The 55,500-nt window shown below is 70.7% G+C and carries 60 protein-coding genes and 1 tRNA gene (1 of these 61 only partly in view); 15 read left to right on the top strand and 46 right to left on the bottom strand.

Annotated elements, in window-relative coordinates; translation table 11 throughout:
* Positions 1-51 precede the first annotated feature (51 nt).
* Both ABD091_RS16530 and ABD091_RS16525 read left to right on the top strand, forming a co-directional pair.
* Positions 52-405 carry a hypothetical protein gene (locus ABD091_RS16530; RefSeq protein ID WP_343920448.1) on the top strand — a complete coding sequence of 118 codons (354 nt, stop codon included), beginning with the start codon at positions 52-54 and terminating at the stop codon, positions 403-405.
* A 257-nt stretch (positions 406-662) separates the two neighbouring features.
* Complete coding sequence (locus ABD091_RS16525; protein WP_343920446.1) at positions 663-1,055, top strand: hypothetical protein; 393 nt, start codon at positions 663-665, stop codon at positions 1,053-1,055.
* A 551-nt stretch (positions 1,056-1,606) separates the two neighbouring features.
* On the opposite strand, the gene ABD091_RS16520 is transcribed toward ABD091_RS16525, so the two are convergent.
* Together ABD091_RS16520 and ABD091_RS16515 are read right to left on the bottom strand one after the other, a co-directional pair.
* Positions 1,607-2,272: a hypothetical protein gene (locus tag ABD091_RS16520; protein WP_343920444.1), complete on the bottom strand. Its 666-nt coding sequence runs from the start codon at positions 2,270-2,272 to the stop codon at positions 1,607-1,609.
* The gene (locus tag ABD091_RS16515; RefSeq protein WP_343920442.1) at positions 2,269-2,601 is read right to left on the bottom strand and encodes a hypothetical protein; all 333 of its coding nucleotides are present in this window, start codon (positions 2,599-2,601) and stop codon (positions 2,269-2,271) included. The genes ABD091_RS16520 and ABD091_RS16515 overlap by 4 nt, the downstream gene beginning before the upstream one ends.
* Before the next feature lie 132 nt (positions 2,602-2,733).
* Here ABD091_RS16515 and ABD091_RS16510 point away from each other — a divergent pair, with 132 nt between their 5' ends.
* Entirely contained in the window at positions 2,734-3,033 is a 300-nt protein-coding gene (locus ABD091_RS16510; RefSeq protein WP_343920440.1) for a DUF7668 domain-containing protein, read from the top strand.
* Positions 3,034-3,210: 177 nt separating this feature from the next.
* Here ABD091_RS16510 and ABD091_RS16505 read toward each other — a convergent pair whose 3' ends face one another.
* A complete protein-coding gene (locus ABD091_RS16505; RefSeq protein WP_343920438.1) occupies positions 3,211-4,158 on the bottom strand; it encodes a DUF1214 domain-containing protein in 948 nt (315 codons plus the stop codon).
* A gap of 570 nt (positions 4,159-4,728) precedes the next feature.
* On the opposite strand from ABD091_RS16505, the gene ABD091_RS16500 reads away from it, so the two are divergent.
* Both ABD091_RS16500 and ABD091_RS16495 read left to right on the top strand, forming a co-directional pair.
* Positions 4,729-5,031, top strand: a complete 303-nt coding sequence (locus tag ABD091_RS16500) for a hypothetical protein (RefSeq protein WP_343920436.1) — start codon at positions 4,729-4,731, stop codon at positions 5,029-5,031.
* The gene (locus tag ABD091_RS16495) at positions 5,028-5,216 is read left to right on the top strand and encodes a hypothetical protein (RefSeq protein WP_343920434.1); all 189 of its coding nucleotides are present in this window, start codon (positions 5,028-5,030) and stop codon (positions 5,214-5,216) included. The genes ABD091_RS16500 and ABD091_RS16495 overlap by 4 nt, the downstream gene beginning before the upstream one ends.
* Before the next feature lie 311 nt (positions 5,217-5,527).
* Here ABD091_RS16495 and ABD091_RS16490 read toward each other — a convergent pair whose 3' ends face one another.
* Positions 5,528-5,911 (bottom strand): VOC family protein, encoded by a 384-nt coding sequence (locus ABD091_RS16490; protein ID WP_343920432.1) that lies wholly within the window; start codon positions 5,909-5,911, stop codon positions 5,528-5,530.
* A gap of 221 nt (positions 5,912-6,132) precedes the next feature.
* Between ABD091_RS16490 and ABD091_RS16485 the strand changes: the two genes are divergently transcribed.
* Together ABD091_RS16485 and ABD091_RS16480 are read left to right on the top strand one after the other, a co-directional pair.
* Positions 6,133-6,849 (top strand): hypothetical protein, encoded by a 717-nt coding sequence (locus ABD091_RS16485; protein WP_343920430.1) that lies wholly within the window; start codon positions 6,133-6,135, stop codon positions 6,847-6,849.
* 255 nt (positions 6,850-7,104) lie between these two features.
* Positions 7,105-8,355 carry an HNH endonuclease signature motif containing protein gene (locus ABD091_RS16480; RefSeq protein ID WP_343920428.1) on the top strand — a complete coding sequence of 417 codons (1,251 nt, stop codon included), beginning with the start codon at positions 7,105-7,107 and terminating at the stop codon, positions 8,353-8,355.
* A gap of 14 nt (positions 8,356-8,369) precedes the next feature.
* Here ABD091_RS16480 and ABD091_RS16475 read toward each other — a convergent pair whose 3' ends face one another.
* The 6 genes from ABD091_RS16475 to ABD091_RS16450 form a co-directional block, all read right to left on the bottom strand.
* A complete protein-coding gene (locus ABD091_RS16475; RefSeq protein ID WP_343920426.1) occupies positions 8,370-9,140 on the bottom strand; it encodes an alpha/beta fold hydrolase in 771 nt (256 codons plus the stop codon).
* 9 nt (positions 9,141-9,149) lie between these two features.
* A complete protein-coding gene (locus ABD091_RS16470; RefSeq protein ID WP_343920424.1) occupies positions 9,150-9,389 on the bottom strand; it encodes a hypothetical protein in 240 nt (79 codons plus the stop codon).
* Between the two features lie 26 nt (positions 9,390-9,415).
* A complete protein-coding gene (locus tag ABD091_RS16465; protein WP_343920964.1) occupies positions 9,416-10,855 on the bottom strand; it encodes an MFS transporter in 1,440 nt (479 codons plus the stop codon).
* Between the two features lie 166 nt (positions 10,856-11,021).
* On the bottom strand, positions 11,022-11,789 hold the full coding sequence (locus ABD091_RS16460) for an endo alpha-1,4 polygalactosaminidase (protein ID WP_343920422.1): 768 nt from the start codon (positions 11,787-11,789) through the stop codon (positions 11,022-11,024).
* 28 nt (positions 11,790-11,817) lie between these two features.
* Entirely contained in the window at positions 11,818-12,570 is a 753-nt protein-coding gene (locus ABD091_RS16455) for a hypothetical protein (protein WP_343920420.1), read from the bottom strand.
* Positions 12,571-12,632: 62 nt separating this feature from the next.
* The gene (locus ABD091_RS16450) at positions 12,633-12,854 is read right to left on the bottom strand and encodes a hypothetical protein (RefSeq protein ID WP_343920418.1); all 222 of its coding nucleotides are present in this window, start codon (positions 12,852-12,854) and stop codon (positions 12,633-12,635) included.
* A gap of 341 nt (positions 12,855-13,195) precedes the next feature.
* On the opposite strand from ABD091_RS16450, the gene ABD091_RS16445 reads away from it, so the two are divergent.
* Positions 13,196-15,610, top strand: coding sequence for a LuxR C-terminal-related transcriptional regulator (locus tag ABD091_RS16445; protein ID WP_343920416.1), 2,415 nt, complete (start codon positions 13,196-13,198; stop codon positions 15,608-15,610).
* Positions 15,611-15,634: 24 nt separating this feature from the next.
* Here ABD091_RS16445 and ABD091_RS16440 read toward each other — a convergent pair whose 3' ends face one another.
* The 3 genes from ABD091_RS16440 to ABD091_RS16430 are packed head-to-tail and all read right to left on the bottom strand — an operon-like array spanning position 15,635 to position 18,954.
* The gene (locus tag ABD091_RS16440) at positions 15,635-17,416 is read right to left on the bottom strand and encodes a 3-hydroxyacyl-CoA dehydrogenase family protein (RefSeq protein WP_343920414.1); all 1,782 of its coding nucleotides are present in this window, start codon (positions 17,414-17,416) and stop codon (positions 15,635-15,637) included.
* 59 nt (positions 17,417-17,475) lie between these two features.
* Positions 17,476-18,393 carry an NAD(P)/FAD-dependent oxidoreductase gene (locus tag ABD091_RS16435; protein ID WP_343920412.1) on the bottom strand — a complete coding sequence of 306 codons (918 nt, stop codon included), beginning with the start codon at positions 18,391-18,393 and terminating at the stop codon, positions 17,476-17,478.
* A gap of 24 nt (positions 18,394-18,417) precedes the next feature.
* Positions 18,418-18,954, bottom strand: a complete 537-nt coding sequence (locus tag ABD091_RS16430) for a GNAT family N-acetyltransferase (protein ID WP_343920410.1) — start codon at positions 18,952-18,954, stop codon at positions 18,418-18,420.
* Between the two features lie 25 nt (positions 18,955-18,979).
* On the opposite strand from ABD091_RS16430, the gene nucS reads away from it, so the two are divergent.
* The gene (nucS, locus tag ABD091_RS16425) at positions 18,980-19,666 is read left to right on the top strand and encodes an endonuclease NucS (protein ID WP_343920408.1); all 687 of its coding nucleotides are present in this window, start codon (positions 18,980-18,982) and stop codon (positions 19,664-19,666) included.
* Between the two features lie 3 nt (positions 19,667-19,669).
* A complete protein-coding gene (locus ABD091_RS16420; RefSeq protein WP_343920406.1) occupies positions 19,670-20,194 on the top strand; it encodes a DUF952 domain-containing protein in 525 nt (174 codons plus the stop codon).
* Between the two features lie 10 nt (positions 20,195-20,204).
* Here ABD091_RS16420 and ABD091_RS16415 read toward each other — a convergent pair whose 3' ends face one another.
* The gene (locus ABD091_RS16415; RefSeq protein WP_343920404.1) at positions 20,205-21,227 is read right to left on the bottom strand and encodes a PAS domain-containing sensor histidine kinase; all 1,023 of its coding nucleotides are present in this window, start codon (positions 21,225-21,227) and stop codon (positions 20,205-20,207) included.
* 172 nt (positions 21,228-21,399) lie between these two features.
* Here ABD091_RS16415 and ABD091_RS16410 point away from each other — a divergent pair, with 172 nt between their 5' ends.
* Together ABD091_RS16410 and ABD091_RS16405 are read left to right on the top strand one after the other, a co-directional pair.
* A complete protein-coding gene (locus ABD091_RS16410; RefSeq protein ID WP_343920402.1) occupies positions 21,400-23,283 on the top strand; it encodes a right-handed parallel beta-helix repeat-containing protein in 1,884 nt (627 codons plus the stop codon).
* A gap of 13 nt (positions 23,284-23,296) precedes the next feature.
* Positions 23,297-23,809, top strand: a complete 513-nt coding sequence (locus ABD091_RS16405; RefSeq protein WP_343920400.1) for a hypothetical protein — start codon at positions 23,297-23,299, stop codon at positions 23,807-23,809.
* Position 23,810: 1 nt separating this feature from the next.
* Here ABD091_RS16405 and ABD091_RS16400 read toward each other — a convergent pair whose 3' ends face one another.
* The 6 genes from ABD091_RS16400 to ABD091_RS16375 form a co-directional block, all read right to left on the bottom strand.
* Positions 23,811-24,335, bottom strand: coding sequence for a ferritin (locus ABD091_RS16400; RefSeq protein ID WP_343920398.1), 525 nt, complete (start codon positions 24,333-24,335; stop codon positions 23,811-23,813).
* A gap of 14 nt (positions 24,336-24,349) precedes the next feature.
* The gene (locus ABD091_RS16395; protein ID WP_343920396.1) at positions 24,350-24,589 is read right to left on the bottom strand and encodes a hypothetical protein; all 240 of its coding nucleotides are present in this window, start codon (positions 24,587-24,589) and stop codon (positions 24,350-24,352) included.
* Positions 24,590-24,647: 58 nt separating this feature from the next.
* Positions 24,648-25,142 (bottom strand): DUF427 domain-containing protein, encoded by a 495-nt coding sequence (locus ABD091_RS16390; RefSeq protein ID WP_343920394.1) that lies wholly within the window; start codon positions 25,140-25,142, stop codon positions 24,648-24,650.
* A gap of 9 nt (positions 25,143-25,151) precedes the next feature.
* Positions 25,152-27,152: a protein meaA gene (locus tag ABD091_RS16385; protein ID WP_343920392.1), complete on the bottom strand. Its 2,001-nt coding sequence runs from the start codon at positions 27,150-27,152 to the stop codon at positions 25,152-25,154.
* Between the two features lie 85 nt (positions 27,153-27,237).
* Positions 27,238-27,540, bottom strand: coding sequence for an STAS domain-containing protein (locus ABD091_RS16380; protein ID WP_343920390.1), 303 nt, complete (start codon positions 27,538-27,540; stop codon positions 27,238-27,240).
* Between the two features lie 50 nt (positions 27,541-27,590).
* Positions 27,591-28,199 (bottom strand): hypothetical protein, encoded by a 609-nt coding sequence (locus ABD091_RS16375; RefSeq protein ID WP_343920388.1) that lies wholly within the window; start codon positions 28,197-28,199, stop codon positions 27,591-27,593.
* A 39-nt stretch (positions 28,200-28,238) separates the two neighbouring features.
* On the opposite strand from ABD091_RS16375, the gene ABD091_RS16370 reads away from it, so the two are divergent.
* Positions 28,239-28,811 (top strand): cob(I)yrinic acid a,c-diamide adenosyltransferase, encoded by a 573-nt coding sequence (locus ABD091_RS16370; protein WP_343920386.1) that lies wholly within the window; start codon positions 28,239-28,241, stop codon positions 28,809-28,811.
* Positions 28,812-28,931: 120 nt separating this feature from the next.
* Here the strand turns inward: ABD091_RS16370 and ABD091_RS16365 are convergent, their stop codons facing one another.
* From ABD091_RS16365 to argS, 24 genes are all read right to left on the bottom strand, one after another.
* A complete protein-coding gene (locus tag ABD091_RS16365; protein WP_343920384.1) occupies positions 28,932-30,125 on the bottom strand; it encodes an MFS transporter in 1,194 nt (397 codons plus the stop codon).
* Positions 30,083-30,523 carry a DUF2550 domain-containing protein gene (locus ABD091_RS16360; protein ID WP_343920382.1) on the bottom strand — a complete coding sequence of 147 codons (441 nt, stop codon included), beginning with the start codon at positions 30,521-30,523 and terminating at the stop codon, positions 30,083-30,085. Before ABD091_RS16360 ends, ABD091_RS16365 begins: the two co-directional genes overlap by 43 nt.
* Positions 30,524-30,600: 77 nt before the next feature.
* Positions 30,601-30,996, bottom strand: coding sequence for a F0F1 ATP synthase subunit epsilon (locus ABD091_RS16355; protein ID WP_343920380.1), 396 nt, complete (start codon positions 30,994-30,996; stop codon positions 30,601-30,603).
* On the bottom strand, positions 30,996-32,453 hold the full coding sequence (atpD, locus tag ABD091_RS16350) for a F0F1 ATP synthase subunit beta (RefSeq protein ID WP_343920378.1): 1,458 nt from the start codon (positions 32,451-32,453) through the stop codon (positions 30,996-30,998). Before atpD ends, ABD091_RS16355 begins: the two co-directional genes overlap by 1 nt.
* Before the next feature lie 57 nt (positions 32,454-32,510).
* The gene (locus ABD091_RS16345) at positions 32,511-33,440 is read right to left on the bottom strand and encodes a F0F1 ATP synthase subunit gamma (RefSeq protein WP_343920376.1); all 930 of its coding nucleotides are present in this window, start codon (positions 33,438-33,440) and stop codon (positions 32,511-32,513) included.
* Positions 33,441-33,446: 6 nt separating this feature from the next.
* Positions 33,447-35,084 (bottom strand): F0F1 ATP synthase subunit alpha, encoded by a 1,638-nt coding sequence (atpA, locus tag ABD091_RS16340; RefSeq protein WP_343920374.1) that lies wholly within the window; start codon positions 35,082-35,084, stop codon positions 33,447-33,449.
* A gap of 52 nt (positions 35,085-35,136) precedes the next feature.
* A complete protein-coding gene (locus ABD091_RS16335; RefSeq protein WP_343920372.1) occupies positions 35,137-35,952 on the bottom strand; it encodes a F0F1 ATP synthase subunit delta in 816 nt (271 codons plus the stop codon).
* Complete coding sequence (locus tag ABD091_RS16330; RefSeq protein ID WP_343920371.1) at positions 35,952-36,512, bottom strand: F0F1 ATP synthase subunit B; 561 nt, start codon at positions 36,510-36,512, stop codon at positions 35,952-35,954. Before ABD091_RS16330 ends, ABD091_RS16335 begins: the two co-directional genes overlap by 1 nt.
* A gap of 44 nt (positions 36,513-36,556) precedes the next feature.
* On the bottom strand, positions 36,557-36,766 hold the full coding sequence (gene atpE, locus ABD091_RS16325) for an ATP synthase F0 subunit C (protein WP_030482691.1): 210 nt from the start codon (positions 36,764-36,766) through the stop codon (positions 36,557-36,559).
* A 70-nt stretch (positions 36,767-36,836) separates the two neighbouring features.
* Positions 36,837-37,643, bottom strand: a complete 807-nt coding sequence (gene atpB, locus ABD091_RS16320; RefSeq protein ID WP_343920359.1) for a F0F1 ATP synthase subunit A — start codon at positions 37,641-37,643, stop codon at positions 36,837-36,839.
* A complete protein-coding gene (locus ABD091_RS16315) occupies positions 37,640-37,888 on the bottom strand; it encodes an AtpZ/AtpI family protein (RefSeq protein WP_343920357.1) in 249 nt (82 codons plus the stop codon). The genes atpB and ABD091_RS16315 overlap by 4 nt, the downstream gene beginning before the upstream one ends.
* A gap of 25 nt (positions 37,889-37,913) precedes the next feature.
* Positions 37,914-38,390 carry a hypothetical protein gene (locus tag ABD091_RS16310; protein WP_343920355.1) on the bottom strand — a complete coding sequence of 159 codons (477 nt, stop codon included), beginning with the start codon at positions 38,388-38,390 and terminating at the stop codon, positions 37,914-37,916.
* Between the two features lie 81 nt (positions 38,391-38,471).
* Positions 38,472-39,635 carry a glycosyltransferase family 4 protein gene (locus ABD091_RS16305; protein ID WP_343920353.1) on the bottom strand — a complete coding sequence of 388 codons (1,164 nt, stop codon included), beginning with the start codon at positions 39,633-39,635 and terminating at the stop codon, positions 38,472-38,474.
* A 4-nt stretch (positions 39,636-39,639) separates the two neighbouring features.
* Entirely contained in the window at positions 39,640-40,305 is a 666-nt protein-coding gene (locus ABD091_RS16300; RefSeq protein ID WP_343920351.1) for an L-threonylcarbamoyladenylate synthase, read from the bottom strand.
* Positions 40,306-40,309: 4 nt separating this feature from the next.
* On the bottom strand, positions 40,310-41,164 hold the full coding sequence (prmC, locus tag ABD091_RS16295) for a peptide chain release factor N(5)-glutamine methyltransferase (protein WP_343920349.1): 855 nt from the start codon (positions 41,162-41,164) through the stop codon (positions 40,310-40,312).
* On the bottom strand, positions 41,161-42,237 hold the full coding sequence (prfA, locus tag ABD091_RS16290) for a peptide chain release factor 1 (RefSeq protein WP_343920348.1): 1,077 nt from the start codon (positions 42,235-42,237) through the stop codon (positions 41,161-41,163). The genes prmC and prfA overlap by 4 nt, the downstream gene beginning before the upstream one ends.
* Before the next feature lie 91 nt (positions 42,238-42,328).
* A complete protein-coding gene (gene rpmE / locus ABD091_RS16285; RefSeq protein ID WP_343920346.1) occupies positions 42,329-42,550 on the bottom strand; it encodes a 50S ribosomal protein L31 in 222 nt (73 codons plus the stop codon).
* Between the two features lie 130 nt (positions 42,551-42,680).
* Positions 42,681-43,052 carry a response regulator transcription factor gene (locus ABD091_RS16280; RefSeq protein ID WP_343920344.1) on the bottom strand — a complete coding sequence of 124 codons (372 nt, stop codon included), beginning with the start codon at positions 43,050-43,052 and terminating at the stop codon, positions 42,681-42,683.
* 83 nt (positions 43,053-43,135) lie between these two features.
* A complete protein-coding gene (rho, locus tag ABD091_RS16275; protein WP_379189917.1) occupies positions 43,136-44,869 on the bottom strand; it encodes a transcription termination factor Rho in 1,734 nt (577 codons plus the stop codon).
* A 212-nt stretch (positions 44,870-45,081) separates the two neighbouring features.
* Positions 45,082-45,978 (bottom strand): homoserine kinase, encoded by an 897-nt coding sequence (gene thrB / locus ABD091_RS16270; RefSeq protein ID WP_343920342.1) that lies wholly within the window; start codon positions 45,976-45,978, stop codon positions 45,082-45,084.
* Between the two features lie 4 nt (positions 45,979-45,982).
* Positions 45,983-47,047 carry a threonine synthase gene (gene thrC / locus ABD091_RS16265; RefSeq protein WP_343920340.1) on the bottom strand — a complete coding sequence of 355 codons (1,065 nt, stop codon included), beginning with the start codon at positions 47,045-47,047 and terminating at the stop codon, positions 45,983-45,985.
* Positions 47,044-48,336, bottom strand: a complete 1,293-nt coding sequence (locus ABD091_RS16260) for a homoserine dehydrogenase (protein ID WP_343920338.1) — start codon at positions 48,334-48,336, stop codon at positions 47,044-47,046. The genes thrC and ABD091_RS16260 overlap by 4 nt, the downstream gene beginning before the upstream one ends.
* Positions 48,336-49,757 carry a diaminopimelate decarboxylase gene (gene lysA / locus ABD091_RS16255; protein WP_343920336.1) on the bottom strand — a complete coding sequence of 474 codons (1,422 nt, stop codon included), beginning with the start codon at positions 49,755-49,757 and terminating at the stop codon, positions 48,336-48,338. The genes ABD091_RS16260 and lysA overlap by 1 nt, the downstream gene beginning before the upstream one ends.
* Positions 49,758-49,768: 11 nt before the next feature.
* The gene (gene argS / locus ABD091_RS16250; RefSeq protein WP_343920334.1) at positions 49,769-51,445 is read right to left on the bottom strand and encodes an arginine--tRNA ligase; all 1,677 of its coding nucleotides are present in this window, start codon (positions 51,443-51,445) and stop codon (positions 49,769-49,771) included.
* Between the two features lie 95 nt (positions 51,446-51,540).
* Here argS and ABD091_RS16245 point away from each other — a divergent pair.
* Positions 51,541-51,613, top strand: a tRNA-Arg gene (locus ABD091_RS16245).
* A 44-nt stretch (positions 51,614-51,657) separates the two neighbouring features.
* Here the strand turns inward: ABD091_RS16245 and ABD091_RS16240 are convergent.
* On the bottom strand, positions 51,658-52,566 hold the full coding sequence (locus ABD091_RS16240; RefSeq protein WP_343920332.1) for an LCP family protein: 909 nt from the start codon (positions 52,564-52,566) through the stop codon (positions 51,658-51,660).
* The gene (locus tag ABD091_RS16235; protein ID WP_343920330.1) at positions 52,566-53,165 is read right to left on the bottom strand and encodes a hypothetical protein; all 600 of its coding nucleotides are present in this window, start codon (positions 53,163-53,165) and stop codon (positions 52,566-52,568) included. The genes ABD091_RS16240 and ABD091_RS16235 overlap by 1 nt, the downstream gene beginning before the upstream one ends.
* A 174-nt stretch (positions 53,166-53,339) precedes the next feature.
* Between ABD091_RS16235 and ABD091_RS16230 the strand changes: the two genes are divergently transcribed.
* Positions 53,340-55,500, top strand: partial view of a multifunctional oxoglutarate decarboxylase/oxoglutarate dehydrogenase thiamine pyrophosphate-binding subunit/dihydrolipoyllysine-residue succinyltransferase subunit gene (locus ABD091_RS16230; RefSeq protein ID WP_343920328.1) — the 5' portion only. Its footprint extends 1,652 nt past the window's final position; 2,161 of the gene's 3,813 nt are visible here — the first part of the coding sequence; it begins with the start codon at positions 53,340-53,342; its stop codon lies beyond the right edge, outside the window.

The raw sequence follows: 55,500 nt of genomic DNA, 5'->3' as shown, positions 1-55,500 counted from the left end.
CTCGGGGGTGGCGAGGTCAACACGGCCGGTAGTCGGCCTCTGCACGTCGGGATGGCGACGCCCCTTCGAGACCTCAAGGGAACCGTCACGTTGACCGGGGCGGAGCCGCACGTCGTGTCGAACACAGCGGGCGCCCAACTGACCTTCCGCACCTGCGTCCCAACCGACAAGGGGTCGATCAGTTCTGTCTACGGAGACCTCGCGTCCTGGTGCAGCGAGATCACAGACTTGGCGGGCGCCACGGTCCCCCTTGACCCGGCCAAGCGGCGCCAGATCATCATGACAATCAGCTCAGCGGGGCCAGGTGAGTTGCGCGTGCAGGGCATCGACCTGAGCTACAAGTTCGGCTACCAGAACGGAACTCAGCGCGTGGGTGAGTACGTCTGGTTGCGCTACAAGGAGTAGGCAACCCTCGGGAAGATCGACCGTCCACTCCACGTGTCCGGGTTTGTCACCATCCGAGGCGTTCGCTGAGGCCAGTACCAACTCGCAACAGCAGATCAGCATCCGCTCAGCGGCATGAGCGGTCGACTTCGAGACCTTGCGCTCCGCACGCGGTGCCACGAGACTCGCCGCTCGGGCACCAACGGATGACGGTGCGCTGCCGGACGAGATCGGGGACGACGAACGTGGGTGAGGCGGTTGGTGTCTCGATCTATCGAGTGCTCGAGGAGTACTTTGTCCTGGCTCAGCACCGGAATCAGCAGGGGCTACGTGTCTCAACGGACCTGGCTCGGGTATCCGGACCCACGCCAACCGAACTCAGGACTCTGATCCTCGACCAACTCGGTCTGGACTACCCCGAAGTGGCAGGGTTCGCGGCCCCCGGCCACGACGCTCTCCTCGCCGCCACCGGTAGTCGCAACGAGCGGGAACTCGTGCGCCGTGCACAACTAGGGTCGCTGAGCGTCAACGCGGAGAAGCTGCGCTTCCTCCGTTGGAAGCCCGACGGTGACGGCTACGTCCGGGACTCCGAAGATGCTCATGAGGAACTCCCCAGGGCCTCCAGCGGCTCAAGTGAGGTCGGGGCGGCTGCGCTGCGACTGTTTGAATGATCCGCGACCGTGGGTCGACCCAACCGCTCCTCGGCGCGACCGCTCGCTCAAGCGGCATGCTTGCGAAGATGCTCCACGTGACTGAAGCCGATGACCTTGCAGACTGGACCTTCGACGTTCACGAACAGAGCGCGGGATGTATAGAGCCACCGGCGTTCACGTCAGCGGTGCAAGCGTCGCCGCGTCCGGCACCGATCCGGACGCCCTACTTGACCGGCTGCGACACGAAGCGCGAGATCTCCTGACCTCATGACCAACTCACCGGACAGCGGCATGAGCGGTCGCTGGGGCACGACGCGATCTGCTCGGTAGTCATACCTGTCCTGCCACCCGGCCTCTCACTCGAGCATGACCAGCTGCCCACGGCGCAGGCGCTTGAGGCCTTGCATGTCGATGACGCTAAAGTGCGCCCAGCACCCGCCCGGCGTCTCCGCTGAGTCCAGGACGCCCCAGCCCTGCTCGGCATTCCACTCTCGGACAGTCGCTGCGATCACGACTCGACGGTAGTCGGCCGTGCTCCACAAGCGCTGACGGCGGCGTGAGCGACCCTGCTATTGACTCCGGCTGCGTCCCTTGAGGATGGCGCCAGCCTCCCTGCCCAGAACGGAGTCGCTGGCAAGGTCCTCGATGACCGCCCGACCCTGCCCTGCCCTGATGCGGTTGCCGATTCGGTTGATCGGACGAAGGAAGTGGATCCGGGACTGCCCGAGATGCTCGTCCCGGACGAAGCTGAGCAGGTCCTCGTAGTGCGCGCGTCTTGCGCACCCGCCCATGGCGGCCGCCAGCCGGCCACGCACCGCGTCACTCGTGGTCTTGAGGTAGAGGGCCTTGAAGTCGTCCCACCAGGACGGATCCGGCTTGAACGGCAACCCGTGACCAATGTCTTCCAGAACTCGGTCGGGATAGTCGCGCTCGAGGTGCGTGAGAAGCACGGGGATCGCCGCCGGGTAGTGCTCCGGATGCTTGTAGAGGTCGTAGGTGTCCGACACCTCGACACCGGCCGCCCGCAAGTCGGCCATGACCGGCTCGCGAGCCGCTCGACGTTCCTCGGCCGCGGCCTCGATCTCGGCATCCCGCGCCTTGCGCCGCGCCTGATAGTCAGCATCCTGCTCTAGCTCGGCCATCAACTCACTTGCCGACACCGGACCGCGACGCCTCCCCACCTTCGAGAGGCTACCGCTGACAGCGGCATGAGCGGTCGAGAGCAGGTGACTCATGCGAAGTTGGGAAGCACCCCAAACCAGACCCATGCGAGGAATGCCAGCACGGCGAAGAGTGTGCCTAGGAGGACACCAAGGCCGGCTTGCCGTGTCCGCTCGCTCATGAGCAGCAGCAGACCGTTCACAGCAGCCTGAACGCTCAGGGCCAGGGCATACGGCTCCCAGACCTCCTGCACTAGGAGCTCGTCGTCGTTGCGTCCAAGAACGACCATCAGGGTCGCGAACGCCACCAAGAGGTTCGCAGCAACAAGCCCAGCCAGTGGGACGAGCCGGCCCTTGGCGCTCGAATGTTGATCGCTACGGTCAAGGTCTGGGTCGATGGTCATGCGCCAGATGGTCCCAGCCAGTGGCGCGGCGCGATGAGATTCGACGCGACTCGCACGAACCGCTCATCGGCATGCCCGCTGTTCTGACAGCGGAATGAGCGGTCACGGCTCGCGTCGGGCTAGCGTCAGCTCGTGACCATCCCGAACGAGATCCGTCCCGCACTGCGCGATGAGCTAGACGCGCTCGCTCGCGGGGAGCGGCCGGCACTGCTGACCTGGGTGGAGAACTACGGTCACGGGGGCGCGGAGCTGATTCGTCAGCCGGAGGAGATCTGGTCGCACCCCGCAAGCGAGTTGCAGCACGGCTCGAACGGCTCCGGATGGGGGTGTGTGCCGCTGTGGACGACCGAGGAGAGTCCCAGTGACCTCACTGCCGAGTTCGAGGTGAGCTCAACCGGGAAGGTCGCCCTCACTGACGTCCGGGTGCTGTAGCCAGCGAAGTTCTGCCGTCCTGACAGCGGCATGAGCGTGCACCTCTTATAGGCACCAGGGTGTCTCGGTGCGGAATCGACGTACCGGGATCTCCACGAGCGGATCGCGAAGGTCTCGGCCGGAAGAGCGGGCGTGTGGCGACCTGTCCTTCAGCGCCCAGCGGGTCCGGGTTCTCGTTCAGTCCACGGAGGTGACCGCCGGAAGAGTCCAAGTGCCGTCGATGATCTCGGGGCGAGGCTGGTAGTAGCGGACGAGATAGTTCCAGCCCTCAACGATCGGGAGCAGATTGGTGGTGCCCTCGGGCCCGCCGAAGTGGATCGTGACCGATCCGTCGGGGTCCTGGTCTGCGGTGAGGTTGTTGACACTGACCCGGCCGCCCGTGTCGGTCGGGAAGTAGCCGTCTGCGTCGTAGAGGGACACGGACCAGAACCCGTCCACCGGCACGTCCCGCACCGTCAACGTGTACGCACCGACCGGCAGTCCCGGAACGACGTTCTGGTAGAACGCTTCGTGCTCGGGCAGACCGCCCCAAGCCGACGCGGTTCCGATGAGGTGGCGGATCGGGTCGACCTCGTCGCGACGGCCGAACGCGCCGCCATACCCATCGAGGCCTTCGGACAGCTTGATCAGGGCGTCCCTGGTCTCGGCGAATGTGGTGGGCTCGTACGCCGGCATCTGGAACGGTTCGGCCGAGGAAGCGGCGATGGCAAGCTGGTCCTGGAGTGCAGTGACCACGGAGACGTCGTCGGGCTCACCGGGCTCGACGAGGATCCGGACGGCGACCACCACGAATGGAGTGTCGAACCTCTCCAGGGTGAGTTGGTGCTCTCCGGCGTCGTGCAACACCGCGTTGATGTAATGGTCCTGGTTGACGACCATGGCCGAGAGATATCGCCCTTGGGCCTCAGGGATCGTGAGGGTGGCGCCCTCGCTGATGTCGACGACGACCGCGCTGTATAGCGTGTCCCGGTTCTGTCGAATAACCGGTTGATTGTCGAGCGGGGTCGGCACCCGGTTGTGGGCCCACTCGTTGGTCGCCACGTTGTTGGCGGCCAGGACGCCGGCGAACATGCGGTTCGTCTCGGCGCGAACGAAGTTGTCGACGCTCACCCGGATGTCGCTCACCAGGTGACCATAGCGCCTGGCAGACCGACTCGGGCGCGACCGCTGGTCGCCAAGCTCGGGGGCATCCCGACCTATCAACCCCTGCCGTTCTCAAGCAACATGAAGCCACCACGAGTGGACCGCACGCTCATCGGCAGGACCGCGCCGACAGCGGCATGAGCGTGCGAGACGCCGAGTTGGTGCTGACCGTCGTAGGCGACCGCTACAGTGCCCAATCGACAAGACAGGCTGTTGCATCACCGGGTTCGAACGGGGGCGTTCTATGGATGAGGAACGGACGTCAGAGGTGACGCCTCGGCAGTGGCGGGGACTCAGCGCCTGGGGTGGGATCGCCGCAGTCGCGTTCGCCTGTCTCTCCATCGGCTTCCTCGTCTGGTTTGCCTCGGACCCCAGCGATGGGATGCGCCTGGTCTTCGGTGTTGCCTTCGCCATCCCAGCCATCGCGTGTGCCTACATCGCTGTCAGATCGGGCACGCGTTCTTGATTCGAGTCGCAAGCCGGGCGCACTGGTGAAGTACTCGCATCCGCTCAGCGGCATGAGCGGTCACGGCTCTCGGCTAGCGTCTGCCTGTGCCTGCCCAAGCCGCCGGGTTGTTCCGTCGCAATGACCTCGAACGTTCAGACCAGCAGCTCGCCTGGGATCGGAGGGACCAGGCCTTCTTCGCTGCTGGTGCGTGTCATGTTCTCGCGTGGGCGTGTCGAGCCTTCCATCAAGACCAGGCTCTGGCCATTCACGCGCTTCGGTTCGCGGGTCACGATCAGGTGTTTCACACCGATGCCGTGTGGGAGAGCTGGGCATTCGACCACTCGGGGTGGAATTCCCACCACGAGCTGTTGGAGGTCAACGCCGAGTTCGAGGATCGCCCCATGTGAAGCGGCTGACCAAGACCACCAGGGTGGAGTTGGACCGGGAGGCGTACGACGAAGGCCTTGAAATCACGGCCACACTGAGTGAGTTCTGCGCCCAACATCACCACCGCATGCCGGGTCAGTACTGGCGAGATCCGATGAGCCGCGCTCGCGACTACGTCGCCCGCTTCCGGCCACCTTGGAGCTGAGCGGCAGCGTTCGTCCGGCGCCATCCGCTCAGCGACATCAGCGGGTGAAACGCCGGGGAGAAACGCAAGCGCCACGTACGCTCCTCGCCGTGTGGAACCGCGGGAGGCCTGCGAACCTCGTCGCCAGTCTTCTGGCGTTCTGGGTCTTCATGTGCGTGTTGTTGGGCTTCGCGGGGTTCGGCATCGGCGTTGGCGAGCTACTGATCTGGCTAACTCTGCTCGCTGTCAGCAGTGTCCTGATCGTTCGGCGATTCCGTAGCGCCCGCTTGCTGTTCTGACAGCGGCATGGGAGTACGTGTGTCCGGGGCCTGTCAGGCCACACAGAACTCGTTGCCTTCAGGGTCCAGCATGACGACGTGTCCTAGGGCGTCGCCGTGGTGCTCCTCGCGGACCACCGTGGCACCGAGCGCAATGAGTTGAGGCACCTTGGCTCGAATGAGTCGCTCCCGGACGGTCATGTCCCAGGGCCCTTCACCGGCTACGCGGATGTCGATGTGAACTCGGTTCTTGGCCGTCTTGCCTTCCGGCACCCGTAGCCATCCGATGGCAGGGCCCTTCCCCTCGGGGTCGACGATGGACGCGCCATCGGGGTCGTCGTAACCCGGTTCCGACACGTAGCCGAGGGCCTGCGCCCAGAAATCCGCCAACAAACGAGGATTCGTCGCGTCACACCCAAGAGTCCAGTGAGTAGCCATGACAGGGAGGGTAGGCGGGGTTCCGGATGACGTGCGTCCGGAGCGGCGTCTCTGTCCTCGACCACGCAGTGTGATGTCCCACGTGCTTGCGACGCCCTCAACTCGGTACGGCCGGGCACTGACAGCGGCATGAGCGAACGAGCGGCGACGTCAGTATCCAAAGCAGCGTGGCGTTCGGCGCGCGTCGCGCACCTTCCCCGCCGTTGTCGGATGATCGTGGAATGCCGACGGAGGACTCCACACGTGCCAGCGATTCCCGGTACCCCTTCACGATCTGGCTCGTCTTGTACGTCGACCGGCACGCTCTGAAGTCGAGCCGACGCGTTGCCGGGGCGTTCACTACGGAGGTCGAGGCACGAAAGCTGGAACGTGAGCTTCACCAGCTCGAGGATTCAGGATCCTTCCGCTATGAGGTCGAATCCACGCACCTGTGGAAACGGAGCGACGATTGGCGTCCCGATCCCGAGAACTTGCCCTACGGGTCGGTGCCCGGACTGCACAAGGCGACAGCGATCCTTCCGGAATTCAAGGGCCACCAGTGCCTCACCATGAGCCGGATCACGTCCATGCACGGCGATGGGACGACGGTCACCGAAGGCCTCGAGATCGGCTGGAAGACTGGTGCACACGTGCAGCTCGGCGTGGCTCGGCCCGGCACCTTGCTCATCACACCTGAGCCCTGGAGCCCGCCAGTCACGAGGCTCTTCAGTGTGGTCCGCAACGCGGACGAGCCTGCCCGCGCGTCGGGTCAGCGAAGCAGTCACGCCATCGCCCGTGAGGATCCTCTGACTGTGCTCCTTGGCGAGAAGGTCCACGGCTTCTCGGTCACTGAGAACCGAGACGGCTCCATCAACGCCATCAAGCTCACCTTCAAGCCCGCCACCTTGGATGTCAGGGTCGAGAACGATCAATTCCTCGTTCAACTGACGGAACGGTGATGCGGCGAAGAACCGTCTCCTTCGAACCAACAACTGGAATCGCCGGCGCAGATCAGCACGCTCATCGGCATGAGCGTGCAGTTCCTGACCACTCATGCGCACTCGGTCACGGGTTGGTCACGATGCTCAGAGCCCCTGTGGAACAGGGCTTTCCGGCCCCGGGACTGTCAGTGGCTCCGGCTTGAATGAGGTATGGCCATCGCACCGCTCCCGTACCCGACACCCGCCGGTGTCGCGGCCGCAGCGTGCGATCGATTGGCTGACCTCGACGGCGTCATGTGGGCCGCGCGGCAGCCCGAGGAGCTCCTCGCCGGGATCGAGGAGATCCAGCTCCTCAAGGCCCGCACCGCCGCGCTCGAAGCAGAGTTGTTGGCTGAGGTCGACGCCCAGGCGATCCCCAAGAAGACACTGGCCTGGGGCTCGACCACCGACTGGTTCGCCCACCTTGCCGGCACCACCCGTCGCAGTGCGAAGCGCACGGTCGTCAACGCTCGACGCCTCACCGCCGAGCGGCCCGCGACCCTCGACGCCCTCCGTGACGGCGATGTCTCGCCCGACCAGGCCGACGTCATCGTCCGGGCCGTCGACGACCTCCCCCTCACCGGCACCCTGCGGGTCGACGCCGAGACCCACCTGATCCAGGAGGCGGGCCGCCTCAACGCCTCCGACCTCGCCAAGACCGCACGTCACCTGCTCGACGTCGTCGACCCCGACAAGGCCGAGCGCACGGCGGAGGCCGCGCTCGACCGCGAGGAACGCGCTGCCCACCTCGGCCGCCGGTTGTCCATCACCGACGACGGCGCCGGCGGGGTCCACATCCGCGGCCGCGGCACCGTGGAGGACGCCGCAGCCCTCCGCGCAGCCCTGCTGCCCTTCACCAAGCCGGCTCCCAAGGGCGCGGCCAGCCACCCGTCGTGCGGCGAGGCCGAGGACCCTCGCGACCACGGCACCCGCCTCTGGGACGCCCTGGTCCATCTCGCCCAGCACGCCCTCGACACCCAGGTGGTGCCCGAGTCCCACGGCACCCGCCCGACCGTGGTGGTCCACATCGACGCCGACGACCTCCGGTCCGCCCGCGGCACCGCGACCAGTGACGACGGCGCCGAGGTCACCGGATCTGCGGTCTCGCGCATGGCCTGCGACGCCGACCTGGTCCGCGTCGTCCTCGACGCCGACGGCTGCGTCCTCGACGTCGGCCGCCGCCACCGGCTCGTGACCCCCACGATCTGGACCGCGCTGGTCGCCCGCGACCACCACTGTGCCTTCCCCGGCTGCACCCGGCCCCCGGTCATGTGCCACGCCCACCACATCCGCCACTGGACCGACGGCGGACCGACCAGCCTCGACAACCTCGTCCTGCTGTGCGGACACCATCACCGCACCGTCCACCACACCCCATGGCAGGTGCGACTCAGCGCCGCCGACCGGCGACCCGAGTTCCTCCCACCACCGAAGCACGCACGGCCGGCACCCGAGTGGATCCGCCACCGGCCGCGACGCGAATGACGCGAGGGCAGAGCTCAGTCGACGAAACGCCGCAGCACCTCGAGGAACACCTCGGGCTGCTCGGAGTGCACCCAGTGCCCCGCGCCCTTGACCGTGACACGACGGTTGCGCGGGAAGAGCCGGTCCATCTCCTCGGCGTACTCCGGCTTCACGTAGTGCGAGGTCTCCCCCGCCACCCACAGCACCGGCCCGTCGTACGACGCGTCGCCGAGCCGGTCCGCCGGCCAGTCGCCGATGACCGGCAGGTCGCGGTCGATGACGTCGAGGTCGACCTGCCAGCGCCAGCCGTCGCCCTCGCGCCGGAGGTTCTGGAGCAGGAAGCTACGCACCGTCGGGTTCGGCACCGCCTCGACCAGCGCGGCCTCGGCGTCGCCCCGACTCGCGAGCGCACCGAGGTCGAGCGCCTGCATGCCGTCGATGTAGCGACGGAACTCGTCGGTGTGGGTGTAGCGCACCGGCGACACGTCGACGACGCACAGCCGCGAGACCAGCTCGGGGTGCCGCAGGGCGACCAGCATCGCGATCTTCCCGCCCATCGAGTGACCCACCAGTGCGACCGGGTCGTCGGTCGAGAAGAGCTCCGCGACCGTGTCGGCCGCCTCGACGTAGTCGAAGTGGCTGCCGCCCGGGGAACGCCCGTGGTGGGGCATGTCGACGAGCAGCACCCGGTGATCCTCCGCCAGCGCCTTGCCGGCCTGGGTCCAGTTGCGGCCCTGACCGAACAGCCCGTGGCAGAAGACGACCTGCGAGCCGGACTCGCCGTACGACGTGGTGTGGAGCGACACCCGGCGAGGCTAGCCGCTCGCGCTGATCAGTCCCTCGTCGGTGCGGTAGGCGAGCCCGTCGGCCAGGGCGAAGGTCAGGGCCCGCTCGAAGCGCTGGGCCTCCCAGAACTGCGCCCCTACGAGCTCGGCGAGTCCGTCGCGGGTCTGCGGTCCCATCAGCTCGAGGGCCCGCACGATCTGCCCCATCTCGTGAAAGACCTGACGGTCCCGGTCACCCTCGGTCGAGGGCTTCGGTGGCGGCATCGGCATGGTGGCTCCTTCCGGTCGGTGGCGGGTCAGGCGTGCTGGTGCTCGCGGCCGCCGTCTGAGGGGCTGGCGTCGTCCTCGGCCGTCAGCGGCTGCGCGATGCTCTCCAGCGACTTGCCCTCGGCCTTCACGCCGAGGAAGGCGGCCACGATGCCACCGGCGACCATGAGCGCGGCACCGATGTAGTAGCCGAGCGCGATGGCCGAGATGCCCTCGCCACCGGAGGTGGCGTCCTCGATCAGCTTGCCGAAGAGCAGCGGTCCGGCGATGCCGCCGGCAGCGGTGCCGATCGCGTAGAAGAACGCGATGCAGAGGGCTCGGGTCTCCATCGGGAACACCTCGCTGGCGGTGAGGTAGGCCGCCGACGCCCCTGCCGAGGCGAAGAAGAAGATGATGCAGCCCATCAGTGTCAGCGTCACCGCGGTGTAGGAACCCAGCGTCAGACCCGTGATGCCGAGCAGCACCCCGGAGATCACGTAGGTGGCCGTCAGCATGCGCACCCGGCCGATGCTGTCGAAGAGCGGGCTGAGCGCCAGCGCGCCGACGAAGTTGCTCACGGCGAACACCGCGATGTACCAGCCGACCTGCTCGACGCCCATGAACTCGCCGAGGGTGTCGCCGTAGGTGAAGAAGAAGGCGTTGTAGAGGAAGGCCTGACCGATGAACAGGGAGAGGCACAGCACCGTGCGCTTCGGGTAGAGCGTGAACACCGTCTTCGCGATCGTCGTCAGCGGGATGGTCCGCCGCTGGCGGATCGTGATCGTCTCCGACACGCCCTCCAGCGACGTGCCGTTCTCACGGGCGACCCGGTCCTCGATGCCGCGCACGATGTCCTCGCCCTCGTCCTCGCGGCCGTGGATGAACAGCCACCGGGGCGACTCCGGGACGTGACGGCGGACGACGAGGATGCCGACCGCGAGGATCGCACCGAGGCCGAAGGCCACGCGCCAGCCCCAGGCGGGGTCGACCATGTTCGGGTCGAGCAGCGGGATGGTGAGCAGGGCGCCGCCGGCGGCGCCGACCCAGAACGACCCGTTGATCGCGACGTCGACCCGACCCCGGTACTTCTTGGGGATCAGCTCGTCGATCGCCGAGTTGATGGCGGCGTACTCACCGCCGATGCCGGCACCGGTGAGGAACCGGCAGGCGAAGTACCACAGCGGCGTCATCGAGAACGCCGTCAGCACGGTCGCCACGGTGTAGACGGCCAGCGTGATCAGGAACAGCTTCTTGCGCCCGAACCGGTCCGTGAGCTGGCCGAAGAACAACGCACCGAGACAGGCACCGGCGACGTAGACGGCGCCGGCCAGGCCGACGTCGAAGCTGCTGAGTCCCAACCCGGTGTCGTTCGGCTTGAGAGCCTCCGACATCGAGCCGACGATGGTCACCTCGAGGCCGTCGAGGATCCACACCGCCCCCAGGCCCACGACCACCATCCAGTGGAATCGGGACCACGGCAGCCGGTCCATGCGAGCGGGGATGTCGGTCGTGATCCGGCCGGTCTCAACACCTGAAGCCACGAGATCCTCCTGCAGCCCGTGGCTCCGACGACGGATCTCGTGGCCGGGTGGACGGGCAACCCTTGGACGCTAGAACCGTGGCGCCGTGGTGCTGCTCACCCCAAGCGGTGAACGGCTAGGCGCACCAGCGTCGTACGCCGTCGGCCGCGAGCGCCACGTCGCGACGGACCACGGCGATCTCGTCCGACCAGTTCCGGCAGGCGCGCCGGAAGGCCTTGCGGCGGTACTCGACGGCGAGCACGGCCGAGCCGTAGGTGTCGACGTAGGAGCCGCACTCACGCCACTGGGCGCACTCCTCCGCGACGGCGAAGTCGTAGCCCACGACGGTGCCGTCCCAGCCGGCACGGTTCTTCTGCGCCGCAGCGAGCCCCTCCTCGTGGGCGCGGGCGACAAGGCGTGCGGCGTAGCGCTTCGCGTCGAGAGCGTCGAGACGGCCGCGACTGCGGGTGAAGGAGTCGAGGTTGTCGTACTCGACGGCGTCGAAGCCGTCCTCGGCGCAGCGCGCCGTCCAGCGGCCGACGATCCGTGCGAGCTTCACGCGCTTCGACCGGGTGGAGATGTCGAGGACCCACTCCCCCCACGCGCCGTCGACGACCGGCTCCCCGTCCTTCTTCAGGACCAGCCGCCAGTGCCGCTTCCAGAAGCGACGGGCGTCGGGCTGGGTCTGGAAGCCGTTGACGTAGCAGACGTTGTAGAGCCCCGCGACCGGCTCGGAGGTGCGATCGCGCGCCACGATGCCGACGTGGTCGGGCACGGACCGGTCACCGCCGAGCTGGTAGTCCCAGTCCGTCCCGTCGGGTGGAAGCACCGGCTCGGCTGACGTGGCGGGGGCGCCCACGAGCAGGAGGGTGAGCAGGAGCAGGAAAGAGGCCCAGCGGGTCACGACCCGATCGTGGCACGACCGGGAGGTCTCAGAAGTCGAACCCGTCGAAGAGGTCACCGATGCCCTCGCCGATCCCACCCAGTCCGTCGCCGATGCCCTCGGCCAGCCCGCCGAGCGCGTCGAAGCCACCGCTGAAGAGCATGCCCATGAACATCCACTCCATCGGCCCGGAGGCGCCGAAGTAGCCCATCGCGTAGGGCTGGTAGGCACGACCGCCCTGCCAGTAGGGCACCCGCTGCGACCCGACCATCACCTGGCGGATGTCCGGCTCCGCGCCGGCGCGCACCCGCTGGGCGTCGAGAGTGCAGGCGGGCACGTCGCGCTGGGTGCCGCCCGGCGGGGTGTAGGGCACGTCGGCCACGGAGAGCCCGTGGCGCGGGTCGAAGAAGCACGGCGGTCGGCGGGTCGGCAGCGCCTCCCCTGCGACACGGGCGCGCACGCAGGCGATGGCGTAGCGGCCGTCCTCGAGGATCTCGGTGACGTGCTTGATGTGCTCGGGCTCGGTGATCCGGTCACCGGCGGTCTTCGCCGCCTCGTAGGCGTCGAGCGCGCGCTGGTAGTCGGCGTTGGTGCCCGCGTCGAGCTCGTGGCCCGTCAGGTCGAGGTCGAGCTCCTGCAGCTGCTCGCCGAGGGCGGTGATGTCCTCGAAGGCGAGCTTCTTGACCGGCTCGAGCTCCGACGTACGCCGCTCGAGCTCGCGGGCCTGCTTGCGACGTCCGGCGACCGTGACGACGACACCGATAACCGCCAGCACGACCAGCAGTCCCAGCAGGGTGTCCATGGAGCGATGGTACGGGGCCGCCCCACGCGACCCCGTACCTCATCGCCGACCGGTGGGAGGCCTCAGGCGGACCAGAGGACCGACTCGACGACGCCCTCGGACCAGGTCGAGACACCCCGCAGCTCGGGGCGGCGCTCGAGGAGTCCGGCCATGCCCATCGTCTGGCGACTGAGGCGGCGCAGCTGGGAGTCGCCGCGGACCTGCTCACGCGGGTCGGGCAGTTCCGTGACGAGGTCGGAGATCGGGGGGACGATGGTCAGGTGGGAGCTCTCGGAGGGCGTCATGGGACCAGCCTGCGCGGGTTCCGTTTCGGCCGTGTTGCGCGCAAGTGAGCATTCGGAAACCGGACGCGCGTCACATCAGGGCTCCGGTCGTCGGACATGACCGAGGTCGGGCGGATCGTCCCCCGACCGGTCCGCCCGACCTCTGTCATCACTCCCCAGGCTGTCCCCCGACCGGCCTGTGCGAGCTGATGTCCCCACTCTGGCGCGCGGCGCCGACACCCCGCATCGGTAGTCCTACCTAACCCGTCACCGATCCCGTCCGCCGCGCCGTCGCGTCCGCTCAGCGGTCCGCCACGCGGGGTGCTGTCGCACGATCGCGCAGATCACGGCACGATGAACCCGTGGACAGTCGGCTGATCGGGCGGGACGACGTGCTGTCGGTCCTGCCGGCCGTCCTCGAGAGCGAGCGCTGGGTGACCCTCGTGGGTCCGCCGGGCTCGGGCAAGACGACGGTCCTGCGCACCCTCGTGCGCGGACGCCCCGACGTCGTGTGGGTCAACGGACGCGGCCTCACCCGGCTCTCCGACCTCGTGCGCGGCTGCCTCGACGCGCTCGGCGTCGTGTCCGCGCCGAGCGACTCCCTGGAGGCGTCGCTGCGCAACGCCCTCGACGGCGACGGCCGGTGGCTGGTCGTCGACGGGGTGGAGGTCGACGACTTCGACGACCTCCTCGCCGCGGTCATGGAGGCGACCTCCGAGGCCCGGGTGCTCACCGCCTCGAGCTCGCTGCGGCCGCGGTCCGGCCGCCGGGTCGTGCGGCTGGCGCCGTTCCCGGTCCCCGCCGGCCACCAGCCGCTGGAGGGGCCGGCGGTCGAGCTGTTCGAGCGGTGCGTCGTCGAGGCCGGGGGTCATCCTGTCGACCTCGAGGCCGACGGCGACGACGTACGCCGCGTGCTGCGCGCGAGCGGCGGCCTGCCACTGCTCATCGAGCAGATGGCCGCCCAGATCGCGCTGGTCGGCATCACCCGGGTGACGCCGACGGCCTCCCTGTCCGAGGCCCTCCACGCCTCCTACCTGCTGCTCGACCAGGAGCAGCAGCGCTGCTTCCGCCGGCTGGCGACGCTGACCGCCCCCGCGAGCATCGCCGTCCTGGCGGCCGTGACCGGGGTCGACGAGGCCACCGGCCGTGACCTCGCGCTCGGCCTCGCGCAGCGCTGCCTCGTCGAGCCGCTGCCGGACGGCCGGATCGACATGCTGGCGCCCGTACGCCGCCACGGCCTGCTGCTCGCCGCGTCGACCGACGACGAGGCCGCCGCCCGGCGCGGCCTGGTCGTCTGGGCCGACCGGGTGCTGCCGGCGGAGATGAACGTGGGCGCGGCCGACGCCGACTGGCTCGGTGACCTCCCGATGCTGCGCGCCGCCGTCAGCGCGGCGTGCGCCTCCCCGGAGACCCGCGACCACGGCTATGCGCTGGCCAACCGCGCCTTCTCCTCCCTCTACACCGCGATGCGCGCCGGCGAGGCGGCCGAGGTCCTGGAGGCCGCCCTCACCAGCGGTGACGGTCCGCCCGAGATCGGTGCGCAGGTGGCGCGGCGCGCCGGGATCGCCGCCTCCGAGGTGCGTGGCACCTACGAGGGGCTCTGGCTGCTCGACCGGGCCGACCAGCACGCCCGGGAGGCGCGTGACCCCGACCTGGAGACGGCGCGGACCGCGAGCATCCGCGCCGAGATGCACCTCGACGCCGGCGACCTCGGCAAGGCCGAGGACGAGGCCCGACGGGCGATCGCCCTCGACCACGGCACGGACCACATCGCGCCGCAGGCGATCCGCACGCTGGCCAACGCCGTGCTGGTGCGCGGCGACCTCGACCAGGCCGCGCACCTCTCGCGCTCCCTGCTCACCACCCGCCAGAACGACGAGCCGTGGATCACGCTCTCCGCCCGGCTCCTGCTGGCCCGCATCGCGCTCGAGCAGGGGCGGCGGCTCGAGGCCGCCACCGGGGCCCGTCGCGTGGTCGTCGAGGCGCGCGAGCTCGCCGAGGAGCGGCTGGCCCTGCTCGGCGAGGTCGAGCTCAGCCACGTCGACCGCACGGCGGCCGTGCCGGTCGACGACGACTCCTACCCGTGGGCGGTCCGGCTCCCGATCATGGTCGTGCAGGCCCGGACCCTGCTCCGTGCGGGCGACCCCGCCCGGGCGGCCGGGCTGGCAGCCGACGCGGTGGTGCTCGCCGACAGCAGCCGGCTGGGACGCGACGCCCTCGACGCACGCGTGCTCCTGGGGCTGGCGCTGATGGAGCAGGACGCACTGGAGGAGGCTCGTGCGACGCTGCTGCAGGCACTGACCGACGCGGCCGCGATGCCCTCACCGCTGCGTGCGGCCGACGTCCTCGACGCGCTGGCCGTGATCACCGCCGGGACCCACACCCGCACCGCGCGGTCCATGGCGGCGGCGGCGGTCGCGTTGCGCGCGCCCCGCGCCGCTGTCGGGGTGGCCGGGCGCCGGACCGCGGTCGAGCCCGCCAGGGGCGTCCCCCACGGCTGGCTGACCGCCGACCAGCTGACCCCGGCCGCGGTCACCGAGGTCGCCGGCCAGCTCGCCCCCGAGGCGAGCGGTTTCGACGCGGGACCGCTGGAGTCGCTGACCCAGGCGGAGCGCAGCGTCGCGGACAAGGTCGCCGAGGGCCTGACCAGCCGCCAGATCGCCGCCGACCTGTTCCTGTCCCCCCGGACGGTCGACGCCCACCTGTCACGGATCTACCGCAAGCTCGACATCAACACCCGCGCCCGGCTCGCCGCACTCGTCACCGACCGCGGCTGAGCGCGGGCCGCCCGGCGTACGGCGTCAGCGCACGCTGTAGTCGCGGAACCCGCGGCCGGCCTTGCGGCCGAGGTAGCCCGCGGTGACGAGGTGCTCGAGCAGCGGGGCCGGCGCGAAGCCCGGCTCGCGGAACTCGAGGTAGAGCTCGCGCTGGATGGCGAGCGAGACGTCGTTGCCGACCACGTCGAGCAGCTCGAAGGGGCCCATCGGCAAGGCGCAGCCCAGCTTCATCGCGGTGTCGATGTCGTCGGCCGTCGCGTAGTGGGCCTCGAGCATCTTCACCGCGTCGTTGAGGTAGGGGAAGAGCAGTGCGTTGACGATGAACCCGGAACGGTCGCCGCAGGAGACGGCGACCTTGCCGACCGTGTCGCAGAGCGCGCGCACGGTCTCGGTCACCGCGTCGCTGGTGGCGACGGTGCTGACGACCTCGACCAGCTTCATGATCGCGGCCGGGTTGAAGAAGTGCATGCCGATGACGTCCTGCGGCCTCGACGTCACCCGGGCCATCGAGATGATCGGCAGACTCGAGGTGGTGGTCGCCAGGATCGCGCCGGGCTTGCAGATCTCGTCGAGGTTCTCGAAGAGGGTCGTCTTGACCGCGATGTCCTCGGCGATCGCCTCGACGACGATGTCGACGTCACCGAGGTCGTCGAGGGCGGTCGTGCCGGTGACCCGAGCGAGCGTCGCCGCCTTGTCGTCGTCGGTCGCGCGGCCGCGCTGGATCTGCTTGTCGAAGCTCTTCGTGATCGAGGCGACGACGCCGTCGACCTTCTCCTGGCTCCGGCCGACGTAGAGCACGTCGTAGCCGGCCCTGGCGAAGACCTCGACGATGCCGGTGGCCATCGTGCCGGTGCCGACGACGCCGACCTTCGCGATGTCGTGGTGCAGCTGCGGCGCGTCGTCGGGCGACGGCGTGTGGGGGTCGGCGACGACGACCGGGCTGTCGGGCGCCTCGTAGGTGTAGAAGCCACGGCCCGACTTGCGGCCGAGGAGGCCGGCGGTGACGTACTGCTTGAGGATCGGCGCCGGCGCGTGGAGCCGGTCGCGTCCCTGCTTGTACATCGTGTCGAGGATCTCGTAGGCCGTGTCGAGGCCGATCAGGTCGAGCAGCGCGAGCGGGCCCATCGGGTAGCCGCAGCCGAACCGCATCGCGGCGTCGATGTCCTCGCGCGTGGCGTACTTGTTCTCGTACATCGACACCGCGTGGTTGAGGTAGCCGAAGAGCAGCGTGTTGGCGATGAACCCGGCCTTGTCGCCGCAGACGACGGGGCTCTTGCCGAGCCGGGCGAGCACGCCCTGCACGTCCTCGAGCACCTGCGGCTCGGTCACGACCGTCCGGATCACCTCGACCAGGTTCTGCACCGGGGCGGGGTTGAAGAAGTGGACGCCGATGACGCGGCCGGGCTTGGAGTTGGCGGTCGAGATCTCGGTGACGCTCAGCGAGGAGGTGTTGGTCGCGAGGATCGCGTCGGGCGAGACGATGCCGTCGAGCTCGCCGAAGATCGCCTTCTTGATCGCGAGCGACTCGACCACGGCCTCGACGACGATGTCGGCCTCCGCGAGGTCCTTCATCTCGGAGGTGAGGGTGATCCGGCCCAGCAGCTCGGCCTGCTCGTCGGTGGTGAGCTTCTCGCGCTTCACGGCCCGGTCGGTGGAGTGCTGGAGGTGGGCGCGGCCGCGCTCGACCCCCTCGTCGTTCTGCTCGACGCCGATGACGGAGAAGCCGTTGCGGGCGAAGACCTCCGCGATCCCGGCACCCATGGTGCCCAGTCCGATCACGCCGATGGTGCTGATGTCACGAGCCATGGGCGGCATCCTCGCACGCAGCCGCGGGCCGCCGGGTGTGGGACTCCTCACCTCGCGAGTCAGCGGGAGGCGAGCTCCAGGACCTCGTCCGCGCAGCCCTGGGCGAGGGTCACGCCGGCCCCGCCGTGGCCGTAGCAGTGGACGACGTCGCCGACCCGCTCGAGGCGCACCTCCGACCTCACCGGGCGCAGCCCGACGCGCTGGGCGACGACGCGGCCGTCCGCGACGGCCGGCACCAGCCTCGCGGCCCGCCGCAGGATCGACTCCGCCGTGGCCGGGTCAGGAGTCCGGCTCCAGTCCCCCTCCTCGAAGGTGCCGCCGACGACGACGCGGTCGGTGCGCGGCACGACGTAGGTCGGGGTGTCGTGGGCGGTGCCGTCGAGCCACCAGCGATCGACGTCGACCCCCTCGAGCAGCAGCACCTGCCCGCAGGCGGGGTGGACGTCGGTCTCGTGCGCGAGCAGCCGCGCTCCCATCCCGGAGCAGTTCACGACCAGGCCGCCGTCCGGGCGCGGCAGCTCGGCCAGCGACATCCGGGTGACGGTGCCGCCGTGTGCCTCCAGCTGCTCGCGCAGCCAGACCAGGTGGACGGGCATGTCGACGAGCGGCGCGGTGAACGACCACGCCTCGTCCCACCCGAGCGGCGGCGGCGTTCGGGCCAGGTCCGGGACGCCGCCCGCCCACCACGGGTCCGGCGTGCCGGCCGGCAGGACCTCGGTGCCGGCCACCAGTCGTACGCCGCTGGCCGGCTCGCCGGCCAGGTCCGCGAGGGCGGCGTACCCCCGGGCTCCCCAGCCCGCGACGCGGTCGTGCGGTCGTGCCTCGTAGGGATACCAGAGCGCCGCCGCGACGACCGAGGTCGTCTCCAGCGGTAGGTCGCGTGCGACCACGTCGACCCGGTGGCCCGCCTCGGCCAGCCGGACCGCGACGGTCAGGCCCACGACCCCTGCGCCTACCACCACGATCCGCGTCCCCATGTCCTGAGCGTGCCAGAACGACCGTCACCGCCGCAGCCGTCGCTCCATGACCACGCGGCGGCCGTGGCGGTCCAGGCCGAGCCGACGCTCGGTCTCGCGGAGTGCGGCCTGGAAGGGCGCGAGGTCGCCGACCTCCTCGAACCCCACCCGCCGGTAGAAGGGCGCGTTCCAGGGGACGTCCGCATAGGTGCACAGGCTGATGGCGTCGTGCCCGCGACGACCCGCCTCCGCGCAGGCCGCCTCGACCAGGGCGGTGCCGATGCCGCGGCGACCCAGCACCGGCTCGACCGCGAGCTGCTCGAGGTGGGCCGCACCGTCGAGCAGGAGCACGTGGACGAAGCCGACCGGGGGATCGTCCGCGACCAGCAGGAACCCGGGCTCGCTCGCCCGAGCCTCCCCCGACTGGGGCGCGCCCCAGCCCAGCGCGCCGAAGATCGGTTCGAACACCGCGTCGGCCCGGCCCTCCAGCGGACCGAGGTGGGCCAGGTCGCCGGACCCGGCGACGCGCACCGGGTGCTGGGGCGATCCGGGTCGTGGCGCGGGCGGGCGGGGCTCGGGCACGACGGCCACGGTAGATTCACGCCCCGTGAGACTCGTCGTGGCCCGCTGCCAGGTCGACTACGCCGGCCGCCTGACCGCCCACCTGCCGATGGCGACCCGGGTGCTGATGGTGAAGGCCGACGGGTCGGTGCTCGTCCACTCCGACGGCGGCTCCTACAAGCCGCTGAACTGGATGTCCCCACCGTGCTCCGTGCGGGAGGGCGTGACGGACGACGGCGTGGTCGAGTGGACCGTCACCGGCTCGAAGAGCGACGACACGCTGCGGATCCTCATCGAGGAGGTCATCCACGACTCGAGCCACGACCTCGGCATCGATCCCGGCCTGCAGAAGGACGGTGTCGAGAAGCACCTGCAGGAGCTGCTCGCCGAGCACCCGGCCTCCCTGTCCCCCGGGCTCACGCTCGTACGACGGGAGTACCCGACCGCGATCGGTCCGGTCGACCTGATGTGCCGGGACGCCGCGGGCGCGTCGGTCGCCGTCGAGATCAAGCGCCGGGGAGAGATCGACGGCGTCGAGCAGCTGACGCGCTACCTCGACCTGCTCAACCGTGAGCCGTTGCTGACCTCGAAGGGCCCGGTGCGGGGCATCTTCGCCGCCCAGGAGATCAAGCCGCAGGCGCGCGTGCTCGCCACCGACCGCGGCATCGCCTGCGCCGTCGTGGACTACGACGCGCTCCGCGGGATCGACGACTCCGAGCACCGCCTGTTCTGAGCCGTGGCCCGGATCTTCCACCTCGCGACCGAGGCCGACTGGGAGCTGGCCCGTCGGTCGGGCGCCTACACGACCTCCACCCGCGGCGTGACCCTGGCCGAGGAGGGCTTCATCCACGCCAGCCGGGCCGACCAGTGGCAGGGCGTGCGTGATCGCTTCTACTCGGACGTGACCGAGCCGCTGGTGCTGCTGGTCATCGAGACCGACCGGCTCGACGTACCCGTCGTCGAGGAGCAGGTGGGCGAGGAGACCTATCCCCACGTCTACGGGGCGATCCGCCCGGCGGCCGTCGTGCAGGCGCTGCCGCTCGAGAAGGCCGTGGCCGACAGCGGCCGGTCGTTCTCCTCGCTCTTCCTCGCCGAGGTGTTCCGCAACGTCCTGCTCGGACTGCTGCTGATGGGACTGCTCGCCGGGGGCGTCGTGGCCGGATCGACCGTCGACACCGCCGCCGGCCCGTGGCTCGGCCTCCTGGCCGGTGCGGCCGTGTGGACCGTCGTCCTGCTCGGCCTCCGACGCGCGCGCGGGTGACGGGTCGGCGTCAGCCGCGGGCGAGGGGGAGCCGGACCCGCACCGTGGTGCCGTGGCCGGGCTGGTGGTCGACGCCGAGCTCGCCGGCGTGGGCCTCGACGATGCCGCGCAGCACGGGCTCCCCGAGCCCGACGTAACCCGTCGTTCCCGGCGGCACGGCGCCCTCGCCGTGGTCACCGACCTCGAGCACGCAGTGGGTGTCGGTCACCTGGAGCCGGACGGTCACCTCGTCACCGGGCCGGCTGAACTTCACCGCGTTGCGCACGAGTGAGTCGACCACCTCGGTCAGCCGGGCGGCGTCACCGAAGACCCGGACGCCGCGGATCCCGGACGGGACGAGCGCGACGTCGGCCGCAGCGGCCATCGGGCCCAGGTCGGACAGCACCCCCCGCAGGACCCGTCCGAGGTCGGTGGGCACCGGGTCGACGGACACGCCGTTCCCGCCCAGCACCGACAGCGTCAGCAGGTCCTCGACCACCTTCAGCTGCCGCTCGGCGTTGCGCCGCACGATCGACAGCAGCCGGCGTGCCTCGTCGCTGACGACCGGCTCACCGACGTCGACGAGGATCTCGGTGTAGCCGAGGATCGAGGTGAGCGGGGTGCGCAGCTCGTGGGAGACCGAGGCGATCAGCTCCTCGCGCAGCCTGGAGGACGCCCGCTCGACGATGGCGCGGCTCGACAGGTCGCGCAGGGTGGTGCAGGCGAGCACCCCGTCGGGCGTGGTGACCGGACGGATCGACACCTCCACCGGGAAGCTGCTGCCGTCGGCCCGCACCCCGTGACCCTGCAACCGCGACACCTCACCGCCCACCCAGGACCCGCTGGTCAGCTCGACCTGCAGCTCGGGGACGAGGTCGGCGACCTCCCGGCCCACCAGGTCGTCCCGGGCGACGCCGAAGAGCGCCTCCGCCGGCCGGTTCGCGAACCGCACGCCACCGGAGCCGTCGACGGTGTCGACGGCCAGCAGCGCGTCGGGAGTGGCGTCGACGAGGCCTCGGAAGACCTCGGCGCCCAGCGTGGGGGGAAGGGGCACATGCGGCAGGCTAGGGGTCGGGTGCCGTACCACCGACCACTTTTGTCACATCGTCACCACGACGTGGGTGTCGCGTTACCGATTCGTGGGGGCAGGGCGTGCTCACGTCGGCTACTGGCGCGTAACCCACCCCACCCGGGGTCGTTGCGCCCACCGAGGAAAGGACTCTCGGATGCCCCGACTGATGCGACTCCTGCTGCTCCCCCTGCCGGCCGTGCTGCTGGCCACCACCGTGCTGAGCCCACCGGCCGACGCCCACGAGGAGCGGGAGGCGAGCTTTCCCGACGGCACGGGTGAGCGGCCCGCGTTCGCCGGCTGGGACAACCCCGAGCGCCGCGTGGTGTGCAAGCCCGGCAGCGCCGACGCCGTCGCCGCGATGCCGGCCGGCCGGATGAAGCGGGTCAGCCGGGCACTGCTGCCCGACTGCGACTTCCGCTCCATCCAGAGCGCGATCACCACGGTGGACCACCGCGGCACCTCGGTCTACGTCCTGCCCGGGACCTACACCGAGCGGTCGTGGGCACGGAAGCCGCGCACCGACTACTGCTCGAACCTCGCGACCGAGTCAGCCGACCCGGTCGGCGCCTCCTCCTACATCGGCAGCATCTCCGAGCCGGGCGAGCGACCCGCGGCGGACGGCCAGGAGGCCGAGGCCGAGGGCACCAGCGACCCGATCGCGCTCTCCTACGCCGACCAGCGTCGCTGCTCCGGCAACCTGAACCTGATCTCGGTCTTCGGGGACCGCACCCCCGGCAACGACACCATCGCCTGCGACAGCAGGTACTGCGACCTCCAGATCGTCGGTACCGGTGCCGATCCCGAGGACGTGCTGATCGACAACCGCTTCCAGCGGCTCAACGCGATCCGGGCCGACCGCGCCGGCGGCGTGGTGGTCAAGAACCTGACCGCCCAGCAGGCCGAGTTCAACGCGATCTACGTGCTCGAGACCGACGGGTTCCGGATCGAGGACGTCGTGACCCGCGGCAACGACGAGTACGGCATCCTCGCCTTCGCCTCCGACCACGGCCTGATCCAGCGCACCGACAACTACTTCAACGGCGACTCCGGCATCTATCCCGGCTCGGCCTCCGACCTCAACGGGGAGAACACCGACTTCGACGTGACGCGCTACGCGATCGAGATCCGGCGCAACCGCAGCCACGACAACACGCTGGGCTACTCCGGCACCGCCGGCAACTCCGTGTGGGCCCACCACAACCGGTTCTACGACAACGCCACCGGGATCGCGACCGACTCGCTCTTCCCCGGCCACCCGGGGCTCCCCCAGGACCACGCGCGGTGGAGCCGCAACCGGATCTACTCCAACAACACCAACTACTACGAGAAGTACGTCGACACCGGCGTCTGCGCGGAGCCCATGGAGGAGCGCGGCTACCTCGAGGGGACGGTGTGCCCGGTCATCCCGACCCCGGTCGGCACGGGCGTGCTGATCGCGGGCGGCAACTTCAACTCGACCGACCACAACTGGATCTACGACAACTGGCGCTTCGGCACGATGCAGTTCTGGGTGCCGGCGCCGCTGCGTGACGAGTACGACCCGGCCAAGCTCTACGACACCTCCCACCACAACCACACGACCGACAACCAGATGGGCATCGCGCCGAACGGCGACGTCGCCCACAACGGCGTCGACCACTGGTGGGACGACCAGGGCGTCGGCAACTGCTGGGAGGGCAACACCTACTCCCGTGGCGAGCAGACCGACAACTTCACCGTCGACCCCGGTCCCTGCGACGAGGGCGGGTCGGTCTTCCTCCCGGGTGCCCCGGTCAAGGACGTCGACTTCCTCTCGTGCAGCCAGTACGACCGCAACGACGAGACGCTGCGCCACCCGCCCGGCTGCTCGTGGTTCGACTCCCCCGAGCAGCCCACGGCCGAGCCGTCCGGGGTGGACCCCTCGCAGCGGGCCGCCGCCCCCGACGAGGCGGAGGGCGTCGTGCTGGTCACACCCGTCGGGATCGCGGCGACCGCCCTGCTGCTCCTGGTCGGGCTCGGACGCCGGAAGCGGGGACACCGTGGGCAGCGCGCGGCGTAGGGCGGCGGTCGGCGTGGCCACGGCCGCTCTGGTCGCCGCCGGGGCCGGGGTCGCCGTGGCGTCCGGCTCGCCACCGCTGACGGCGACCGGTCCGACGGCGGTGGACGGCACCGACGGCACCGGCGTCTTCCGGATCGGTGACCGGACCGTGCGGCAGGTGCGCTACGACGACCGCGGCACGCTGCGCTACACGTTCGAGCTCCACAACGATGGCCGGCTACCGCTGCAGGTCGTGGGGCTGGCGAGCGACCAGGCCGATCCGCGCCTCTTCGACCTCACAGCCCTGACCCCGGTGACCGTCGCGGGCGGCGAGGCCGAGGTGGTCACGCTCTCGCTCGCCATGAACGGGTGCGAGGCGCTCTCCTCGCGCTCCGGGTCGTTCGTCGGCGAGGTCGTCGTGACCACCCGACGGGCGGGGATGATCGAGGACGACGTGGTCGTCGCGCTCCCGGAGGAGATCCACACCGGTTCCCCGCGCGAGGCGTTCTGCCCCCGGTCGACCGCGACCTCGCGGCCACAGGGCTGAGTCAGGCGCCCGCCTGCCGGGGCGCCGTCGGGTCCTCGCCCTCGGCACCGAGCTCGCGGGCGACGTACTCCTCGACGTCCTCGACGTCGTCGCGATTGCGGGTGACGACGGCGAGCAGGTCGCTCATGGTCGCGACCTCCTCGACCTGCTCCTTGATGAACCACTGGAGGAACTGCTCGGAGGCATAGTCGCTCTCCTCGCGGGCGGTGCGCAGCAGGCCGTTGACCTGGTCGGTGACCGTGCGCTCCTGCTCGAGGGCGAGCCGGACCGGCTCGACGAGGTCCGCGAAGGTCGACTGCGGGGCGGGGACGGCGGGGACCACGACCGGCTCGTCGGTGTCGACGAGGTACTGCACCATCATCAGCGCGTGGCCGCGCTCCTCCTCGGCCTGGCGGTAGAAGAAGTCCGCCATCCTCGGCATCGTGAGTGCGTCGTAGTGGATCGCGCACGCGAGGTACTGGTTGTGGGCCGCGAGCTCGTGACCGATCTGGGTGTTGAGCTGGTCGACGAAACGGGGTGCGGGCACGGGCTCTCCTCGCCTCAGGCGGCCTTCTTCTTCGACTTCTTCTGCGCAGCGGCCTCCGCCGCGGCGACGGTCACGAGCTTGCGCTTCCTGACCGTATACCCCTCGGGCAGGGTGCCCTCGCGGAGCATCCGCAGCGGGCAGCGCGCGCACTTCTTCTTCGACTCGCAGCACTTCTTCTTGGGCAGGACGGCGAGGGTGCCGCAGCCGGCCGCGTGCTTCGCGGCCTTCTTCTGCTTCTTCGTGCCCTTGCCCATGACCGGCAGGCTACACGGTTAGGTGAGGCATGCCTAAGTCAGCCGCCAGCCGACCGGCTCACCAGCCCCAGGAGCCGGGTATCCCCTTGAAGGGGCCGACGACGCGGGAGGTGATCCAGCCGCCGTAGAAGTCGCCGGGCTGCGGGACCACGGTCTCCCCCGCCACCACGCACCGGTCGACGGCCGCGGGCATCACCGCCACGTGGCCGACCAGCGCCTCGAAGCCGCGCCGCGGATCGGCGTACGTCCACGCGGCGCGCGGCGCGACCACGCCACCCGCGACGAGGTCGAAGTAGGACGCCGTGCCCTTCCACTCGCACCCGGTGGTGCCGGCGACCGGCACCAGCGCCCCCTCGGCGACGTCCGCGACCGGGAGGTAGTAGGTGGGCGGGTGGCTGGTCTCCAGCACCCGCAGGCTCCGGGTGGAGGAGGCGACGCGCTCCCCGCCCAACCAGACCTCGACGAGCTCGTCGCTGGGGTCGACCCGCGGGGGACGCGGGTAGTCCCAGACGGACTCCTGACCGGGACCGGGCTTCTCGGGACGGGGCCTCACACCCCGAGCCTAGGTCGGCTGGTCCAACCCGTGCGCGCGGCGGATCTCGTCGACGATGCCGTCCATGATCGCGGTCAGCCCGAAGTCCTTGGGCGTGAACACCGCGGCGACTCCCGCCTCGATCAGCCGGCGGCCGTCGGAGTCGGGGATGATGCCGCCGACGATGACCGGGACGTCGTCGAGGCCGGCCTCACGCAGCCCGTCGAGCACGCTCGGGACGAGCTCCATGTGGGAGCCGGACAGGATCGACAGCCCCACGCAGTGGACGTCCTCGGCGATCGCGGCCGCCACGATCTGCTCGGGCGTCAGCCGGATGCCCTGGTAGACGACCTCGAAGCCCGCGTCGCGCGCGCGGACGGCGACCTGCTCGGCCCCGTTGGAGTGACCGTCGAGGCCCGGCTTGCCCACCAGCAGCCGGAGCCGGCCGCCCAGCTCCTCGCCGGTCTGCCTCACCCGGGCGCGGACGGCGGTCAGCTCCTCACCGGCCTCCACCACGCCCACGGCGCCCGACACCCCGGTCGGGCCGCGGTACTCGCCGAAGACCTCGCGCAGGGTCGCGGCCCACTCCCCCGTCGTCGCGCCGGCGCGGGCGGCGACGAGGGTCGGCTCCATCAGGTTCTGGTCGGTCTTGGCAGCGGCGGCGAGCGCCGCCAGCGCCTGGTCGACCTCGGCCTGGTCGCGCTGCGCCTTCCAGGCCTCCACGCTGGCGCGGGCGGTCTGCTCGGCCTCGGGGTCGGCCGCCATGATCGCGCCGTCGAGGTCGGCCGTCAGGGGGGACGGCTCGGTCGTCTCGAACCTGTTGACCCCGACGATCACCTCGTCGCCCGACTCGATCCGTGCGCGGCGGGCGGCATGGGAGGAGACCAGCTCGGACTTCATGTAGTCGACCGCGGCGATCGCGCCGCCCATGGCCTGGACCCGGTCGATCTCGGCGCGGGCGCCCTCGACCAGCTCGGCGACCTTGGCCTCGATGACGTGCGACCCGTCGAAGATGTCGTCGTACTCCAGCAGGTCGGACTCGAAGGCCAGCACCTGCTGGAGCCGGAGCGACCACTGCTGATCCCAGGGGCGCGGCAGGCCGAGCGCCTCGTTCCACGCCGGCAGCTGGAGCGCGCGGGCGCGGGCGTTCTTCGACAGCGTCACGCCCAGCATCTCCAGCACGATCCGCTGCACGTTGTTCTCGGGCTGGGCCTCAGTCAGGCCGAGCGAGTTGACCTGCACGCCGTAGCGGAACCGGCGCATCTTCGCGTCCTCGACGCCGTAGCGCTCGCGGGTGATCTCGTCCCAGAGCCTCACGAAGGCCCGCATCTTGCAGGTCTCCTCGACGAAGCGGACCCCGGCGTTGACGAAGAAGGAGATCCGGCCGACGACCTTCTCGAAGTCCTCCTCGGAGACCTGGCCGGCGTTCTTGACCTGGTCGAGCACGGCGATCGCGGTGCTCAGCGCGTAGGCGAGCTCCTGCGTGGGCGTCGCCCCCGCCTCCTGCAGGTGATAGCTGCAGATGTTGATCGGGTTCCACTTCGGGATCCGGTGGACCGTGTAGGCGATCATGTCGGCGATCAGCCGCATCGACGCCTCCGGCGGGAACGCGTAGGTCCCGCGCGAGAGGTACTCCTTGATGATGTCGTTCTGGGTCGTGCCGGCCAGCTGGGCCGCCACGTCCTCGGGCGCGAGGTCGGGCTTCTGCTCCTCCGCGACCACCTGGTACATCGCGAGCAGCCACATCGCGACGGCGTTGATCGTCATCGAGGTGTTCATGCCCGTGAGCGGGATGTCCTCGAAGAGCCGGCGCATCTCGCCGAGGTGGGGCACCGGGACGCCGACCTTGCCGACCTCGCCGCGCGAGAGCGGCGAGTCGGGGTCGTAGCCGGTCTGGGTCGGCAGGTCGAAGGCCACCGAGAGCCCGGTCTGACCCTTGGCGAGGTTGGTGCGGTAGAGCGCGTTGGACGCGGCGGCGGTCGAGTGGCCGGCGTACGTCCGCATCACCCAGGGACGGTCCTTCTCGGTCATGGACGTCAGCGTAGGGCGGGGGCTACGCGCTGGTAACCGTCTGGTGTGTGGGGTTGTCCACACCCCCGACCGGGTGGGGCGGCGCTCAGGCCGCCTGCTGCTCGACCTCCACGAAGCGCATCAGGCGCGTCAGGTGGAGCATCCGGAGCACCGCGGGACCGCAGCCGCGGAGGACGACGTGGTGACCGGTGCGCAGGGCGTCGTGGGAGGCGAAGGCGAGCACCCGCAGCGCGGGGACGTCGACGCTGTCGACCGCGGTGAGGTCGACGACGATCTCGTGCTCGGGCGCGTCGAGCCGGGCCCGGAGCGCCGAGCGCACGTGGTCGGTGCTGCGGCCGTGGAAGTGGCCGACCAGCACCAGCGTCGGTCCGTCGGTGTGCAGGTCCATGGTTCGCCCCGTTCGAGAGAATGACTCCCTGTCGCCCACTATGACGCGCGTCACCCCGAAAAGGTTGCCTTGACCGTGGACCGGACATCGTGTCGTGGCCGTGCCCCCAGCACCGCCAGCAGCGTCCCGACGGCGATCATCGCCATCCCGAGCGCGCCGACGGGAGCGAAGATGTGGTCGGCGTGCACCGCCCACGCACCCACGGGGAGCAGGACGAGGGGGAGCGCTGCCGGGCCTCGGCGACGCAGCGCGTCGAGCACGAGCACGACCGTCGCGACGAGCAGGGCCCACGACCCCACCTCGCCGATCGGCGTCCCGATCCGGAACAGCCACGACACCTCCTGCGGCCGCGGGGCTCCGTCGGGCAGCCGGGAGGTGACCCACCCCGCGCCGATGCCGCTCACGACGTCGAGCGCCGTGTAGGCCGTGGCGTAGACGTAGGCAGCCACCCGGACCAGCCAGGCCACCGGGTCGCCGCGCCCCGCGAGCGGGACGACCAGGCCGGCCCCCACGAGCGGGAAGACCAGCAGACCCGCGAGGTGGAGCAGCACCCAGGTGTCCGCCGTCGCCGTCGTCAGGTGGTGGGGGTGGAGGAGTCCGGCGGCGGCCAGCGCAGCCGCCGGGGCGGCGGCGAGGGCGGCGAGCGTCGAGCGGTGCACCTCGTCGACCGTAGTCCGCCGCCCCCTAGAGTCGGGGTCATGGTCAACCTCACCCGGATCTACACCCGCACCGGCGACGGCGGTCGCACCCGCCTCGGCGACATGAGCGAGACCACGAAGACCGACACCCGGTTGCGGGCCTATGCAGACGTCGACGAGGCCAACGCCCACCTCGGCGTCGCCCTCGCGACCGGCGGCCTCGACGACGACGTCGTCGCGGTCCTCACCCACGTCCAGAACGACCTCTTCGACGTCGGCGCCGACCTGTGCACCCCCGTCGTGGCCGACCCGGAGTTCCCACCGCTGCGCATCGAGCAGGACTACGTCGACCGGCTCGAGGGCTGGTGCGACCACTACAACGAGGACCTGCCGAAGCTCCGGTCGTTCATCCTCAACGGCGGCACCCCCGGCGGCGCCCACCTCCACGTCGCGCGCACCGTCGTACGCCGGGCCGAGCGGTCCGCGTGGGCCGCCTGGGACGAGCACGCGGAGTCGATGAACCCGCTGTCGATCACCTACCTCAACCGGCTCTCCGACCTGCTGTTCATCCTCGCCCGCCACGCCAACCGCGAGCAGGGCGACGTCCTCTGGGTGCCCGGCGGCGAACGCTGACAGGTCGAGTCGCGGACCTGTGACCGTCGAGTCGTGGAGTTGTGACCCTCCAGTCGCGGCTGCATGACGCATCCGGTCACCAGGGCGCGACTCGGTGGTCGCATCTCCGCGACTCGGCCGTCAGGTGCGCACAGGCTCGGGCTCGCGGGCGACGGAGACCAGCACCATGGCCGGCACCAGCAGGACCGCGACGACCCACAGCGCGTCGAGCGTCCCGACCCGGTCGCCGAGGTGGCCGAGGGCCGGCGGGCCCGCGAGGAAGGCGGTGTAGCCGATGGTCGACACCACGCTGACGCGGGCCGCGGCCCGGGCGGGGTCGTCGGCGCCGGCGCTCATCCCGACCGGGAAGCCGAGCGAGGCCCCGAGGCCCCAGAGCACGATGCCCGCGCCGGCGACCACGGGGTGGCCGCCGAGGAGGAGCAGCAGCAGACCGACCAGGGCCAGCACGGCGGTCACCCGGAGGACGGGCACCCGACCCCAACGGTCGAGGACCACCGGGCCGACGATGCGACCGGTGCTCATCGCGACCACGAAGAGTGCGAAGCCGGCGACCCCGACCCAGCGGGGCGAGTCGTAGCCGTCGATCAGCGCGAGCGCGAGCCAGTCGTTGGCCGCACCCTCGGTCAGGGCGAAGGCCATGACCATGAGCCCGATCCCGAGCGTGCGCGGGTCGCGCCAGGCGGCGAGGGAGGAGCCCTCCCCCGCGTCGGCGTGGGCCGGGAGGTAGGCCGACGGCACCCGGATCACCGACAGCACGACCAGCGCCGCGAGCGTGAGGTGGACGGTCATCGGCAGGTCGAGCCCGGTGGCGACGACCGCCACGCCCGCCCCCGTCACCGAGCCCAGGCTCCAGCCGGCATGGAAGCGCGGCATGATCGACCGGCCGAGCGCGCGCTCGACCGCGGCTCCCTCGACGTTCATGGCCACGTCCCACACGGCCACGCCCACGCCGTAGAGCAGGAAGCCGAGGCCGGCGACCACCACCTGCTCCAGCACGGTCGCGCCGATGCCGACGACGACGAGCCCCAGCGCCACCAGGACTCCCCCGGACCTCGTGACCGTGCCCGCGCTGGTCCTCCGGATCAGTGGGCCTGCCGACGGCAGGGCGGCGACCGACCCGAGCGCGCCGCACAGCAGCAGCGCGCCCAGCCCGGCGTTGTCGAGGCCGAGCCCCGCCCGCAGGTCCGGCACCCGCGAGAACAGCGAGGCGAAGGAGAGTCCGTTGAGCACGAACGCGGCCGCCACCGCGTTGCGCGCGGCGAGCGCGCCGGTCACACGGTCGTCGCAGTCCCCGGGGGCGCGGCCTCGAGCCACGCCTGGAACCCCATCAGCGAGGTCGGCGCCATCGCCAGCTCGACGTCGCCCTCCGCGGAGAGGCACCGCACGATCGTGTGGTCGGGGTAGAGCGACATCCGCTCGGTCCCCTCGGGATCGCGGCGGCCGGTGTAGTCCAGGGCGTCACGACGCCAGGACCGCTTGGGGCGCGGCGACAGCGAGAAGATGCGGAACCACTCCAGCTGCTCACCGGAGTAGCGACCGAGCCCGAGAAGCCAACCGCGCCCGGCCCTCTCGGACCGGACGCGGTAGCTGAGCTCGAACGTGCCGCCGTGGCGCGACAGCAGCCGGCGGCGTACGACGAGCGCGAGGCCGTAGACCAGGACGAGGACGAGCAGGGCACCGGCTGCATCGAGCAGCAGCTGCCACAGCGGCATCCGTCGTCCTCCTGGGGGTGGGGGTCACTCCCTCGGCGGGAGTGACGCCACCCTATCCGCACCTCACGGAGCAGTCGTCAGGAGGACCACTCCGCGGCACGGATCAGCGCCTCGTTGAACTTGCGCGTGATCTCCGCGGCGTCGTCGTCGGCGGCCTCGGCCGCGTCGAGGTCGGCCTGCGTGGAGGAGACGTCGACCTCGTGGGAGAGCACCGTGCGCTCGGCGAGGATCGAGACCCGGTTGCCGGCGACCGACAGGAAACCTCCGTCGACGGCGGCGACCACGTGGTCCTCGCCCTCGGCGTGGATGTCGACGACACCCGGCACCAGCACCGACAGCACCGGCGCGTGGTGGGCCAGGATGCCGACGTCACCCTCGGTGGTGCGGGCGAGGACCATCGACGCCCGACCGGACCAGACGGTCCGGTCGGCCGCGACGAGCTCGACCTGGAGGGCGGCGGTGGACTCGGCCATCAGAGGTTCTTCTGGATCTCGGCCCACTTCTGCTCGACGTCGTCCAGACCGCCGCACATGAAGAAGGCCTGCTCGGCCACGTGGTCGTACTCGCCGTCCGCGATCTTGTTGAACGCCTCGATGGTGTCGGCGACGGGGACCGTGGAGCCCTCGATGCCGGTGAACTGCTTGGCCACGTAGGTGTTCTGCGACAGGAAGCGCTGGATGCGGCGCGCCCGGCTGACGATGATCTTGTCCTCCTCGGACAGCTCGTCGACACCGAGGATCGCGATGATGTCCTGGAGCTCCTTGTTGCGCTGGAGGATCTGCTTGACGCGGATCGCGCAGTCGTAGTGCTCCTGCCCGATGTACTGGGCGTCGAGGATGCGCGAGGTCGACGTCAGCGGGTCCACCGCGGGGTAGATGCCGAGCGAGGCGATCTCGCGCGAGAGCTCGGTGGTCGCGTCGAGGTGGGCGAAGGTGGTCGCCGGGGCGGGGTCGGTGTAGTCGTCCGCCGGCACGTAGATCGCCTGCATCGAGGTGATCGAGTGACCGCGGGTCGAGGTGATCCGCTCCTGGAGGGTGCCCATCTCGTCGGCGAGGTTGGGCTGGTAGCCCACCGCGGACGGCATCCGGCCGAGCAGGGTGGAGACCTCCGAGCCCGCCTGGGTGAACCGGAAGATGTTGTCGATGAAGAGCAGCACGTCCTGGTTCTGGACGTCGCGGAAGTACTCCGCCATCGTCAACGCGGACAGCGCGACGCGCAGCCGGGTGCCCGGCGGCTCGTCCATCTGGCCGAACACGAGGGCGGTCTGGCCGATGACGCCGGCCTCCTCCATCTCGACGATGAGGTCGTTGCCCTCGCGGGTGCGCTCGCCGACGCCGGCGAACACGGACACGCCGCCGTGGTCCTTCGCGACGCGGGCGATCATCTCCTGGATGAGCACGGTCTTGCCGACGCCGGCGCCGCCGAACAGGCCGATCTTCCCGCCCTGGACGTAGGGCGTGAGCAGGTCGATGACCTTGATGCCGGTCTCGAACATCTGGGTCTTGGACTCGAGCTGGTCGAAGGCCGGGGCCTTGCGGTGGATGCCCCACCGTTCCTCGACCTCGAAGGTCTCGCCCTCGGCGAGGTTGAGGACGTCACCGGTGGCGTTGAACACCTTGCCGAGGGTGGCGTTGCCGACCGGCACCGAGATCGGGCCGCCGGTGTCGGACACCTGCGCGCCGCGCACCAGGCCGTCGGTCGGCTTGAGCGAGATCGCGCGGACCATGCCCTCACCGATGTGCTGGGCGACCTCGAGCGGCAGGACCGTGGTCTCGCCGCCGAGGGTCAGCTCGACCTCGAGCTTGTTGTAGATCTCAGGCATCGAGTCGACGGGGAACTCGACGTCGACGACCGGGCCGATGACCCGGGCGATGCGGCCGACGCCGCCGGCGTCGCCGGTGGTCGTGGTCTCTTCAGCAGTGGCAGTCATTTCTCACTCACTTCGCAATCTGGGCAGTCCAGCCAGAGGGGCGGGTCATGCGGGCGTTCATTCAGCGGCAGCGTTGGCGTCGGCAAGGGCGTTGACGCCGCCCACGATCTCGCTGATCTCCTGGGTGATGCCCGCCTGGCGGGCCTGGTTGGCGATCCGGGTGAACTTCTTGATCAGCTCGTCGGCGTTGTCCGTCGCGGCCTTCATCGCCTTCTGGCGTGCGGCGAGCTCGGAGGCCGCCGCCTGCAGGAAGGAGAAGAAGATCCGGCTCTGGACGTACTTCGGGAGCAGGGCGTCGAGCACGGCCTCCGGGGAGGGCTCGAACTCGTAGAGGGGAAACACCTCGTCGCTCGAGGGCTTCTCCTCGCCCTCGACGACCTCGAGCGGGAGCAACCGCACGGCGGTCGGCTCCTGCACCAGCATCGAGCGGAACCGGGTGTAGACCACGTGGACCTCGTCCACGGGCTTGCCCCCGGTCTCGACCTCGTCGTCCTCGCCGGCGACGAAGGCGGCGATGAGGGACTCACCGACCTCCTGCGCCACGTCGTAGGACGGCTGGTCGGAGAACCCGGTCCACGACTGCACGACACGACGCTGGCGGAACTTGAAGTACGCCTCGCCCTTGCGGCCGCAGATGTAGGTGTCGATCTCCTTGCCCTCCTCACGGAGCTTCTCCGCGAGGCGCTCGTACTCCTTGATGACGCTGGAGGAGTAGGCACCGGCCAGACCACGGTCGCTGGTGACGATCAGGACCGCGGCCCGTCGGGGGTCCTCGGACTCCTGGGTCATCGGGTGGTCGACGGAGGAGTAGGTCGCCACCGCCGAGACCGCCCGGGTCAGCTCCCGTGCGTAGGGCGCGGCGGACTGCGCCCGCTGCTGCGCCTTGATGATCCGGGACGCAGCAATGAGCTCCATGGCGCGCGTGATCTTCTTCATCGACTCCGTCGACTTGATCCGCGCGCGATACTCACGCAGCGATACGGCCATGTGGGATCAGCCCCGCTTCTGCTTGACGATCTGCTCCTGGTCCTCGTCCTCCAGCGCCTCGGCCTCCGGCTCGTGGCCGACCTTGATCGCGCCGCCGTCGGAGGTCTCGAACTGGTCGAGGAAGGAGGTGTACGCCGACTCGAGCTCGCCCTCGGCGGAGTCGTCGAACTTCAGGGTCTCCCGGATGCCGGAGAGGATCCCGGAGTGGGAGCGGCGCAGGTAGTCGAGGAACTCGCCCTCGAAGCGCAGCACGTCGTCGGCGGGCACCTTGTCCAGACGGCCCGTCGTGCCGGTCCACAGCGAGACCACCATCTCCTCGAGCGGGTACGGCGAGTAGGCCGGCTGCTTGAGGAGCGCCATCAGCCGCGAGCCACGGTCGAGCTGCTGGCGCGAGGCCGCGTCGAGGTCGGAGGCGAACATCGCGAAGGCCTCCATCGCGCGGAACTGCGCGAGGTCGACCTTGAGCGAGCCGGTGACGGCCTTCATGGCCTTCGTCATGGCCGCACCGCCCACGCGGGACACCGAGATGCCGACGTCGATGGCGGGTCGCTGGTTGGAGGCGAACAGGTCGGACTGGAGGAAGATCTGGCCGTCCGTGATCGAGATGACGTTGGTCGGGATGAACGCCGAGACGTCGTTGGCCTTGGTCTCGATGATCGGCAGGCCGGTCATCGACCCAGCACCCATCTCGTCGGAGAGCTTCGCGCACCGCTCGAGGAGCCGGCTGTGCAGGTAGAACACGTCACCGGGGAACGCCTCGCGGCCCGGCGGACGACGCAGCAGCAGCGAGACGGCGCGGTAGGCGTCGGCCTGCTTGGACAGGTCGTCGAACACGATGAGGACGTGCTTGCCGTCGTACATCCAGTGCTGGCCGATGGCCGAGCCGGTGTAGGGCGCGAGGTACTTGAAGCCGGCGCTGTCGGAGGCCGGGGAGGCCACGATGGTGGTGTACTCGAGCGCACCGGCCTCCTCCAGGGCGCCCCGCACCGCGGCGATGGTGGAGCCCTTCTGGCCGATCGCGACGTAGATGCAGCGCACCTGCTTGTCCGGGTCGCCGGACTCCCAGTTCTGCTTCTGGTTGATGATCGTGTCGATCGCGATCGTGGTCTTGCCGGTCGAGCGGTCACCGATGATGAGCTGGCGCTGGCCCCGACCGATCGGGGTCATCGCGTCGATCGCCTTGATGCCGGTGGCCAGCGGCTCGTGGACCGACTTGCGGGCCATCACGCCGGGAGCCTGCAGCTCCAGCGCGCGACGCTCGCTCGACTCGATGTCGCCGAGACCGTCGATGGGGGTGCCCAGCGGGTCGATCACGCGACCGAGGAAGTTGTCGCCGACCGGGACCGAGAGGATCTCGCCGGTGCGGCGCACCGTCTGACCCTCCTCGATCTTGTCGAAGTCGCCGAGGATGACGACACCGATCTCGCGGGTGTCGAGGTTGAGGGCCAGGCCCAGGGTGCCGTCCTCGAACTCCAGCAGCTCGTTGGCCATGGCCGAGGGCAGGCCGGAGACCCGGGCGATGCCGTCACCGGCGGTGGCGACCGTGCCGACCTCCTCCTTGCTGGCCGCGTCCGGCTTGTACTCGGACACGAACTTCTGCAGCGCGTCGCGGATCTCGTCCGGACGGATCGAAAGCTCCGTCATCTCTGCCTACTCTCCTGGCTCTCTTACTTCTGTCGGTGTCTGTCGGGGCCGGTCAGCCGGCCAGCTTGCGTCGTGCTTCGTCGAGGCGGGCGACCACGGTGCCGTCGATGACGTCGTCACCGATCTCCACGCGCATGCCACCCATGAGGGAGGGCTCGACCACGACGTTGAGGTGGACCGCCCGGCCGTACTGGCGACGCAGCGCCTGCTCGAGGCGGGCGCGGTCGTCGTCGGTCAGGTCCTGGGCGACCCGCACCCGGGCGACGTTCTCGTCGCGGATGCCGGCCGCCACCTTCTGGTACTCCTCCAGCGCCACGCCCACCGACCGGTAGCCGGCCGAGAGCGACTGCTTGACCAGGGTGCCGGTGGCTGCGAGGACCCGGTCGCCGAACAGCCCGTCGACCAGCCCCGAGCGGTCCTCGGCGCTGCGAGCCGGGTCGGCCAGCGCGGCGCGGAGGTCCGGGGACCCGTCGATGGTCTGGGACACGGCGAACAGCTCGTCGACCACGCGGTCGACGTGGTCGCCGGCCGAGCGGACGACGGCGACCTCGGCGAGCCGCTCGACGGTGTCCGCGAGGTCGCGGGTGGCGGTCCAGCGGCGCGACACGGCGTCGGCGACGACCTCGAGCGTGAGCTCGTCGACCTTGCCGCCGAACAGGTCGCGTGCCAGCGCCGCCTTGGCGGAGCCCTCGACCGACACGTCGGTCAGCACCCGCCTGAGGCTCGGCGTGCTGCGCACCAGGACGGCGAGCGAGAACAGCTCGTCGCCCACCTGGGCCGCCTTGCGGCTGCCGACGTCGGCGAGACCGGCGTCGAGCCGGTCACGCAGGGCGGTCAGCGCCTCGGCGGAGGGACCACGCGTCTGCATCAGCGCTGCCCCTCGGCCTGCGCCGACTCGATGGTCTCGAGGTCGGCCAGGAACCGGTCGACCACCCGCTGGGAGCGGGCGTCGTCGTCGAGGCTCTCGCCGACGATGCGACCGGCCAGCGAGGTCGCCAGCGTGCCGACCTCGGCGCGCAGCGAGGCGACCGCCTGCTGGCGCTCCGCCTCGATCTGCACCCGGCCGTGCTCGACGATGCGCGCCGACTCGGTCTGGGCCTGCTCGCGCATCTCGGCGACGATGGCCGCACCCTGCTCGCGCGCCTCCTCACGGATGCGCGCCGCCTCGTGGCGGGCCTCCCCGAGCTGCTGCTCGAGCTCGGCGAGCTTGGCGTCGGCCTCGGCCTGCTTGGTCTCGGCCGCGGCCAGACCACCCTCGATGGCAGCAGTGCGCTCGGCGAACGTCTTCTCGAACGCCGGCACCACGAACTTGCGCATGAGCAGGAACAGGATCGCGAAGACGATGAGGGCGAGGATGACCTCGGACCAGACCGGCAGGACCGGGCTGTGGGTCTCCCCCTCACCTGCCGCGAGGACGATGTAGTCCATGAGTCGAACTCCTACGGGTTAGAAGCAGTCGGGCTACGTCGACGTCAGAGTGGCAGGACGAACGCCAGGGCGACCGTGATGATGAACAGCGCCTCGGCGAGAACGAAGCCAAGGATGGCGATCGACTGCAGACGGCTCTGGGCCTCGGGCTGGCGGGCGACGCCGGAGATGAACGCGGCGAAGATCAGGCCGATGCCGACACCGGGGCCGATGGCGGAGAGGCCGAGACCGACCAGGTTGATGGAGCCTTCCACGGGCTTTTCCTTTCGTCTGCGGCACCGGGTGTGCCGACTTGTTGGCGAAACTTGTGGGGTGGAGCGGTGCTCAGTGCTCCTCGGCGAGGGCCTCGCCGATGTACATCGCGCTGAGCAGGGTGAAGACGTAGGCCTGCAGGAACATGACCAGCATCTCGAGGAAGCTGACGCCGATGCCGAGCCCGAAGGACAGCACACCGACCGCGCCGTAGAGGACGTTGCCACTGGCCAGCAGGGCGGCGCCACCTGTGGCGAACAGGATCAGCAGCAGGTGGCCGGCGAACATGTTGCCGAAGAGACGCAGCGTCAGGGTGAACGGCCGGATGATGATGTTGGAGAAGAACTCCAGCGGCACCAGCAGGACCAGGATCGGGCCACCGACGCCGCTCGGCATCGTCGCGTGCTTGAGGTAGCCGAGCGGGCCGTGCTTCCACATCCCGGCACCGACGAACAGCAGCCAGCTCAGCAGGGCGAGCGGGACGATGAAGCCGATTCGGGAGAAGCTCGGGAACTGCAGGAACGGGATGATCCCGTAGTAGTTGTTCACGAGGATGAAGCTGAACAGCGTGAACAGGTAGGGCACGAACTTCATGTAGTGCTCGCTACCGATGTTGTCGCGGGCGACCGTGTTGCGCACGAAGCCGTAGATCGTCTCGCCGGCGAACTGGAGCCGCGAGGGCACCAGCGAGGACTGGCGGGCGGCGAGGTAGAAGAATCCGAAGACGAGGACCGCCGAGAGCGTCAGCAGGAGCATCGGCTTGGTGACGTCGCCGAAGATCGGGGGCAGCTCGAAGCTGCTCGGGCCCGGGGGGTGGAAGGTCGAGCCCTCCTCGGCCGGCACTGCCGTCATGGCTGCCAGGGCGGCGGTCACACTCACTCCGACTCCTCGGTGCTGCTGCGGTTGTAAGGGGCGTCCGCCGCCTCGGTCTGCCGGCGGAGCTGGACGATCATCATGTAGGTGCCGAGGACCCCGCCCAGCAGGACGCCCGCTGCCACCAGGAGGCGGGTGCCGAGCCACTGGTCGAGCAGCCACCCGACGAAGCCGTAGAACAGCACTCCGGCCACGAGGTAGCTGGGGGCACTGGTGGTCGGTCGCGGGGAAGAAGCGCCGGTCGGGGCCATCGCGACTCGGACTCTAGCAGCGGTCTCAGGCATCACTCACCCCCGGGTCCGGGAGGTCGTAGACGGGGATCCGCTGCCGGCTGGCGAGCCAGAGGTGGGCCACCACCCAGGTCACCGTGGTCGCCACCAGGGCACCCGCGAGCCAGCCGCGGACGGCCGGTGCGGCGAAGAGCTCGGCGTCCGCGATCGCCATCACGACGAGCAGCACGAGCGCCAGCTGGGTGGCATAGGTGACCAGCGCGACGAGCAGCGACGCCGAGGGCAGCAGCCGGACCACCCAGGCCAGGGTCAGCACCCCGAAGGCGAAGACGCCGATGACGAGCAGGCCGCCCACGAGGGCGGCCGCGAGGGCGTCGACGCCGGTCAGCACGAGGGCCGCCAGAGCGACCACGACGGTGGCACCGAGGGCGCTCAGGACGACCGCCGGCAGCACCCGGAGGACCGGGGCGCCCGACGCACTCCGGACCGGGGTCCGGGTGGTCCTACGAGTCTCGGTCGTCATGGTCGGCGGCCGTTCCTGTCGTCGTTCTGGGTGCTCGTGAAAACTATCACAAAGTCCTCGGACGGGGTCAACCCGTGGTGGTCACTCCTCCTCCAGCGGCCCGGCCGGCACGGGCCCGGCGACCGCCCGGTGCGGCTTCTGGAGGACGGGCACGAGGAAGGTCAGCGCGATCGTGATCGCCGTGCTGATGCCGAGGACCGTCCACATCAACGTGCCGGTGTAGAGGCTGACGAGCACGGTGCCGAAGGCGACGAGGGCGGCCCAGAGCCACATGATCAGCACCGCCCGGCGCTGGCTGTGGCCGATCTCGAGCAGCCGGTGGTGGAGGTGCTGCTTGTCGGGCGAGAAGGGTGAGCGTCCGGCCCGGGTACGACGGATCACCGCCAGCACGAGGTCGGCCATCGGCACGATGAGGATCGAGATCGGCAGCAGCAGCGGAAGGAAGAACGCGAGGGCGTTGACGTCGGAGCCCGCTCCCCCGCGACTGATCTCGTTGCCGTTGAACTGGGTGGTGATCGTGAGCGCCGACGCCGAGAGCACCAGCCCGAGCAGCATCGACCCGGAGTCGCCCATGAAGAGCCGGGCCGGGTGGAAGTTGTGGGGCAGGAAGCCCGCGCAGGCCCCCGCCAGGGCCGCGGACAGGAAGGCGGCGGTCGTCGCGAGGGTGATGCCGTTGAGGTTGGCCAGCTGGTAGCTGAAGACGAAGAAGGCGGCAGCGCCGATGCCGACCACACCGGAGGCGAGGCCGTCGAGGCCGTCGACGAAGTTGACGGCGTTCACGGTGGCGATGATGACCACGGCCGTCAGCAGCGCCCCCTGCGCCGCGTCGAGGCTGAACTGCTCCTGGGCGCTCACCGGGATCACCTTGAGCCAGATGCCCGACCAGATGAGGAAGGCGACGGCGATCACCTGGCCGCCGAGCTTGGTCAGGGCATCGAGCTCGAAGAGGTCGTCGAGCACCCCGACGCCGCAGACCATCGCCCCCGCGAGGATCACCGTCCGGGCGTCCTCGGCGAGGAAGGGACCTGCGGTCGAGAGGAACGGCAGCTCGCGCGCCACGCCGTAGGCGGCGATCAGCCCGCCCAGCATGGCCAGGCCGCCGAAGTAGGGGATCGGCTCGGCGTGCACGTCGCGGTCACGGACCTTGGCGACCGCACCGGTCCGCAACGCGATCTCCCGTGCGATCACCGTGAGCAGGTAGGTGACCGCGCCCGAGACCAGGAAGACCAGGAGGTACTCGCGCACGCCCTCAGCCTTCGTCGGTCAGGGTCGCGCCCAGCGGTTCCAGGACCTCGTTGAGCGCCTCGAGGCTGAGGGCGCCCCGGCGGAGCACCCGGCCCTGGCTGCCGGTCACGTCGACGATGGTGGAGGCCTCCCCGCCGGGCGAGGTGCCGGCGTCGACCACGACGGCGACGTCCTCCCCCAGCATCTCGACCGCCGTGTCGGCGTCCGTCGCGGCCGGGCGGCCGGTCTTGTTGGCCGAGCTCACCGCGAGCGGGCCCGTGCGCTCGAGCACCGACAGCGCGACGGGGTGGTCGGGCATCCGCACCGCGACCGTGCCGCGGGTGTCGCCGAGGTCCCACTGCAGCGAGGGCTGCTGGGTGCAGACGAGCGTGAGCGGGCCCGGCCAGAACGCCTCGATCAGCGCCTTCGCATAGCCCGGGACTCCGCTCGCCAGCGCGTCGACCGTGGTCGCGGCGCTGACCAGCACCGGTGGGGGCATCTCCCGCCCGCGCCCCTTGGCCGCCAGCAGTGCCTTCACCGCGTCCTTGTCGAAGGCGTCGGCACCGATGCCGTAGACGGTGTCGGTCGGGATGACGACGAGGTCCCCCCGCTGGACGGCGAGGCTGGCCGCGGCGACGGCCTCCTCGCGCTCCTCGTCGGTGCCGGTGGGCAGGCGCTGGGCGGAGGTCACCGGCCTATCGTGCCAGCCGGGCCGTCGTGAAGCGCGGACGGTCCGCGAGGTCGCGGTGGTCGCGCACCTCGGCCCACCGGCCGCTCCCCGAGAACACGCCGGGGGCCGACTCCCCCTGCACGTCGGCGTGCTCGAAGCCGACCCAGCCGCCGGGCCGCAGCAGCGCGGCGGCGCGACGCTCCAGGACGCGGATCGCGTCGAGGCCGTCGTCGCCGGAGAAGAGGGCGAGGTGGGGATCGTGGTCGCGCGCCTCGGGCGCGACCGACTCCCAGGCCGTGAGCGGGACGTAGGGCGGGTTGCAGGTGACCACGTCGACGGTGCCGAGCAGGTCGTCGAAGGACTCGGCCATGTCGCCCTGCCGCAGGTCGACCCCGGACCCGGCCAGGTTGCGCTCGGCCCAGGTGTGGGCCGCGGGGTCGAGCTCGACCGCGTGCACCTCGGCTCGCGGCACCTCGTCGGCCAGCGCCTTGGCGATCGCCCCCGAGCCGGTGCACAGGTCGACCAGCACCGGCGCCCGACCGGTGGTCGAGCCCGTCGAGACCGCGCACTCCACGGCCCAGCCGGCCAGCAGCTCGGTCTCGGGACGCGGGGTGAACACCCCGGGGCCGACCACGAGGTCGACGTGGCGGAAGCCGGTGACCCCCACGAGGTGCTGGAGCGGCTCGCGCGCTGCGCGGCGCGCCAGCAGGGCGTCGTACGTCTCGAGCTGGGCCGGCGTCGGGTCGGCCGCCGTGACCAGCGCGGTGCGGGTCGTGCCGAGGACGTGGGCCAGCAGCGCGTCGGCGTCGTGGTCCGGGGAGGGAACGCCCGCCGCGGCGAGCAGCGCCGCCGCGGACCGCCGTCGCTCCCGCAGCGTCACTCCTCCTCCAGCGCGGCGAGCCGGGCCTCGAGGTCGGCCTCGAGGTTGAAGGCCAGCACGGGCCCGAGGTCGCCGTCGAGGACGTGGTCGAGGTTGTAGGCCTTGTAGCCGGTGCGGTGGTCGGAGATCCGGTTCTCCGGGAAGTTGTAGGTGCGGATCCGTTCGGACCGGTCGACCGTCCGGACCTGGCTGCGCCGGGCCTCGCTCGCCTCGGCGGCGGCCGCCTCCTGCGCCGCGGCGAGCAGCCGGGCGCGCAGGATGCGCATCGCCTGGTCGCGGTTCTGCAGCTGGCTCTTCTCGTTCTGGCAGCTCACCACGATTCCGGTGGGGAGGTGGGTGATGCGCACCGCGGAGTCGGTGGTGTTGACGCTCTGGCCACCCGGCCCGCTGCTGCGGAAGACGTCGATCCGGAGGTCGTTCTCGTCGATGCTCACGTCGACCTGCTCGGCCTCGGGGAGCACGAGCACGCCGGCGGCGCTGGTGTGCACCCGGCCCTGCGACTCGGTGACCGGCACCCGCTGGACACGGTGGACGCCGCCCTCGAACTTGAGCAGCCCGAACGGGGCCTCGCCCGGCTCGCTGGTCCCCCGCGCCTTCACCGCGACCGTCACCGACTTGTAGCCCCCGAGGTCCGACTCGGTCGCGTCGAGCACCTCCATCGCCCAGCCGCGCCGCTCGGCGAACCGGGTGTACATGCGGAGCAGGTCGCCGGCGAAGAGGGCCGACTCCTCGCCGCCCTCCCCCGACTTCACCTCGAGGATCGCGTCCTTGGAGTCGGCCGGGTCGCGTGGCACCAGCAGGTGGCGCAGCCGCTCCTCCGCCTCCTCGCGGCGTACGCCGAGCGCCTCGGCCTCCGCGGCGAAGTCCGGGTCGTCACCCGCGAGCTCGTGCGCGGCCTCGACGTCGTCGCCGAGCTGGCGCCACTCGTCCCACGAGCGCACGATCGCCGACACCTCGGCGTAGCGCTGGTTGAGCCGCTTGGCGATGCCCTGGTCGGCGTGGGTCGCGGGGTCGGCGAGCCGCTGCTCGAGGTCGGCCCGCTCGGCGACGAGGCCCTCGACGGCTTCGAACACGGTGGCTCCTGGTGGAAGTAGGTCCGGGGAACAGCACGGCGCCGGCCACCCCCCGTGTTGTGACCGGGGGCGACCGGCGCCGGAAGCCTGGCTACTTCTTGTTCTGGGCAGCCTGCGCGTAGCGCTTCTCGAACCGGGCGACGCGACCGCCGGTGTCGAGGATCTTCTGCTTGCCCGTGTAGAACGGGTGGCACTGCGAGCACACGTCGCTGTGGATGGTGCCGCTGGCGACGGTGGAGCGGGTCTTGAACGTGGCGCCGCAGGTGCAGGTCACGTCGGTGACGACGTACTCCGGGTGGATGTCCTTCTGCATGGTGTCCTCTCTGGGTCGCCGGGTCGCCCCGCGGGCTGCGGACGGCGTGAACCGGCAACGAACGTTCCCAGTGTGCCAACGCGCCGCTGCCCCGGGCAATTCCCGGGCCCCGGGCGGTCGCGTGGCGCGGTCAGGCGGTCTTGGTCAGCAGTGCCTCGACCCGCGAGGCGAGCTCGCGGGGGCTGAACGGCTTGGTGATGTAGTCGTCGGCGCCGGAGTCGAAACCGGTCTCGACGTCGGACTCCTGGGCGCGAGCGGTCAGCAGGATCACCGGCAGGTCGGCCAGGCCCGGGTCGGCCCGGATCTCCTTGATCGCGTCGAGACCGGACACGCCCGGCATCATCACGTCGAGCACTGCGAGGTCGGGCTTGCTCAGGCGGCACGCGTCGACCGCGGCAGCGCCGTCGCCGACCGCCACGATGTCGTGACCCATGGTCGACAGCTTGAACTCCACGAGCTCGCGGATGTCGACGTCGTCGTCCGCGACAAGGATCCTCGCCACAGCACTTCCTTCCGGGGGGGTGTCGGCTGACCGGTTCAGCGTATCGGCCAGGGGGGCACACCGAAGCGGAATCGCCGACCCCGTCAGTCGTCTCCCTCGGGAGTCGGCGTCGTCTTCTGGACCTGCATCAGGAACTCGATGTTGGTCTGCGACTTCCTGAGCCGCTGCAGGAGCAGCTCGAGCGCCTGCTGTCCGTCGAGGCCGGAGAGGACCCGGCGCAGCTTCCAGACGATCGCGAGCTCCTCCTGAGACATCAGCAGCTCCTCGCGGCGGGTGCCGGACTGGACGGCGTCGATGGCCGGGAACAGGCGCTTGTCGGCGAACTCGCGGCGGAGCCGGAGCTCCATGTTGCCGGTGCCCTTGAACTCCTCGAAGATCACCTCGTCCATCTTCGAGCCGCTCTCGATCAGCGCGGTCGCGAGGATGGTCAGCGAGCCGCCGTTCTCGATGTTGCGGGCCGCGCCGAAGAACTTCTTGGGCGGGTAGAGCGCCGCGGAGTCGACGCCGCCGGACAGGATCCGCCCGCTCGCCGGGGCCGACAGGTTGTAGGCGCGGCCGAGACGGGTGATGCCGTCGAGGAGCACGACCACGTCGTGGCCGAGCTCGACGAGCCGCTTCGCGCGCTCGATCGCGAGCTCCGCCACGGTCGTGTGGTCGCTCGCGGGCCGGTCGAACGTCGAGGAGATGACCTCGCCCTTCACCGAGCGCTCGAAGTCGGTGACCTCCTCGGGCCGCTCGTCGACCAGGACCACCATCAGGTGGCACTCGGGGTTGTTGGTGGTGATCGAGTTGGCGATCGACTGCATCACCATCGTCTTGCCGGCCTTGGCCGGCGACACGATCAGGCCACGCTGTCCCTTGCCGATCGGGGCCGCGATGTCGATCACGCGCCCGACCAGGTTGTCAGGGGTCGTCTCCAGCCGCAGCCGCTCGCTGGGGTAGAGCGGGGTGAGCTTGCCGAACTCGACCCGGTTGCGGGCCGTGTCGGGGTCGGCCCCGTTGACGCTGTCGATGCGCACCATCGGGTTGAACTTCTCGCGGCGCTCGCCCTCGCGCGGCTGCCGCACCTGGCCGACGAGCGCGTCGCCCCGGCGCAGGCCGTACTTGCGGACCATCGAGAGCGAGAGGTAGACGTCGTCGGCGCCGGCGAGGTAGCCGGAGGTGCGGACGAACGCGTAGTTGTCGAGCACGTCGAGGATGCCGGCCGCCGGCACCAGGACGTCGTCCTCGAGGATCGTGGTGTCGGGCTCGCCCCGGCCACCCCCGCCGGTGGCGGGGCGGTTGCGGTCACGGCCACGGCGGCGACGGCTGCGGCTGCTGCCCTGCTCGTCGCCCGCCTGCTGCTTGTCCTGCTTCTCGGACTGCTTGTCCTGCTGCTGCTTGTCGGACTGCTGCTTGTCGGACTGCTGCTTGTCGGACTGCTGGTCCTGCTTCTGCTTGTCGGACTGCTGGTCCTGCTTCTGCTTCTGCTTCTTCGGCTGCTGGCCCTTGCCCTGCCCCGCCTGCTGGGGCTGGTCCTGCCGGGGCTGGTCCTGCTTGCTCTGCTCCTGCTGGGGCCGGTCCTGCTGGGGCCGGTCCTGCTTGCTCTGCTCCTGCTGGCGCTGGTCCTGCCGGGGCTGGTCCTGCTTGCGCTGGCCGCCGGACTGGGCAGCCTTGATCGCGTTGACGAGGTCGGCCTTCTTCATCGAGCCGGCGCCGGAGATGCCGAGGCCGCCGGCCATCGCCTTGAGGTCGGCGATCAGCATGCCGTTCAGCCCGCCGGAGCGCTTCTTGGGCTCGCTCGCTGCGGGGCCGGTGGGTTCGATGGTGTCGGTCACGTGAGTCCTTCCCACGTTTCGGTGCCGGCCGCACAGAGGGCCGGTCACGTGGTCGTTCACCGGTCGGGCATCGCTCGGGGCGCAGACCTGAGGGACTGCACCCGGAGGTGCTCGGAGACCCGGAGAGTGGAAGTCAGCCCCGAGAGGTGGGGTGACACGCCGTCAGGCGCGTCGTCAGGATAACACCGACACCGCGTGAGGTGGCGCAGGCCTCACTCGACGCGTACGCCGTCCAGGTCGACCGACAGCGACGCCGGCCACCAGCCCTCGGGAGCGTGGGCGGCCACGTCGCCGCACTGGTGACCGGCGCACAGCACCAGCACCGTCGGGCCCGCACCCGACACCACGGCCGCGAGGCCCGCGACCCGGAGCCGGTCGACGAGCTCGAGCGACTCCGGCATGGCCGGCCGCCGGTAGTCCTGGTGGAGCAGGTCGTGGGTCGCGCGGAGCAGGTGCTCGGGCTGCCCGGCCAGGGCGGCCACCAGGAGCGCCGTGCGCGCAGCATCCGCGGCTGCGTCGGCGTGGGGCACGACGTCGGGGAGCAGCCCACGGGCCGTCTCGGTGGACAGGGCGTGGGGAGGAACCATGACCACCGCGGAGACCCGCGGGTCGACGGACGAGCCGACCGCCCAGAAGTCGCCGTCGTCGTGACCGCTGATCACGAACCCGCCGTACCAGGCCGGCGCGACGTTGTCGGGATGACCCTCGATCCGGGCGGCCAGCCGGAAGGCGGCGTCGTCGTCGAGCAGCAGCGAGCCGCCTGCGACCAGGCCGCGGGCGAGCGCGATGCCGCCCACGATGGCCGCCGAGGACGAACCGAGCCCCCGGGCGTGCGGGATCCGGTTGGTGCAGCGCAGCCGGAGCCCGGGCGGCCGCTCGCCCATCTCGTCGAACGCCGCATGCATCGCACGGACGACGAGGTGGGAGTCGTCGCGTGGGATGCCGTCGGCCCCCTCCCCCTCGACGTCGACCTCGAGGCCGGCAGCCACCACCTCACCCACGAGCGTGTCGCGGAGGCCGAGCGCCAGCCCGAGGCAGTCGTAGCCCGGGCCGAGGTTGGCCGAGGTGGCCGGCACGCTGACCGTGACCGCGCCGTCGACGAAGCCCACGCCGTCAGCCCAGGCCGGCCGCGCGGGCGGCCTCGTCGACGTCGGGGTCGACCACGGTGTCGGCCACCGGGCCGAAGCCCTCCAGCGCCGTCGCGGTGTCCTTGAGGCCGTGACCGGTGACGGTGACGACCACCGTGAGGCCGGCGTAGGACTCGCCCCGCGCCAGGTCCTGGAGCAGGCCCGCGATCCCTGCCGCGGACGCGGGCTCCACGAAGACCCCGTCACGGGCGGCGAGCTGCCGCTGCGCATCGAGGATCTGGGCGTCGCTGACGGCCGCGAACCTGCCGCCGGACTCGTCGCGCGCGGCCTCGGCGAGCTTCCACGAGGCGGGGTTGCCGATCCGGATCGCGGTCGCCTTCGTCTCGGGGTCGGGGAACGGCTCTCCCGTCACCAGCGGCGCGGCCCCCTCGGCCTGGAAGCCGCGCATCACCGGGGTACGGGTGGCGCGACCGAGGTCGCGGTACTGGGTGTAGCCCAGCCAGTAGGCCGAGATGTTGCCGGCGTTGCCGACGGGCAGCAGGTGGACGTCAGGGGCGTCGCCGAGGAAGTCGACGATCTCGAAGGCCGCGGTCTTTTGGCCCTCGAGCCGGACCGGGTTGACGCTGTTGACGAGCGCCACGGGGTAGTGCCACGACAGCTCGCGCGCCATCCGGAGGCAGTGGTCGAAGTTGCCGCGCACCATGATGATCTGGGCGCCGTGGACGATGGCCTGCGCCATCTTGCCGGCGGAGATCTTGCCCTGAGGCACCAGGACCAGCGGCTTCATGCCGGCCTTCGCGGCGTAGGCCGCCATCGACGCGGACGTGTTGCCGGTCGACGCGCAGACGCAGGCCTCGGCGCCCTCGTGCTTCGCGACCGACATCGCGGCGGTCATGCCGCGGTCCTTGAAGGAGCCGGTCGGGTTGTCGCCCTCGACCTTGAGGTGGACCGTGCCACCGGTGAGGCCGGAGAGCCACTCCGAGTGCACGAGCGGCGTGCCGCCCTCACGGAGCGTCACCGCCTCGACGCCCTCGGGGATGTCGAGGAGCTCGCGATACTCCTCGACGACGCCCCGCCAGCCGTGGGTCATTCGACGCCGCCCTCGACCCGCATGACGGAGGTGACCTCGCGGACGGCGTCCATGGTGCGCAGCTGATCGACGGTCGCGGCGAGCTGGGCGTCGGTGGCGCTGTGGGACACCACGACCAGCTGGGCGTCGAGGCCGCGGCCCTCCTGCTTCACGGTCTGGATCGACACGCCCTGGTCGGCGAAGGCGTTGGCGACAGCGGCCAGCACGCCCGCGCGGTCGTCGACGTCGATCGCGACGTGGTAGCGGGTGACGGTCTCCCCCATCGGGAGCACCGGCCGCTCGGCGTAGGCCGACTCGCCCGGTCCGCGGGTGCCGGCCAGCTGGTTGCGCGCCACCGTGACGAGGTCGCCCAGCACCGCCGACGCCGTCGGCGAGCCGCCGGCGCCGGGCCCGTAGAACATCAGCTCACCGGCCGCCTCGGACTCGACGAAGACGGCGTTGAAGGCCTCGCGCACCGACGCGAGCGGGTGGGACCGCGGGATCATCGCGGGGTGGACGCGGACGGCGACCGCCTCGCCGGCCTCGCCTCCGCGGAGCTCGGCGATCGCGAGCAGCTTGACGACCGAGCCCATCTCGCGAGCCGACTGGACGTCGGCTGCGGTGACCTCGGAGATGCCCTCGCGGTGGACGTCGTCGACAGTGACGCGCGAGTGGAAGGCGAGGCTGGCCAGGATCGCGGCCTTCGCGGCCGCGTCGAAGCCCTCGACGTCGGCGGTCGGGTCGGCCTCGGCGTAGCCGAGCTCCTGGGCCTCCTCGAGCGCCTCGGCGAACCCGCTGCCCGCGGTGTCCATCTTGTCGAGGATGAAGTTCGTCGTGCCGTTGACGATCCCGAGGACGCGCGTGACCCGGTCGCCGGCCAGGGACTCGCGCAGCGGGCGCAGGATCGGGATCGCGCCGGCGACGGCCGCCTCGTAGAAGAGGTCGCGCGCGGCGAGGTCGGCGGCGGCGTAGAGCGCGGGACCGTCGGCGGCGAGCAGCGCCTTGTTCGCGGTCACGACCGAGGCGCCGTGGTCGAGGGCGCGCAGGATCAACGAGCGGGCCGGCTCGATGCCCCCGATCACCTCGACGACGAGGTCGGCGCGGGTGACGAGCTCCTCGGCGTCGGTCGTCAGCAGCCCCTCGGGGACCTTCACCTCGCGCGGTGCGTCCAGCCGGCGTACGGCGACGCCGACCAGCTCCAGCGGCGCGCCCACGCGGGCGGTCAGGTCACCGGCCTGCTCGTCCAGCAGGCGCACCACCTGGGAGCCCACCGATCCGCAGCCGAGCACGGCGACCTTGAGCGGCTTCATCACTGATCTCCCACATCCGTCGCCAACAGGTCGGCCTCAGTCTCCCGGCGGACGATCACCCGCGCGACACCGTCCCGCACACTGATCACCGGCGGCCGCAGCGCGTGGTTGTAGTTCGACGACATCGAGCGGCAGTAGGCACCGGTCCCGGGCACCGCCACGAGGTCGCCGGGCCGGACGTCGGCGGGCAGGAACTCGTCGCGCACGACCACGTCGCCCGCCTCGCAGTGCTTGCCGACGACCCGCGTGAGCACCGGGCCGGCCTCGGAGTCCCGGTTGGCGAGGGTGCAGGAGTAGTCGGCGTCGTAGAGCGCGGTGCGGATGTTGTCGCTCATCCCGCCGTCGACGGAGACGTAGGTGCGCACCGCTCCCCCGTCGAGCTCGACCGGCTTGACCGTTCCGACGGTGTAGACCGTGCAGGTGCTCGGGCCCACGATCGCCCGCCCCGGCTCGATCGACAGGTGGGGCACGGCGACCCCGAGCGCGCGACACTCGTGGTCGACGATCTTGGTGATCTCGGTGGCCAGCTCGGGCGGGTCGGCGGGGTCGTCCTGGGTCGTGTAGGCGATGCCGAAGCCGCCGCCGAGGTCCATCTCGGGCAGCTCGACGCCCAGCTCCTCGTGGACGCGCGCGTGGAGCGCGAGCACCCGCCGCGCCGCCACCTCGAACCCGGAGGTGTCGAAGATCTGGCTGCCGATGTGGGAGTGGAGGCCGCGCAGCTCGAGACCCGGGGCGGCCACCACGCGCCGTACGGCCTCGAAGGCCCGGCCGTTGCCGATCGAGAAGCCGAACTTCTGGTCCTCGTGGGCGGTGGCGATGTATTCGTGGGTGTGGGCCTCGACGCCGGCCGTCACCCGCACCATCACGCCCACCGGCCGGGTGATGGAGCCCGTCGAGGTCAGGTCGGCAGTGATCTGCGCGAGGCGCTCGATCTCGTCGAGCGAGTCGACGATGATCCGGCCGACGCCCAGCGTCACGGCGCGGCGCAGCTCGGGGTAGGTCTTGTTGTTCCCGTGGTAGCCGACGCGCTCCATCGGGAACCCGGCGCGCTCGGCGACCGTGAGCTCACCGCCGGAGCAGACGTCGAGGTGGAGCCCCTCCTCCTCGATCCACCGGGCGACGGTCGTGCAGAGGAAGGCCTTGCCGGCGTAGTAGACGTCGTAGCCCTCGAACGCGTCCCGGAAGGCGCGGGCCCGCGTCCGGAGGTCGACCTCGTCGAGGACGTAGGCCGGCGTGTTGTGCTCCGCCACCAGGTCGGCGACGGGCAGCCCGCCGATCTCGAGGTCGCCCTCCACCTTGCGCGCCGTGGCCGACCACAGGTGGGGCACCAGGGCGTTGACGTCGCCGGGCTCACGCAGCCACGACGGACCCCGGAGAGCACCGTCGGCGTGGGCCCAACCGGACGGGTGGGAGGTCGGCATCGGTGCCCGCCCTACATCCGCTCGGGGGCGGTGACGCCGAGCAGGCCCAGGCCGTTGGCGATGACGGTCCGGCTCGCGACCACCAGGACCAGCCGGGCGAGGTTGACCGGCTGCACCGGCTCGTCGCCCTGCGGGAGCATCCGGCACTCCTTGGTGTCGTACCACTTGTTGAAGACCGACACCGTGTCCTCGAGGTAGCGCGCGACCCGGTGGGGCTCGCGCAGCTCGGCGGCGGAGGCCACCACCCGCGGGAACTCGGCCAGCGCGCGCAGCAGCTCGCCGTCGCGCTCGTGGGAGAGCAGCGACGGGTCGAAGTCCTCCCCGGTGGGGACCTCCATGCCGAGGTCGGCCGCGTTGGCCATCATCCGGCAGGTGCGGGCGTGGCCGTACTGGACGTAGTAGACCGGGTTGTCGTTGCTGGCCCGGGTGATCTCGGCGACGTCGAGCACGAGGGGTGAGTCGGAGGGATAGCGGGCCAGGCTGTAGCGCAGCGCGTCGACGCCGATCTCGTCCATCAGCTCCTCGAGCGTGATGATCTCGCCGGCCCGCTTGGACAGCCGCACCTCCTCCCCGTCGCGCAGGATCTTCACCAGCTGTCCGATCAGGACCTCGATGTTGCGCTCCGGGTCGTCGCCCGCGCACGCGGCCATCGCCTTGAGCCGGCCGACGTAGCCGTGGTGGTCGGCGCCGAGCAGGTAGAGGCAGCGGTCGAAGCCGCGCTCGCGCTTGTTGACGTAGTAGGCCGTGTCGCTGGCGAAGTAGGTCAGCACGCCGTTGGTGCGCAGCAGCACCCGGTCGCGGTCGTCGCCGAAGTCGGTCGTCCGCATCCACAGCGCGCCGTCGGCGTCGAAGAGGTGGCCCTGGGAGCGCAGCTTCTCCAGACCCGCGACGACGTCGTCGCTGGCGTGGAGGCTGCGCTCGGAGAACCACACGTCGAACACGGTGTTGAAGCGCCGCAGCACGTCCTGTTGCTCGGCGAGCTGGAGGCTGTAGCCGGCCTCGCGGAAGGCGGCCGTGCGCTCCTCCCCCGCGGGCATCTCGCGCAGCTCGGGCTGCGCCGCCAGGATCTGCTCGGCCAGCTCGCCGACGTAGCCGCCGTGGTAGCCGTCCTCGGGCACCGGCTCGCCGAAGGCCCGCGCCTCGATCGAGGCGCCGAAGAGGTCCATCTGGTTGCCGCGGTCGTTGATGTAGAACTCGCGGGTCACGCCGGCGCCCGCGGCCTCGAGCACGCGCGCGATCGCGTCACCGACGACCGCCCACCGGGTGTGGCCGAGGTGGAGCGGGCCGGTCGGGTTGGCCGAGATGAACTCGACGTTGACCCGCTCCCCGGCCTGGGCCTCGTTGCGCCCGTACGCCGCGCCCGCGGCGACGATGTCGGCCGCGACGGCGCCCTGGGCGCCGGCCTCGACGCTGACGTTGAGGAAGCCGGGTCCGGCGACCTCGACGGCGGCGACGCCGTCGGCCTTCACGAGCTCGGCGGCGAGCAGCTCGCCGAGCGCGCGCGGGTTGGTGCCGGCCTTCTTGGCCAGCTGCATCGCGACGTTGGTGGCGTAGTCGCCGTGCCCCTTCTGCCGGGGTCGCTCGATCGTCACCTCGGCCGGCACGCCGTCGGGGAGGACGAGCGCGCCGGAGTCGACGAGGGACGCCAGGGCGTCGACGACAGCGGCGGAGAGCTGGGCGGGATTCACCCGCCAAGCCTATCGGCGGGGTGCGGTTTCGTTCTCCCCGGTTGCGACCGGTACTGTTCGTGACCGCTGAGGCGCGGCCCCGCCGCCCGCGGCATGCCTCCGTAGCTCAGGGGATAGAGCACTGGTTTCCGGTACCAGGTGCCGCAGGTTCGAATCCTGCCGGAGGCGCAGACGGACGCGGCGTGTGAGGCACACGCCGCGTCCTGCTTCTCTCAGCAGGGACCGAGGGTGGCGTCGGACCGTGCCGCGTCTCCGTACCGGCGGGCCTGGGCGACGTTGGGGAAGATGATGCTGGCGCCTCCGATGGTGCCGAAGGAGCCCTGCACCACGCAGGAACGGATCTTCCGCGGGTCGACCTGCGCGACCGCGTGGGCGATCTGGAACAGCTCGGACGGCGCGAGGTCGGTGTCCATGTTGCGCATCACCGACATCACGCCGCGCTCGATGAAGCCCGGCTGGTCGGACCTGGTCGCGATCCGCGCCTGGATGCCGCGCAGCACCCGCTGCTGGTTGGCCGACCGGTCGAAGTCGCCGCCGGGCAGGCTCTTCCGGATCCGCGAGAAGGCCATCGCGCTGTAGCCGTTGAGCTTGATGTGGCCCTTCGGGAACGCCTTCGGCTTGAGGTACTGGTCGGCGAAGGGGCGCGGGTTGTCGACGTAGATGCCGCCGATGTCGTTGACCATGTTCTCGAAGAAGGGGAACCGGGTGACCATCACGTAGTCGGGCTGCACCCCGACGAGGTTGCCGACCGTCCGGCCGAACAGCTGGGGGCCGCCGAAGTAGAGGGCGGCGTTGACCCGGTTGGAGCCGTGACCGGCGATCGGCACCCAGGAGTCACGGGGGATGCCGATGGCCGACGCCGCGCCGGTGCGGGTGTTGAGGCCGACCAGCTGGATGGCGTCGCCGCGGGACCGGGTCATGTCCTCCCCCGGCCGGGCGTCCGAGCCGACCGCGAGGATCCAGATGACGTCGTCGCCGACGTCGACGCCCTCGGCACCGCGGAGCTTCACCAGGCTGATCTCGGTCGGGCGCACGGCGCTGTCGGGGACGGTCATGCCGACGACGCCCAGCACGAGCGCCAGCGGCAGCAGTCGGCGGAGCAGGGGCAGAACGCGGGACATCAGCGGGCTCCCTTGCTGAGGTGGTAGGCGAAGACCTGCCAACGGCCGTCGGCCTTGGTCATCATCAGCCGGCCCTGGACCTGGACCCGCTGGGCGACGTCGCCGGCGGTCTTGAAGACGAGCTTGACGTGGGCGGTCGCGGCGCTGGCGTGCTCGCGGACCGCGAGCACGTCGACGGTCACGCCGAGCTGGGCCGGGGTGACCTCGTCGACGCGCGGGGCGATGCCCGCGTTGGTGAGGAGGCCGAGGTCGCCCCGCGCCACCTTCGCCGTACCCGGCGCGAACGCGGCGAGCGCCGACTGGAAGCCGCCCTGCCGGGGGTAGTCACCGGCGAGGAAGGCGGCGTCGAGGTAGCGGACCGCGACCCCCGAGACAGCCTCCACGATCCGGGTGCGGTCACCCTTCGTCAGCCGGCCGACGACCTCGCCGGCACGCACGACCGGCTCGACCTCGAGGGTCGGCGCCGCCGAGGGGTCCGACAGGGACGGCCCGGCGTCGGGCTCGGGGCTCTCCTCCTCGCCGCTGCAGGCGCCGAGGGACAGCGCCACGAGCGCGGCCAACGAGGCCGCGGCGAGCCGCGGCCGGTGGGTCCTGGTCATGGGTCGGGGGTACCTCTCTGAACAGTTTCCGGACCGGTGTCTCCAAGGTCACGCCACAGCCTGCCCGAGATGTGGGGCGCGGCTGCGCATTTGCTGGGGCGTGGGACTAGCCTTGACAGTGCGAAACCAGCACCCGACACCCCGCGCGCAGAACCGGAAGAGGCGAAACCACCCGTGCCGCAGTCCCCTGGCCAGCAGTCCCACGACATCTCCACCGAGTTCGGGGCCAATGAGTGGCTCGTGGAGGAGATGTACGAGCAGTACGAGCGTGACCCGGACAGCGTGGCTCCCGAGTGGAAGCGCTACTTCCAGTCCAACGGACACGGCAACGGTACGTCGGCCTCGACCGGTGGCGGCACGGCCCCCGCCCAGGCCGCCCCGAAGCAGGCAGCAGCGACGTCGGCCGCCGCGCCCGCGAAGACGGAGAAGGCGCAGCAGACGGAGTCGACGTCCGCCAAGCAGCAGCAGTCGGCCCCGACCAAGCAGGAGAGCAAGCCGGCCGCCCCGAAGGCCAAGCCGCGCCCCGCAGCCGCGGCTGCCGAGCCCGCCCAGGGCACCTCCAAGCCCGTCGCCAAGGACGCGAAGCCGTCGGAGCCCGCGAAGGCCGGCGACGAGCCGACCTACACCACGCTGCGCGGCATCCCCGCGGCCACGGCGAAGAACATGGACCTCTCGCTGACGGTCCCGACCGCGACGTCGGTCCGCTCGCTGCCGGTCAAGCTGCTCTGGGACAACCGCACGGTCATCAACAACCACCTCGCCCGTGCCCGCGGCGGCAAGGTCTCCTTCACCCACCTGATCGGCTATGCGCTGGTCAAGGCGCTGCGCTCCATGCCGGAGATGAACAACAGCTATGCCGAGAAGGACGGCAAGCCGACGATGGTCACGCCGGCCCACATCAACCTCGGCCTCGCCGTCGACCAGCAGAAGCCCGACGGCACCCGCCAGCTCGTCGTGCCCTCGATCAAGGGCTGCGAGACGATGGACTTCGCCGGCTTCTGGACCGCCTACGAGGACCTGATCCGCAAGGCGCGCGACAACAAGCTGACGATGGACGACTACTCGGGCACCACGATGAGCCTGACCAACGTCGGCGGTCTCGGCACCAACCACCCGGTGCCCCGCCTGATGCCGGGCCAGGCCGTCATCGTCGGCGTCGGAGCCATGGAGTACCCCGCGGAGTGGCAGGGCGCCTCCGACGAGGCCCTCAACCGCAACGGCATCAGCAAGGTCATGACGATCACGTCGACCTACGACCACCGCGTCATCCAGGGCGCGCAGTCCGGCGAGTTCCTGCGCCGCATCCACCAGCTGCTGCTGGGCGAGGACAACTTCTACGACGAGATCTTCCGCTCGCTGCGCATCCCCTACGAGCCGATCCGCTGGGCCCGCGACATCGTCGCCAGCCACGACGACGACATCGTCAAGCAGGCCCGGATCCTCGAGCTGATCCACGCCTACCGCGTGCGCGGCCACATGATGGCCGACACCGACCCGCTGGAGTACCGCCAGCGCAGCCACCCCGACCTCGAGGTGGAGTCCCACGGGCTGACGCTGTGGGACCTCGACCGCGAGTTCGCCACCGGGTCCTTCGGTGGCGAGGGGCGCCGGTTCATGAAGCTGCGCAACATCCTCGGGATCCTCCGGGACTCCTACTGCCGGACCACCGGCATCGAGTACATGCACATCATGGACCCCGAGCAGCGCCGCTGGATCCAGCAGCGCGTCGAGCAGCCCCACACCAAGCCGCCCCGCGAGGAGCAGCTGCGGATCCTGCTGAAGCTCAACCAGGCCGAGGCGTTCGAGACCTTCCTGCAGACGAAGTTCGTGGGCCAGAAGCGGTTCTCGCTGGAGGGCGGCGAGACCACGATCCCGCTCATCGACGAGATCTGCGAGGCGGCCGCAGAGGCGAACCTCGACGAGGTCACGATGGGCATGGCCCACCGCGGCCGGCTCAACGTGCTCGCCAACATCGTCGGCAAGAAGTACTCCCAGATCTTCCGGGAGTTCGAGGGCAACATCGACCCTCGCACCGTCCAGGGCTCGGGCGACGTGAAGTACCACCTCGGCGCCGAGGGGGAGTTCACCGCGGGCTCCGGCGACACCATCAAGGTGTCGGTGGCCGCGAACCCCTCCCACCTCGAGGCCGTCAACCCGGTCCTGGAGGGCATCGCCCGCGCCAAGCAGGACGTGCTCGACCGCGGCGCCGACTACCCCGTGCTCCCCCTGCTGGTCCACGGCGACGCCGCCTTCGCGGGCCAGGGCGTGGTCGCGGAGACGCTCAACCTCTCCCAGCTGCGCGGCTACCGCACCGGCGGCACCATCCACGTCGTCG

Origin of the sequence: Nocardioides aestuarii (genome assembly GCF_039527245.1) — a bacterium.
Lineage (GTDB): Bacteria > Actinomycetota > Actinomycetes > Propionibacteriales > Nocardioidaceae > Nocardioides > Nocardioides aestuarii.
The sequence above is the reverse complement of the archived record's forward strand: the minus strand, read 5'-3'. Positions and strand labels throughout refer to the sequence as shown.

What these genes read in the sequence shown, in the direction of transcription:
- ABD091_RS16530 (WP_343920448.1), top strand. Translation starts at nt 52, where the DNA reads ATGGCGACGCCCCTTCGAGACCTCAAGGGAACCGTCACGTTGACCGGG.
- ABD091_RS16520 (WP_343920444.1), bottom strand. Translation starts at nt 2,272, where the DNA reads ATGAGTCACCTGCTCTCGACCGCTCATGCCGCTGTCAGCGGTAGCCTC.
- ABD091_RS16515 (WP_343920442.1), bottom strand. Translation starts at nt 2,601, where the DNA reads ATGACCATCGACCCAGACCTTGACCGTAGCGATCAACATTCGAGCGCC.
- ABD091_RS16490 (WP_343920432.1), bottom strand. Translation starts at nt 5,911, where the DNA reads ATGGCTACTCACTGGACTCTTGGGTGTGACGCGACGAATCCTCGTTTG.
- ABD091_RS16485 (WP_343920430.1), top strand. Translation starts at nt 6,133, where the DNA reads ATGCCGACGGAGGACTCCACACGTGCCAGCGATTCCCGGTACCCCTTC.
- ABD091_RS16470 (WP_343920424.1), bottom strand. Translation starts at nt 9,389, where the DNA reads ATGCCGATGCCGCCACCGAAGCCCTCGACCGAGGGTGACCGGGACCGT.
- ABD091_RS16465 (WP_343920964.1), bottom strand. Translation starts at nt 10,855, where the DNA reads ATGGACCGGCTGCCGTGGTCCCGATTCCACTGGATGGTGGTCGTGGGC.
- ABD091_RS16455 (WP_343920420.1), bottom strand. Translation starts at nt 12,570, where the DNA reads ATGGACACCCTGCTGGGACTGCTGGTCGTGCTGGCGGTTATCGGTGTC.
- ABD091_RS16450 (WP_343920418.1), bottom strand. Translation starts at nt 12,854, where the DNA reads ATGACGCCCTCCGAGAGCTCCCACCTGACCATCGTCCCCCCGATCTCC.
- ABD091_RS16440 (WP_343920414.1), bottom strand. Translation starts at nt 17,416, where the DNA reads ATGGCTCGTGACATCAGCACCATCGGCGTGATCGGACTGGGCACCATG.
- ABD091_RS16435 (WP_343920412.1), bottom strand. Translation starts at nt 18,393, where the DNA reads ATGGGGACGCGGATCGTGGTGGTAGGCGCAGGGGTCGTGGGCCTGACC.
- ABD091_RS16410 (WP_343920402.1), top strand. Translation starts at nt 21,400, where the DNA reads ATGCCCCGACTGATGCGACTCCTGCTGCTCCCCCTGCCGGCCGTGCTG.
- ABD091_RS16395 (WP_343920396.1), bottom strand. Translation starts at nt 24,589, where the DNA reads ATGGGCAAGGGCACGAAGAAGCAGAAGAAGGCCGCGAAGCACGCGGCC.
- ABD091_RS16385 (WP_343920392.1), bottom strand. Translation starts at nt 27,152, where the DNA reads ATGACCGAGAAGGACCGTCCCTGGGTGATGCGGACGTACGCCGGCCAC.
- ABD091_RS16380 (WP_343920390.1), bottom strand. Translation starts at nt 27,540, where the DNA reads ATGGACCTGCACACCGACGGACCGACGCTGGTGCTGGTCGGCCACTTC.
- ABD091_RS16370 (WP_343920386.1), top strand. Translation starts at nt 28,239, where the DNA reads ATGGTCAACCTCACCCGGATCTACACCCGCACCGGCGACGGCGGTCGC.
- ABD091_RS16360 (WP_343920382.1), bottom strand. Translation starts at nt 30,523, where the DNA reads ATGCCGCTGTGGCAGCTGCTGCTCGATGCAGCCGGTGCCCTGCTCGTC.
- ABD091_RS16355 (WP_343920380.1), bottom strand. Translation starts at nt 30,996, where the DNA reads ATGGCCGAGTCCACCGCCGCCCTCCAGGTCGAGCTCGTCGCGGCCGAC.
- atpD (WP_343920378.1), bottom strand. Translation starts at nt 32,453, where the DNA reads ATGACTGCCACTGCTGAAGAGACCACGACCACCGGCGACGCCGGCGGC.
- ABD091_RS16345 (WP_343920376.1), bottom strand. Translation starts at nt 33,440, where the DNA reads ATGGCCGTATCGCTGCGTGAGTATCGCGCGCGGATCAAGTCGACGGAG.
- atpA (WP_343920374.1), bottom strand. Translation starts at nt 35,084, where the DNA reads ATGACGGAGCTTTCGATCCGTCCGGACGAGATCCGCGACGCGCTGCAG.
- ABD091_RS16335 (WP_343920372.1), bottom strand. Translation starts at nt 35,952, where the DNA reads ATGCAGACGCGTGGTCCCTCCGCCGAGGCGCTGACCGCCCTGCGTGAC.
- ABD091_RS16330 (WP_343920371.1), bottom strand. Translation starts at nt 36,512, where the DNA reads ATGGACTACATCGTCCTCGCGGCAGGTGAGGGGGAGACCCACAGCCCG.
- ABD091_RS16315 (WP_343920357.1), bottom strand. Translation starts at nt 37,888, where the DNA reads ATGGCCCCGACCGGCGCTTCTTCCCCGCGACCGACCACCAGTGCCCCC.
- ABD091_RS16310 (WP_343920355.1), bottom strand. Translation starts at nt 38,390, where the DNA reads ATGACGACCGAGACTCGTAGGACCACCCGGACCCCGGTCCGGAGTGCG.
- rpmE (WP_343920346.1), bottom strand. Translation starts at nt 42,550, where the DNA reads ATGCAGAAGGACATCCACCCGGAGTACGTCGTCACCGACGTGACCTGC.
- thrC (WP_343920340.1), bottom strand. Translation starts at nt 47,047, where the DNA reads ATGACCCACGGCTGGCGGGGCGTCGTCGAGGAGTATCGCGAGCTCCTC.
- ABD091_RS16260 (WP_343920338.1), bottom strand. Translation starts at nt 48,336, where the DNA reads ATGAAGCCGCTCAAGGTCGCCGTGCTCGGCTGCGGATCGGTGGGCTCC.
- lysA (WP_343920336.1), bottom strand. Translation starts at nt 49,757, where the DNA reads ATGCCGACCTCCCACCCGTCCGGTTGGGCCCACGCCGACGGTGCTCTC.
- ABD091_RS16240 (WP_343920332.1), bottom strand. Translation starts at nt 52,566, where the DNA reads ATGTCCCGCGTTCTGCCCCTGCTCCGCCGACTGCTGCCGCTGGCGCTC.
- ABD091_RS16235 (WP_343920330.1), bottom strand. Translation starts at nt 53,165, where the DNA reads ATGACCAGGACCCACCGGCCGCGGCTCGCCGCGGCCTCGTTGGCCGCG.